This is a genomic window from Synechococcus sp. MU1651 (assembly GCF_023630635.1).
Classification (GTDB): Bacteria; Cyanobacteriota; Cyanobacteriia; order PCC-6307; family Cyanobiaceae; genus Parasynechococcus.
The window spans coordinates 57,110-111,670 of sequence record NZ_JAKUHJ010000003.1 but is presented as its reverse complement, the minus strand read 5'-3'; the positions used below and the strand labels follow the sequence as shown (position 1 = coordinate 111,670).

Sequence of the window (54,561 nt, the reverse complement as noted above, 5' to 3'; positions counted from 1 at the left end):
TCGAGATCGTTGCTGCCGTTGATGTTCTCCCGGATGGGTTGGATCAGCCGGTCCAGGGAGGGGGTCAGCGGGTTGGCGTCCATCGCCGCCGTAACGGCTCCACAGCCGCTGTGTCCCATCACCATCAGCAGCGGCGTTTTGAGAATGCTGACGCCGTACTCAATGGAGGCAATGGCTTCGGTGAATGCGGCGTTGCCGGCGTTGCGGATCACGAACAGTTCGCCAGGGGTGGTGTCGAACACCCAGTTCGGCGACACCCGTGAATCAGAGCAGGTGAGCACGGTGGCCCAGGGATGTTGGCTGGTGGCCAACGCCCTGGGGGAGTTGAAGCAGCGCGGGTCGGGATCCGCCGTTCGGGGCGTCGTTCCGTTGTTTTGCTCGGCCAGGCGCCAGGCCTCGGCAAACCGGCGGTTCCCCGCCATCAGAGCCTCGAGTGGATCATTCGGGATGCAGAACCCCTCCTCTGCTGCCTCAACGGGGCGCGCTTGCATCAGGGCGGCCAAGGCCAGGCCGCCCGTTCGCTGGAGGAAGTGACGGCGCTGAATCCCCATGCCGGCACCTTATGCGGGCCGGCTGGTGGGCTGTGCCACGTGGGCAGTGCGATCAGCGCTCGCCGAAGGGAGCCCAGAGGGTGGCTTCGGAGCCCACAACAGGCTCAACGGCGGGCTGGATGGCGGCAGTGGGTTGGGCTGTTGCGCCTGCGGTGGCACTGGCGATGTCGCGCTCGGCCAAGGGAGCCCAGAGAGCGGCAGGACCGGCAATCACCGGCTCCACGCCAGCTGCACCGGCCTGAACGGAAGCCGTCTGGCTGCGCACCAGTTGCACGGCGAGGGAACCCACGATGAAGGCACCCAGGAAACCGGCGGCCAGGGTGATGGGGCTGCGGCCGGAAGCGGACGAGATGCTGCTGGTCACGGCAGAAACTCTTTGAACAGAGCTTCAGTATGGAAAAAATTGGTGTGAACGACTACTAAACGGGTTAAATTGTGTAGCGGAATTAACAGTTTCTATGGGATCAAAGCCCTGCATGGGCTGCTGTTGGAGTGCTTCAGCCGTGACCCATCCATGGGACATTCCCAGCAGCATTCCGAGGGAGAGGGCGAAGCGCACAGACCAACATTTGTATCGAGGTAAACATCTCTGTTTCCATGGACTTCCGTTGTCATCATTGACACCGATCAAGGCTTTGGTTGATGTCCAGCCGCCGTAATTCCGCCAGCCATTGCTTTGCCTTTGAACAGGACTTCATCGGCAACTGGCGCTGCATCCCTCTGTGTGTGCGACGCAAATTGGATCTGTGTGGGGTGAAGTTGAAGCTCAACCACTGGCTTGAACTTTCCCAGGAGCAACGTCAAGCCCTGGTGGATTGGCCGGATGGGGCTGATGCTCTCGAGCAGCTTCGCCAACACCTGCGCGATTGCACGCGTTCCATGGCCGATGGCATGGCCAAGGATCTGCCACCGGTGAGTGGTGCCCCCTGGCAACAGCAGGCGGAGCTGCCCGCTGTGGTGCAGGAGGCGGCCATAGTGCGGGGTGTGGTGCTGACCCTGGAGCAGTGGATCCAGCTCAGCGAGCTGGATCGCTTTGCCTTGTGCAAGTTGGTTCGGCCTGGGCACGACCACCACAACCTTGAGGCAGCCTTCAGCGAAGTGCTGGTGTGAGCAGCCGGCGCAGGGCCTCCAATCGTCCTTTCTGCTGTTCAACGGGCTTCACCGCCGAGACGGCGGGAGCCACGATCACTGCGCAGGCCTTGAGTTCAGGCTGCTTCGACACCGGGCAGGCCTCGTCGTGCATGAGGGTGTTGGCTTCGCAGGCTTTCTCCTGGGCGAATCCCCAGTGCATCGGCAGGAAGACCGATCCACGCCGGATCCGATCGGTGACTTTCACTGTGGCGGTGAGGTGACCGCGGCGTGAGCTGATCGCCGCAAGTTCGCCGTTGCGCAGTTTCAACTCCTGCGCGTCAACGGGGTGAATCTCCAGCAGCGGCTCGGGATGCTGTTTCATCAGCCGTTCCACCTTGCCGGTGCGGGTCATCGTGTGCCACTGCCCCAGGTAGCGGCCCACTGTGAGCACCAGCGGATAGGTGTCGCAGGGGGGTTCCGCCAGTCCCAGCGGTTGATCGGTGCTGAAGCGGGCGCGTTTGTTGGGGGTGGCGAACAGATGGTTTTCGTAGAGGCGTTTGGCTTCTGTGGTGGGGCTGCTGCCGCTGGGATAGGGCCATTGCTGCGGTCCTTCGTCTTCCAGCAGCTCATGGCTGAGGCCGCTCACATCGCAAAGCCTGCCCTGGGTGAGAGCCGTGAATTCGGCGTAAACCTCAGCCGCTGATTCGAAGTCGAACTGCTCGCTGTAGCCCAGGCGCCGGCCCACCTCGGCAAACACCTCCCAGTCGGGACGGCTCTCGCCGAAGCGGCGCCGGTAGGCCGGGCAGTAAGTGACCCGCCGTTCGGAATTCGTCATGGCGCCGGCCTTCTCGCTCCACTGGGCTGCGGGCAACAGAAGATGGGCGTAGTGGGACGTTTCCGAGTCGGCGTAGGCCTCGCTCACCACCACCAGCGGGCACTTGTGCATGGCAGCTTTGACCCGGTCGAGATCCGGGAGGCTCACCAGGGGGTTGGTGGCGGCCACCCACCACAGATCCAGCGCCTCCTGTTCCATGGCTTCGATCTGCTGCCAGGCCGCCAATCCGGGCTTGGCGTTGATTCGTCCTGCCGGCAGCTTCCAGGCCTGTTCCACTTCGGCGCGGTGTTCGGCGTTGGCCACCAGGCGGTAGCCCGGCAGCAGGTGGGCTAGGCCTCCGGCTTCGCGTCCGCCCATGGCGTTGGGTTGGCCGGTGAGGGAAAACGGGCCCGCTCCTTGCTTGCCGATCTGGCCGGTGAGCAGATGCAGATTGATCAACCCCTGCACCACGGCCGTTCCTTCACGGCGTTGGTTCACTCCCATCGACCAGAGGCTGAGCACCTTCTCGCGCCGGTGGAACAGAGCCGCCACTTCCCGCAGGCGTTTTTCGGGGATGTTGCAGAACAGGGCCACCCGCCTTGGGGTCCATCGGGCGGCGACGTCAAAAAAGGCGTCGTAATTCTCGGTGTGGTCGTCGATGAAGGCCGGATCCTGGCCGTTTTCGCGCAGCACCAGGTGGGCAATGCCGTGCAGCAGGGCCAGGTCGCTGCCCGGTGCAATCGGAAGGTGGAGATCGGCGGCCTTGGCGGTGTCGGTGCGGCGTGGATCCACCACCACGATCTTCACGCTGCCGGGGTTTTTGCGTTTCCGCTTCAGCAGCCGCTGGAACAGCACCGGGTGGCATTCGGCCGTGTTGGTGCCGATCAGAAACGCCACTGTGCAGTGGTCGAGGTCTTCATAGCTGCAGGGGGGACCATCGGAGCCCAGGCTGCGGGTGTAGCCCGCCACCGCTGAGCTCATGCACAGCCGCGAGTTGGCGTCGAAATTGTTGGTGCCCAGGGCGCCTTTGAGCAGCTTCTGGGCGAGGTAGTAATCCTCGGTGTGGAACTGACCGGAGCCATACATGGCAATGCCATCGGCGTTGCCGCGCCGGGCCACGCTCGCCTGGATCTGGCCGGTGATTTTGTTGAGGGCGTCGTCCCAGCTGATCGGCGCGAAGTCGTCCTCAAGGGTTGGGCGGAACAGGGGTTGGCGCAGGCGGCCTGGGGCCAGGGTTTCGCCGACGGTGGCGCCCTTGATGCAGACCTGGCCAAGGCTGGAGGGGTGTTCGCGGTCGCCGCGGGCGGTCCACATCGGGTTGCCCTCGGCATCCCTTTTCACGGCCTCACCCTTCACGGCAGGAGGCAAAAGCTCCAAGCCACAACCCACGCCGCAGTAGGGGCACTGGCTGCGCACGCTGCGGGGTGAGTTGGTCATGCAGGAACCAAAAAAAGAACAAAACCCGGAGCCGAAGCTCCGGGTCGTTATGCAGCGACAGGGTGCTGCGGAGGGAGATGGATCAGGCGGTTTCGCCTTCGTGCAGGTCTGCGAAGGACCCCTTGGGCTCCTTTAGGAAGAAGAAGCAGAAGAAGGCCACGATCAGACCGGCCACGCCCAGGATCTGGAAGAAGGCACTGTTGGAAGCCGCGATCACCTCGGGGGTGGGTTCGCCGCCGCCGCCCATCCACATCGGCAGGAGGCTGAAGATGGTCAGGTAGGTCACAGCACCAACGTTGCCGTAGGCACCCACCAGGCCGGCCACCTGACCGGTGACGCGACGCTTGACCAGGGGCACCAGCGCGAAGGTGGCGCCTTCACCGGACTGCACGAAGAAGGAGGCGAGCATGGTGATCACCACGGCAACGGCAATGCCGGTGGTGCCGGTGAAGGTGCCGGGCTTGATCATGCTCATCACCAGGTAGCCCACGCCGAGACCGGCAGTGAGGAAGCCCATGGTGTTCTTGCGGCTGCCGACGCGGTCGGAGATCAGACCACCAGCAGGGCGGGCGACCAGGTTCACGAAAGCGAAGCAGGACGCCAGGATTCCGGCGGTGGCCTTCGGCAGATCGAAGGTGGTTTCAAAGAAGGTGGGCAGCATCGAAACCACGGCCAGTTCGGAGCCGAAGTTCACGATGTAGGTGAGCTCGAGGATCGCCACCTGGCGGAACTCATAGCGATCTTCCTTGGGATAAACCTTGTTGCCGAGGATCAGGTCGCGGTTGGTGCGGATGATTCCCCAGGTCTGGAAGGCAAACCAGACTGCGACGGCGCCGAGGGCCAGCGGATAGGTGCTTGCGGTGAGGAAGCCCACCTTGGACAGGCGCCAGCAGAGCACGCAGAGGATGGCTGCGAAGGGCACGTTCATGCCCAGAAGACCCCAGAAGTCGCGCATCGAGGTGACTTCCAGACCTGCGGTTTTCGCAGGGCGCTGATACGTCTTGCCGGGGGGGGTGTCGGTGACGTTGAAGAAGTAGAAGCAGCCGTAGACGGCCGAGACGATGCCGGTCAGAGCGATGGCACCGCGCCAGTTCAGAACAGCACCAGTGGGCAGTTCGAAGCCGCCGGAGAAGGAGAGGAAGCCAGCGAGGGCCACCATGGAGAGGGCGGAGAAGGCGGAGCCGAAGTTGCCCCAGCCGCCATAGATGCCTTCAGCCAGGCCGATTTCCTTGGGCGGGAACCACTCGGCCACCATGCGTATGCCGATCACGAAGCCGGCGCCAACGATGGAGAGCAGCAGACGGGCCACCACCAGCTGGTTGAAGTCCTGAGCGGACGCAAACAGCAGGCAGGGAATCGCCGAGAACACCAGGATCGAGGAGTAGGTGATCCGGGGTCCGAATTTGTCCAGCAGCATGCCGATCAGCACGCGCGCCGGAATGGTGAGGGCCACGTTGCAGATGGCCACTGTGCGGATCTGACCAACGGTCAGACCCAGGTCCGCTTTCACGGTGGTGGCTAGAGGGGCCAGGTTGAACCAGACCACGAAGGTCAGGAAGAAGGCGATCCAGGTCAGGTGAAGGGTTCGGTACCTGCCCTGGAACGACCAAAGGTCGCCAAGCATTGAGGAGAAGAGAAGGAACCTCGGGCTTCAAAAGGAAAGGTGCCCGGGGATGGCAAAACGGTCGAAAAGAGAATCCGTTTAACTCGCGCAGTTAATCAATTCGCCGACCCCTTGTTTGGTTGGATTGGTTACCGATTTGTGTTTTTGTGTTTCCGGGCAAACATCAATGGGGCTGATTGATCGGATCAGGTGATCTTGTGCCGCAGCGGTTTGGTAGCGGTTGCGACTTTTGTGGGTTGTTGGACTTTGCTGGTGCAGATTGTTGGTCGACGATGTGAATCAAGGCTTGCGGGTTTGTGTGCTCAGTGGCGGAAGCAGCCGTCGCATGGGGCGTGACAAGGCCCTCTTGCCGCACCCCTCCGGTGGTGTCTGGCTCACGGCCCTGGTCGACCAGCTGTTGCCGCTCGGTCATCCGTTGCAGGTGTTGAGTCGTCATCCCGTGCACGCAGAGCTGCTGGCCCACCGGCCCGGATGTTCCGTGCTGCTGGAACCCCCTCCCTGGAATGGCCCCCTGCAGGCGCTGGCCAGGCTGTTGCCGTCTCAGCCTGGAGAGGCCTTGTTGGTGCTGCCGGTGGACATGCCGCGTTTGCGCACGGCCGTTGTCCAGCAGCTGATCGCAGCCTGGAATCGTGCCCCGGAGCAAGCAGCGGTGGCCCATGACGGGCAACGGCTGCAGCCGTTGCTGGCGGTGATCCCCTCCGGTTCTCCCTTCCGCTCCTGCCTTGATCAGCAACTGCAACGCGGAGAGTTGCGCTGGATGGACTGGTTGACCTGCGTTCCCCATCAGGCGGTGCGCTTGCCTGCGGAGGCGTTGGTGAATGCCAACTGCCCTGCAGATCTGGCAGCGTTGGAGGGATGAGCACGTCGCTGCCGCTTGCAGACCGCCTCAACCGGCCCATCGGGGTGCTGCGGTTGTCGCTCACGGCCCGTTGCAATCTCGCCTGTCCGTACTGCTGTCCGGATGTGGAGGAGCCCCCTGGCCTGCTCACCCTTGAGCAGCAGATTCGCGTGATTCGTGTGGCCACGCGCCTGGGGGCACAAACGTTGCGGCTCACCGGTGGAGAGCCGTTGTTGAGCCGGCGTTTGTTGCCTTTGCTGGAGGCGGTGGCGCAGGCCCGGCGGGATCGTTCGGATCCGATGGCCGGTTTGCATGCTGTAGCGCTCACCAGCAATGGGGTGCTGTTGTCGGAACCGATGGCGCGGGCGTTGCGTGCCGCAGGGCTGGATCGCATCACCATCAGCCTGGATGCGGCGGAAGGGGAAGCAGCGGCGCGCATGGCTGGCCTCCAGGGTGGTGCCGTGGCTGGGGAACGCCTGGTGCGCCAGGTGCAGGACGGCATCGCGGCGGCCTGCGCCGCTGGCTTTGACCCCTCACGCGGTGGGCTCAAGCTCAATGCCGTGATCCAACGGGGGATCAATGACGATCAGCTGGTGCCTTTGGCCGCTTTGGCCCGGCAGCAGGGGATGGAGCTGCGTTTGATCGAATACATGGATGTGGGCAACCGCAACCAGTGGACGCTGGACCAGGTGCTGCCGGCGGCGCAGATGGTGGAGCACATTCATGCCCGTTGGCCCCTGGAGCCTTTGGGTCGACCGCGGGGTGGCACGGCCCGGCGTTGGCGCTACGGCGATGGCGCTGGATCCATCGGTGTGATCGCCTCCATCAGTGAGCCGTTCTGCGGGGATTGCAACCGCTTGCGTGTCACCGCCGATGGGCAGGCGTTCACCTGCCTGTTTTCTGCTGAAGGCACCGATCTCAAACCCGCGCTCGCGTCGGAGCTTCAGCTTGAGCAGGCCATGCGCCAGCTCTGGCAGCGGCGTCAAGACCGCTACAGCGAGGAGCGTGATCCAGGCGCCGCTGCGTCAACCCATGCGGAAATGGCGTATCTGGGGGGCTGAACCGTCGTGATCGTCACCGTTTTTGCGTGATGCCCTCGGTACAACGGGGCAGCTGAAGGATCCCTCAGGATCCATCGACATGTTTGAACTGCTGGCCTACGAGCGCTTCCGCGACACCCCTTCGGTTCGTTTTTTCGACGTAACCGTGGACACCTCGAATGCGCGCGACCTGGTGATTCACAGCGGCCCGGCGGTGTCGCCCCCCAACGACCCGCAGAGCGGAGCCTGGCAGTTCTATCTGCATCCTCATCAGGAAGACAATCTGCTCGCGGCCAGTGGCGGCAGAACCTTCTTCCTGGTGAACCTGGCCTGGGAACAGCCGTTCCACATCGTTCGGCTCGAGAGCGGTGGTGACATCCTTCGCATCCCTCCTGGCACATTCCACCGTTCGATCTCCGATCCCGATGGTTCCGTCGTTCTGAACCAGGCGGTTCGTGAGGAGGGCGCGTCTCTGGTGCGGGAATTCCGCGTCTACAACAGCGCCGAGATCCCGGCCTTGATGGCAGCCACCCACAGCTCGGCGCCGAAGCCCCAGTTGCACGGGGTGGAACCGTTGCTTCAGGCGGCCTGAACCAGGTTGTGTGAAGGGGTTTCCGTTGCGGAGGCGTCCTCGCTGATCTGAATCAGCCAGTTCAGTTCACTGTTTGTTCCTGGGGGCCCGCTGAAGCTGCCGCTCACGGCTGCGGTGAGTTCTGGCTTGGAGGAGGTGGCCAGCACCACATAGCGCTCGTTGACTTCCATCCCGGCACTGGGGTCAAAGCCCCGCCAGCCCGCTCCCGGCAGGTAAACCTCCGCCCAGGCATGCAGGTCGTACTCCTTCGGGGGAGGTTGCTGCAGTTGATAGCCGCTCACAAATCGGGCCGGAAGACCCACCACGCGGCAGCAGGCCACCATCAGCATGGCCAGATCACGGCAGGAGCCGATCCGTTCGCGCAGGGTTCGGCCCGCCGGCCAGGCCGGTCCCACATGGCGTTGGGTGTATTTCACCCGCTCCTGAATCAGTTCAATCAGTTGCTTCAGAAAAGCCAGGGTTTGCTGGTTGCTGCCCATCAGGGCTTCCTGGGTGAGGTCGATGGCCGAGGGTTCGTGCTGGCCGTTGGGCAACCAGCCCTCTAGGGCTCCCTGCAGATCGCTGTTGAGCTGGCCCCGTGGGTAGGGCAGAGGTGGTTCCAGTCCGTTGAAGCAGCTCTCCAGTGGGGGTGCTGGGCGGGTCTCCACCAGGCTGCGGGCCTCAAAGATCAGTTCGTCAGTGCTGCCGAGAAAGCGGAGCCGTTGGATTTCATCGCCGCTGGCGGCCACCAGTTCCCGACTTTGCTCCGGTTCCGGCAGCACGTTGAGTTGGTGCTCCAGCAGGGTCTGAAACCCCTGCCCTCGAGGCCTCAGACAAAGGCGATGTTCTCCGAGGAACACCGGGGCGTCATACCGATACGTCAGGCGGTGAACGATGAGAGCACGCATGCGGGATCGGTGGGGGTGGAATGGAGGTCGGCGCTGGTGAAGTAGCGGGTCTGAATCAGGTTGTGGAGTTGGTTGAGGTCCTGCTGAAGCTGGTCAATGGCTTCATGCAGACCGGCTTCGATCAGGTTGTCGATCCGCACATAGCTCCAGCGGGCCAGGAGTTGTCCGCGCAAGCAGTCGAGGTCATCCGGGGTGTATTGGTTTGGCTGCTGCTGAATCTGTTGCAACGTGTCGCTGATGCCCTGCAGGCAGTACCTCACCGAGCGAGGAAAGATGGGGTCCAGCAGCAAAAAGCGGGCCACGGAGGCAGGGCTGATCGCGTGCTGCATGCTCTGCCGGTACATCTGATAAGCCCCCGCTGTGCGCAGCAGGGTGATCCATTGCAGTTCATCCAGCACGCCGCCCACCTCCTCAGGGGAGGGCAGCAGCAGGAAGTATTTGACGTCGAGGATGCGGGAGGTTTTATCGGCCCGTTCGATTAGACGTCCCAGCTGACTAAACAGCCAACTCAGATCACGGCTCAAAGTGGTGTCGGTGATCCCGTACACGAGCTGGCAGCCGCGGCGGATGATCCGCAGTTGCTCCTGCACCGGTTCCCGCCAGATGTCTTCGTCGTCCTGCAGGCTCCAGTGCAGATCATTGATCTGCTCCCACATCTCCGTGGTGATCACATCCCTGATCTGCCGTGCGTTTTCCCGCGCCATCGCAATGCAACTCACGATGCTGTTGGGATTGCTGCGGTCCAGCAGCAGGAAGCGCACCACTTGTTTGGGCGTGGCACCGGGGTAGGCCGTATCGAAGCGGTGGCGATCCCCCGTCACCTCCACCAGCGGCAGCCACGGTTCGGCGCTGCCCGGAGGACAGTCCAATGCCATCGCTTCACTCACTTCCAGAAAGCGCGAGATGTTTTCGGCGCGTTCTAGATAGCGGTTGATCCAGTAGAGCGAATCGGCAACGCGGCTCAGCACGGCACAGCCTCCTGGGCTTGCGGTGCTGCCATCGTTTGATCGTCGACGATCCAGGTGTCCTTGCAGCCGCCCCCCTGGGACGAATTCACCACCAGCGAGCCCCGCTTGAGGGCCACGCGCGTCAGCCCCCCTGGACTCACCCAGCTGCTTGCGCCGCGCAGCACATAGGGGCGCAGATCCACGTGGCAGGGGTAGAGCTCTCCGTCACTGAGGGACGGCACTGTGGAGAGTTGCAGCGTGGGCTGCGCGATGAAGTTGCGGGGATTCGCACGGATCTTCGTGTCGAAGTCCGCCAGCTCCGATCGGCTGGCCTGGGGGCCGATCAGCATTCCGTAGCCCCCAGCTTCCGCCACCGACTTCACCACCAGTTGCTCTAGGTGTTCGAGCACATAGCGCTGATCGTCTGGCCGGGCACAGAGGTAGGTGGGAACGTTCTCGATGATCGGCTCCTCATCGAGGTAGTAGCGGATCATCGCCGGCACGTGGGCATAGATCAGCTTGTCGTCGGCGATGCCGGTGCCAGGGGCGTTGGCGATGGCGACCCGTCCTTGCCGTAGCACTTCGATCAGGCCCGGCACCCCCAGCATCGAGTCCTTACGGAACACAGTGGGGTCAAGAAAATCATCGTCGATGCGGCGGTAGATCACATCCACGGGTTCCAGGCCATTGGTGCTGCGCATCCACACCCGTCCGCCTTCGCACACCAGATCGCGCCCCTCAACCAGGTGAATGCCCATTTCTTGGGCCAGGTAGCTGTGTTCGAAATAGGCGCTGTTGAACACCCCGGGCGTCAGGATCGCCACGCGGGGGGTGTCACTCCAGGGCGCCAGGTCTTGAAGGGTGCGCAGCAGATGGGAGGGATAGTCGTCGATCGGTTGAACGGCACGTCCTTCGAACAGGCCAGAGAACAACCGTTTCATCACCCGACGGTTCTCGAGGAAGTAGGCCACCCCTGAAGGACAGCGCAGGTTGTCTTCCAGCACCCGCCAGGTGCCCTTGCCGTCGCGGATCAGGTCGAGCCCGGAGATGTGGCACCAGCGGTTGAGGGGCAGGCTGATGCCCTGCATCTGAGGTCGCCAACCGGAGGAACTTTCCACGTCTTCCCGTGGGATCACACCGTCGTTGAGGATCTGCTGGGGGCCATAGATGTCAGCGAGGAAGCAGTCGATGGCTTCCAGGCGTTGCAGCAGTCCCCGCTCCAGGGTCATCCAGTCGCTGCGGCCGATCAGCCGGGGCAAGGGATCGAAGGGGAGGATTCGTTCGCTGCCTTTGAGCCCGGAATCGTTGAGGCGGAAGGTGGCGCCGAGGCGACGCAGCAGCTGGCTGGCTGAGGCATGGCTGCGGTTGAGCTCAGGCAATCCCATCTGCCCCAGTGATGCCAGTAGTGGGGCCAGATCGGCGCGTGGTGTGGCCGTTTCACCGCAGAAATATTCGTCGAATCCGACCGTCGGTTTGTAGTCGGTGAACATCCTGATCGCACAAGCGAGGCGTATCCAAGGCGTCGCCCCAACCCCCTTCGGGTGGTGGTTGCTACACATTCCGCAATTTCAGGCGACCAGGCGCTGGTCACCTGTTGTTTGGGTATCCGTAGGCACCTGAATCGAGGCCATGGGGCCAAGGGCAGGGTGCCTCCTTTGCTTATCTGTTTCTGGAGTTCAAACGCTCTTCGCCTTGGATGAATTGCTCTGGGCGCGTCTGATCTTTGCCCTTGGTGCCGTTGTGACTGCGGCGACGGTGGTGATGATTCTGCGCGGACACTTGTATTGGAACCGCAGGGGGTCGACGGATGCCCGCTGACTCGGTTCCCTTCCTTCAGCCCGGGATCGCCTGGGCGTTGGTGGTGCTGTTCTCTGTTCTCTGGGTGGCGCTGGGGATTGCCTGGGGCCGGCGCGGTCAAGGCAATGCTGATGACTACATGCTGGCGGGGCGCAACATCGGGCTTGCCCTGAGCACGGCCACGTTGATGGCCTCCTGGGTCACCGGCAACACCACCCTGCTCGCCCCTGAATTCGGCTACAAAACCGGCCTCTGGGGCATGTTCAGCTATGCCCTGGCCGGGCTTGGCCTGATTCTGTTCGCCCCCCTGGCCTCGCGGATCAAGCAGTTGATGCCCAACGGGCGCACCAGCGGCGACTTCATTCGCCTGCGCTACGGGCGTCTGGCCTGGTGGGTGTTCATGGTGATCACCGCGATCTACACCCTGGGCTTTCTGATGACCCAGGCGATGGGTGCTGGCCTGCTGCTGCAGGCGCTTTCAGGCTTTGATTACCACGTGGGAATGGTGGTGGTGATCGGTGTCGCCACCGTCTACACCCTGTTCGGCGGGATGCGGGCCGTGATCGGCACCGATTTCATCCAGTCGCTGTTGATCATGGTCCTGCTGGCGGTGGTGGCGGTGCTCGCCTTCCGTCAATTCCCGATGCCTGAGGTGCATGCCTCTTTGGTGGCCCGGCATCCCGATCGGCTTGATTTGCTGCTGCCGGCGGGCTTGTTGATTGCCTGGAATTCCGCCCTCTTTTCGATGGGCGAGGTCTTTCACAACAACATCTGGTGGTCCCGGGTTTTCGCCAGTCGGCGCTCGGTGGTGATGACCTCCTTCGTGTTGGGTGGAATCGCCTGGATGAGTGTGCCGATGGTGACGGGCTCCATTGGCCTGGTGGCCCTGGCCCGTGAGTTGCCCCTCGAGCAGGTGAACATGGTGTTCCCCGTGATGGCAGCCGATCTGCTCGGGGCCGGCGGCGCGGCCTTGGTGTTTGTGGTGGTGTTTGCCTCACTCACCTCCACCCTCGATTCCTTGTTGGCATCCACCGCCGATCTGTTGGCGGAGGATGTGTACTTCCGCCTGTTGCAACCTCAGGCCAGCGACCTGCAGCTCAAGCAGGCGGCGCGGCTCATGGTGGTGGGACTGGCCGTCGTCACCCTGGCGTTGTCCTGGCCACGGCTGGATTCGCTTGCGTCGGTGCTGTTTTTCACCGGTGCCCTGGTGGCATCCACGGTCTGGCCGGTGGCCTGCGGTTTGTACTGGCGTACAGCCAACCGTACGGCTGCCATTGCGGCCATGCTCGCCGGCAGCGTTGTGGGCCTGCTCGCCTATGTGCTGATCGCGCCTTACTGCGCTGCTGTGTTTTCGGCGGCCGTGTCGGCGATTGTGATGCTGATGGGCAGTCGGTTCTGGCCGGAACGCTTCGACTTCACCTTGTTGCAGGAGGAGGGATGATCCAAACGCTTCCTTTGATGGCCGGCCTTGTTGGTCTGTCCGGCTTTCAGTTTTTGCTGGTGGCCAGTCAGTTCGCCCTGGTGCTGTCGGTGCTCGTGTTGCTGCTGATTTGGTGGGTGGAGTGGCGCAATGGCCGGGTTTGGTGATGTCTCCTTTAGCCGTCCACCCCAGCACAATCCTTTCCGGATCTTTGCTTAAGAAGCTGCTTCTTCGTGGACGAAGCAGTGTGGTTGTTGTTACCGGTGAAAGATGTAGTTCCTGGCTTTAGCACTCGGTTTGGCAAACAGAGTGTTGATCCGATCCCGCTATGGCACAGGCCAAAACAGCAGTTGTGGACGCGTCTTCGGTTCAGATTCGGTTTGAGCCGATGGGGCCCGATGTCTACGGGCAGAACCAACCCCAGGAGCTGCTGGCTGCCATTGCTGAAGACGTTGAGCCTTTGAAGGATTTGGTGGATCAGCACGTGGTGTCGATCCAACCGTTTCGCCCCGAGGTTTTGTTGCAGGTGTTTCGGCTGGCGGCGAAATTTGAGAGCAATCCAGATCGCTATTGCCGTCACAACACGCCGCTCACCGGCAAGATTCTGATCAACGCGTTTTACGAACCGAGCACGCGCACGCGGCTGTCTTTTGACAGTGCTTGGCACCGACTCGGCGGTACTTCCATCAACATCACCGACAGGGCCACCACAGGGATCGCCAAGGGCGAGTCTCTCGAAGATGTCGCCCATATGTTCAACAACTACGGCGATTGTGTGGTGCTTCGGGACAGCGATCCCGGTGCCGTTTACGCGATGACGTCCACCCTTCGGATCCCGATCATCAACGCTGGAAATGGGATCGATGAGCATCCCACCCAGGCGATGGCCGATCTGTACACGATCTTCAAGTGGCGCCCCAAGCTCGCTGAAGCTGAAGTGGCACCCGCTGATCGGATTCGCATTGGGATTGTCGGAATCCCTTCGCGGATGCGAACGGTTCGCTCCCTGTTGAGGATCCTGGCCAAATTCCCGCAGACCGTGGACGAGGTGGTGGTGATTCACGCCCCCGAGTTGGAGCCGGATCAGCCGCTGTTCGACCCAGGACAGTTGGAGGAGCTTGAAGCTTGTGGCATGAAGGTGCGCTCCAGCACGGATCTTCAGGCTGAAGTGCCCGACTTGGATGTCGTTTACATCAATGCCATTGCCTGGGTCGGCGACTCCTATGAAGTACACGGCGGAGGATTCCGCCTCACCTGCGACATGCCGTTCAAACCGGAAGCGATCGTGCTCCATCCCTTGGCGCGGGGAGCGGAACTCAGCACCTGCCTGGATGACACGCCCCACAACTGGTATTTCAGCCAGGCCAGGGGAGCCGTGTTCCTGCGGATGGCCCTGCTCACCTGCATGGTGGATCGGGCCGAACGCGTGATGGATGTGATCTGAGGCGGGCTGATGTGCGGAATCGGAGGTGTTTTCAACGCAGACCGTCAACAGACGGTGGACCGCCAGCTGCTGGTCAACATGGCGGCGATTCAGGCCCATCGCGGGCCCGATGGCTTCGGCGTTGAGGTGCTCGATCAGGCCGGCGTCGGCTTCTGCCATGCCCGCCTTTCGATCATTGACCTGAATGAGTCACGGGCCCGGCAGCCCTTCCTCACCGATGACGGTGAGGTGCTGATGGCTCATAACGGTGAGTTCTACGACTTCCAGCGGATCAGGGCTGACCTCACCGCCCAGGGTGTGCGCTTCAGCAGCAAGAGCGATTCCGAGATCCTGCTGCGGCTGTATCAACGCCAGGGCTTGGACGCGACGCTGCCCCTGTTGCGCGGTGAGTTCGCTTTCGCCTTGTTTGATCGGTCCGAAGACTGCCTCTACCTGGTGCGGGATCGCTTCGGCATCAAACCGCAGTACTGGGCGATGACGCCTGAGGGTCTGGTGTTCGGTTCTGAATTGAAGGTGCTGTTCGCCCATCCGGCGGTGGAGCGACGTTTTACCTCGGAGGGTCTGTTCCACCAGTTGATGCAGACCATGGTTCCCGGCACCACAGCCTTTGCAGGGGTGCATCAGGTGAAGCCCGGCCATGTGCTGAAGGTGCAACGGGTGAATGGGCATCTGGAGGTGTCGGAGTCGACCTACTGGGACGTCGACTTTCCGCGCAAGGATCAGCGGGACTCCAGCCGCACTGAGGCAGAGCACATCGCTGCCGTTCGTGCGGCCTTGCTGGAGGCGGTAGAGCTGCGCATGGTGGCCGATGTGCCAGTGGGTTGTTATCTCTCCGGCGGCATCGACAGCTGTTCGATCCTCGGCTTGGCCTCAGCCGTGAGCCAGGCACCGGTGAAGGCGTTCACGATCGGCTTTGACGACGCCCGCTACGACGAGTCGCCGATTGCTCGGGAGATGGCCGAGGCCACCGGTGCTGAGCAGGATCTGATGCGTCTCTCGGGTCAGGAGCTCTATGGCCACATGGAACGCACCATCTGGCATGCCGAGCGAACGATCTACAACACCCTGGCGGTGGCCAAGTTCTTGATGAGCCGCCATGTCAATGATGTGGATTACAAGGTGGTGATGACTGGCGAAGGCTCAGATGAGCTGTTCGGCGGCTATCCCGCCTTCCGCCGCGACATGTTCCTCCACGGTCTCGATGACCTGCCGCAGGAGGAGCGCGCCAGCTGGGAAAGCCTGCTGCAGCAGTCCAATGCCCTGGTGAAAGGGGCGATGCTGGCTGAATATCAGGTGGATGACCCCGATCTCGATGCGGTGGTCGGCTTCACCCCCAGTTGCCTGCAGCCCTGGCTGGCCTGCGCGCCCTTGGTGCCGGAGCTTCTGGCGGAGTCCCACGCCAAGGCCCTGGAGGGTTACTCCCCGGGCAAGGCGATTGCCGCGCAACTGGATGCGGATCAACTGGACGGGCGCCATGCCCTGGACAAGGCCCAGTACGTCTGGATCAAGACCATGCTGGAGGGTCAGATCCTCACCTGGGGTGGCGACCGGGTTGACATGGCCAATTCCATGGAGGCGCGACCCGCCTTCCTCGATCACCATCTGGCCTCGGTGGCGGTGCAGGTGCCGCCCGAACTGCGGATCAAGGGGAAAACCGAGAAATACGTGCTGCGGGAAGCCATGGCGGGCCTGTTGCCGGAGGTGTTGTACCGGCGTGAGAAGTTCGCCTTCATGGCACCGCCAGCCCACACGGAGCCTGAGAAGTGGGAGCAGATGAAGCAGCTCGCCGACGATTACCTCAGTGATGAGGCGATCGATGCCGCTGGTTTGTTGAGCAAAGCCGGTGTGCGTGCCTTGTTTGCCCGTCACGAGGACCCGGCCACCACCGATGCTGAGCGTGTGCAGATGGATGCGGTGATCAATCACCTGCTGGGAGTGCAGATGCTGCACCGCATGTTTGTGGCGGAAGACGTGCCAGCTCTGGCCCGCCGGGAGGCGGACCGCCTGGGCTGGCGGGTGCTGATGCCCGTTTGAATTCTTTGATCAGGGTTAAATCGTTGCGCTAGCTACAGGCCGATCGGTCCTTTCAGGTGAAGGTACTGGTTCCTTTGAACTGAAGGTCACGGCATTGCCCACGCTCATCTCGGCTTCTCCGACCACCCCTGCATCGCGGGTCGAGCCAGTCAAGATTGCGGCGCGACCAAACCGTGATCGTTTGGTTGCAACGATTGAGCAGCTGGCCAGTATTGGTGCCAAGCCCGATGGGAGCGTCTGTCGACGCGGGTTCTCGCCGGAGGATGTGCAGGGCCGTGAGTTGCTGGCCCACTGGATGAAGCAGCTCGGCATGCAGGTGCGTGTTGATGCCGCTGGCAACTTGATCGGACGTCTGGAAGGCCTGGATCCCCACCGCCCCGCGTTGGTGACCGGGTCGCACCTCGACACGGTTCCAACCGGTGGACGTTTTGATGGGGCCCTGGGGGTGTTGGCCGGTCTGGAAGCCTGCCGCGCTCTTCAAGACCAGGGCCTGCGCCTGCGGCACGGCATCGAGTTGATCGCCTTTGCCGACGAGGAGTCGACCATGGTGGGCTGCAAGGGCTTGGCGGGCACGGCCTCCGACGACCCGGAGAGTTATGCCACCAGCAATGGTCAGCCGATTCAGGACAACCTGGCGCGCATCGGCGGCCATTGGCCCTCCCTGGCCTCGGCGCGACGCTCCGATGAGGCCTATGCCGCTTTCCTGGAGTTGCATGTTGAGCAAGGCGGTGTTCTCGAGCAACGCGGCGATGCCATCGGTGTTGTTGAGGGAGTTGTTGGTCAGCGTCGATTCAGCATCAATGTGAAGGGCCAGGCCAACCACGCCGGCACCACACCAATGGGGTTGCGGCAGGACGCTCTCGTGGCGGCTTCGCGGATTGTTCTTGCCGTTGAGGCCATGGCCTCCCGTCATCCCGGAGATCCTGTGGCGACGGTGGGCCGACTGGAGGTTTGGCCCAATGCCGCCAACGTTGTTCCTGGTGCTGTCGCCCTGACGGTTGACCTTAGGGATGTGGATCCGGCCGTTCTCGATCAATTGGTGGAGGAGTTGATGCAGCAGGTGGAGAACATCGGTGCTGAAACGGGCTGTCCGATCGCGGTGGACCCCCAGTTCAGTGTTGATCCCACCCCTGCTGATGCTGTGGTGATGGCCACGATCGCGGAGGCCGCGGCCGATCTCGGCTTGTCTCACAGCCATCTCCCCAGTCGCGCCAGCCACGACGCGCAGGAGGTTGGCCGCCGTTGGCCGATGGGCATGATTTTTGTGCCCAGCCGGGGCGGCCTGAGTCATTCCGCTGCAGAGTTCACCAGTGACGAGCAGTGCTGGGCGGGGACCGCGGTGCTGCTGGAAACGTTGCTGCGGCTCGACCGTCAGCTGCCGTGACTTTTTCGATCCTGGCCCGGGACCCCAGCAACGGTCGCTTTGGTGTTGCTGTGGCCACTTTTCATCTGGCCGTTGGATCCACCGTGCCTCACATCCGCGCCGGGGTTGGTGCCGTCGCCACCCAGGCTCACACCAATCCGTATCTGGGGATTTGTGGCCTTGAGCGCCTGGAGCAGAGTTCGGATGCCGAGAGCGTTCTCACCAGCCTTCTTGCGGATGATCAGCACCGTGACCGGCGTCAGTTTCACCTGATCGATCTTGACGGTCGTACGGCCTGTTGGACGGGGCAGGATTGCGGCCCTTGGGCAGGGCATCGCCATCAGCGTGATCTTTCTGTTGCCGGCAATTGCTTGGTGGATGAGGGCGTGCTGGCAGCCATGGAGCAGGCCTTTCTCACCAGCGACCCCAGCTTGAAACTGGGCCGCCGCCTGATGCTGGCTCTGCTGGCCGGGGAAGCGGCCGGCGGTGACCATCGTTCTCCCTTCTGCACGTCAGCGGCGGTGCAGGTGAGCGGCGAAGCGGCTTTCCCTCTGTTGGATCTGCGCGTTGATTTTCACGAGCGCGCCGTGGAGCAGTTGATGGAGGTGTATGAGCGCAGTCAGGCCCTCTGGGCCCAGGAGTGGAGGGATGAACTGTCTGAGTTGCCGATGCTCAACCGTTTGGTGGCTTGAGCATTCACCATCGGTCACGCCACTAAAAAAGCCCTGCAACACAGCCGTGTGCAGGGCTTTCAGGGAATTCATTTCCGGAGTGTTCAGCTGGGGACGGATGCCTCCCACTCCACGTTCAGGCCGGCCTGACGTGCATCAGTGATCAAGTCATCGATGCAGTCCATGCCAAAGGCAGCCTGCCCAGACAGTAGGGCATCCCATTCCTGAGACGGAAAGTGGGTCTGCAGCCAGAACACGCCGTGCACGCTGGAGGGATTCACCTGCACGAGGCCTTGGTCGAGGCGAGAAGCGATGAGATCCAACGTCGTTGCTGAAGCTGGGTCTATTACGCCTCAGTTCTCGGAACTGGAATGTTCGAGTTGCTACGGATTGAGAAGTTGGCCTAGCGCGTGTAGGCCACGCCGCGGTAAACGAGCTGCACCGGAGTGCGGTGGTTGTTGATCTGGCGGGCTTGGTACACGTTGCGGCGGTAAACGAGCTGCACCCCGGGCTTGCCCTGAGTGGCGTTGTTTTGCTGGTACTGATGCCCGCGATAGAGAAGGGTGGTCATTGGATGGTCCTCGAAGCAAGCTCAGGTCCCCGTTCCATGGCCTGAGGCGAAGTGCGCTTCGCGCGATGCGAAGTGAACGATCGGTAGCTGTTGCTACAGAAATATTGAAACTCTTGCAGATCCCGCGGTGGTGTTCAGGTTGATACCTCTTCAGAAAAGTTTTTGGTTTTGTTTATTTTTGTGCGTAGGAATTAGTGGGTTTGGCTGATCTCAATCAGTTGATCGAGCACAGCATTGAAGAAGTTTCGGCCTTGTTCCTGAAGCGTGGTGCCCAGCCTGCGCCAGTCCCGGATCAGGCGATCGGGCCCTTCAGCTCCAAGGGCGCTCACCACGTAGTCGTGGTCATTGGCGACCCAGCGCTCAAGCGCATCACCGTCGATCTCGAGGTGGCATTGCAGGCCAATGGCGTGGGCTCCGATCCGAAACACCTGTTCGGCGCAATGCAGTGAAGAACCCAGCAGGGTTGCATCAGTCGGGAGGTGGATGCGATCACCATGCCAATGCAGCACCAGGCTGCTGCTTGGTTGCCCCTTGAGCAGGGCCTCGTTACTTGGGTCCGCGACCCAGTGAATCGCGCTGAGCCCCAGTTCCTTCAGCTGCTGCGGCGGTGCTCCCACCTGCAGCGGTTGCACGCTGCCCCCTGCAGCCACAGCCAGGAGCTGTGCCCCGAGGCAGATGCCTAGCACCGGTCGGCGTTGCTGGTGCCAGGCCCTTAACCAGTCCAGTTCCTGCAGCAACCAGTCCATGCCCGGTTGGTCGCGATCGTTCACGCTCATCGGACCACCGAGCACAAGGGCGATGCTGTTGGCACACGCCCTGGGGTCCGGCAGTGGGTCGCCCCGGTCAGGCCGCAGGATCTCGAGTGTCAGGCCCCGCTGCCGCGCCAGCTCTCCCACCAGTGCGGCGTCTTCGTGGTCCACGTGTTGGACCACCAGCAGCGTGGGGCTCAAAGCAGCAGGTAGCGCTGGGCGAGGGGCAGCACCTCGGCGGGCTCGCAGGTGAGCAGTTCACCGTCGGCGAACACCTCATAGGTCTGCGGGTCCACGCTCACCTTGGGCAGCGCTGAATTCAGCTTGAGGGCGCTCTTGCCCACGCTGCGGGTGTCCTTCACCGCCATGCAGGTGCGCTCCAGCCCCAGCTGACGTTGGATGTCGGCATCCATGGCCGCTTCGCTCACGAAGGTGAGACAACTGGGAGCAAGCGCCTTGCCGAAGGCGCCGAACATCGGCCGGCCGTGCACCGGGCCTGGGGTGGGAATCGAGGCGTTGGCGTCGCCCATCTGGGCCCAGACGATCGAACCGCCTTTCACCACCAGTTCCGGGCGAATGCCGAAGAAGCCCGGCTTCCAAAGAACTAAATCGGCGAGCTTGCCGGTTTCGATCGACCCCACTTCGCTGCTGATGCCGTGGGCCAACGCTGGGTTGATCGTCACCTTGGCGATGTAACGCTTCAGCCGGTGGTTGTCGTTGCGTGCGGAGTCTTCTGGCAATGCACCACGCTGCACCTTCATCTTGTGGGCGGTCTGGAAGGTGCGGGTGATCACCTCCCCCACGCGGCCCATGGCCTGGGAGTCGCTGGCAATGATTGAGAAGGCGCCCAGGTCGTGAAGGATGTCTTCGGCGGCGATCGTTTCGCGCCGGATCCGTGATTCGGCGAAGGCCACGTCCTCAGGGATTTTCGGATCGAGGTGGTGGCACACCATCAGCATGTCGAGGTGTTCCTCGAGCGTGTTGCGGGTGTAGGGCCGGGTGGGGTTGGTGCTGCTGGGCAGCACGTTGGCCTCGCCGCAGATCTTGATGATGTCCGGGGCATGGCCACCTCCGGCGCCTTCGGTGTGGAAGGTGTGAATCGTGCGTCCCTTGATGGCGGCGATCGTGTCTTCCACGAAGCCGGCTTCGTTCAAAGTGTCGGTGTGGATGCACACCTGCACATCCATCCGATCGGCCACCGACAGGCAGGCATCGATGGTGGCGGGGGTGGTGCCCCAGTCTTCGTGCAGCTTCAGGCCGCAGGCGCCGGCGCGCACCTGTTCTTCCAGGGCTTCCGGGGTGCTGGCATTGCCTTTGCCGAAGAAGCCGAGGTTCACCGGCAGGCCTTCAGCGGCCTGGAGCATCCGCCCGATGTGGAAGGCGCCGGGGGTGCAGGTGGTGGCGTTGGTGCCTGTGGCTGGGCCGGTGCCGCCGCCCATCAGGGTGGTGACGCCGCTGGCCAGGGCCGTTTCGATCTGCTGGGGGCAGATGAAGTGGATGTGGGTGTCGATGCCACCGGCCGTGAGGATGTGTCCTTCCCCGGCGATGGCTTCGGTGCCGGGGCCCACCACGATCGTCACCCCTTCCTGGGTGTCGGGGTTGCCGGCTTTGCCGATCCCGACGATGCGGCCGTCCTTGAGGCCGACATCGGCTTTGACGATGCCCCACCAGTCGAGGATCAGGGCATTGGTGATCACCGTGTCGACGGCGCCCTCGGCGCGAGGGGTCTGGGACTGGCCCATGCCGTCGCGGATCACCTTGCCTCCGCCGAACTTCACCTCATCGCCGTAGACGGTGTAGTCCTTCTCGACTTCAAGGATCAGATCGGTGTCGGCCAGGCGAACCCGGTCGCCGGTGGTGGGTCCGTAGGTCTGGGCGTAGGCCTGGCGGGAGATGCGGTAGGGCATGGGTCAGGCGTCGAGAGGTCCGTTGATCTGGCCGTTGAAGCCGATGACGCGTCGCGCACCGGCGAAGGGAATCAGGTTCACGTCGCGGCTGTCGCCAGGTTCGAAGCGGATGGCGGTGCCGGCGGGGATGTCGAGCCGTTGACCGCGGGCTGCGGCCCGGTCGAACTGCAGGGCGGCATTGGCTTCGGCGAAATGGAAATGGGAGCCCACCTGCACCGGCCGATCGCCACTGTTGGAGACACTCACCGTGGTGACGGGACGGCCTGCATTCAGTTCCAGTTCACCCGGTTCTGGGAGCAGTTCGCCTGGAATGAGAGGTGCCATGGGTTCTGCCTCAGCGAATCGGGTCGTGCAGGGTGACGAGCTTGGTGCCATCGGGGAAGACGGCCTCGATCTGCACCTCATGGACAAGCTCGGGCACGCCTTCCATCACCTGGTCCTGACGCAGCCAGGTGGTGCCTTCCTGCATCAGCTCTGCCACGCTCTTGCCGTCACGGGCGCCTTCCAGCACCAGAAAACTGAGCCAGGCCACCGCTTCGGGGTGGTTGAGCTTCAGGCCACGGTTCAAGCGCCGCTCAGCAAGCAGTGCCGCGGTCACGATCAGGAGCTTGTCCTTTTCCTGGGGACTGAGATGCATGGCGAAGCTCGGTCTTCTTCAGTGTGTCTCCGCTGCAGCCTCGAAAGCGTTCACAGTGGACGTTTGTCGGCGCAGAGGCTGTTCCTGCAGGGGCCAGACCCTGGGGATGCGAGGCCGTGCCAGCCCCCGGATCGTTCGCGTTCGCTCCCAGATCCGGCTGAACCAGAAGCGGGCATCACGGCTCGACTCACCGGAATAGCGAGCAATCAGGCCCTGATTCAGGGCGCCGCAGCGCATTTTGCCCGTCAGGCCTTCGCGGTCGGCCCGCGCTCCCTCCAGCAGTGCTGCTGTTGTTTCGGCACCCATGGCCATCGGTGCGGCCCAAACCAGTGTTCCGAACACCGGTTCGCCTCCCAGTCCATGCGGGCTGTCCAGGCTGGCGCCGCCGAGCTCCACCCGATCCGCCAGCTCCCAGGTTGGGCTGTTGCCTCCGAGGCGCTGAATGGTGAGGCTCGAGCGCCACCGTCCCTGCTGCAGGGTTTCGCCGGCGGCGGTTCGGCCCAGGCGCACAATCTCTGCACTTAGAAAGGAGGCGTCCTGGGGCAGGGTCACCGTAAGCTGCTGCTCGAACAGGGCATCGGCGTACAGCACCAGTTCCTGCGGTAGCCATTCGAAGTCACTGCCGCTGGCCAGTGAGCAGCGCACCTGTTGATGGGCAAAGCAGCCCTCGGGTTGCAGGCGGCTACGGCCGATCGACCCGTAAACCTTCTGCGCCGCCACGCTGGTGATCAGGCCCCGGCTGTTGGTCTCAAGCTTGAAGTCCAGGCTGAGTTGATCGCCGCCCACCAGGCCTCCGGCGGTGTGCAGCACCGGCAGCTCGCAGCGTCCGTCTTCACCGCGTTCACTGCGAAGCAGCTTGAACGGAGCCGTGCAGCCCGCCTGGTGTTTGGTGCTGCCGTTGGTGGCATGAAACTGCAGCTCGCAGCGGCCGTGCCAGGGATCGAGACGTTGCATGGCCTCACGCTCCGCTGCCACCGGCTTCAACTCTGTAGCAATGCACACCAAAGCGCTGCTGATTGATCGGCACGCTTTCGTTGTGGAACTGGACAGGAGCTGCTGGTGACGGATGCGGTGGTCGTGCTCGAGCAGCGCCTGCAGAACAGCAGTGCCACGGCCACCCTGCAGTTGCCGTTAACGGCCGAAGAGCGCACGGTGCTGCGGGGCCGTCGAACCACCTCCTGCGGTCGTCCGGTGCTGCTGCAGTTGCCCCGCGAGGGTTCTCTCCAGCCCGGTGATCTGCTGGGGGATCAGTCCGGGTCGACCGTTGTGGAGGTGGCGGCAGCGCCGGAGGCGTTGCTGCGGGTGCAGGGATCGCATCCCCTGGAGCTGTTGCAGGCGGCTTATCACCTGGGCAATCGCCATGTCGCCCTGGAGCTGCATGAGCAGGAGCTGTTGCTGCCGGAGGATTCCGTTCTCGCCACGATGCTGGAAGGGCGTGGCTTGACGGTGAGCCGATGTCTGCAGCCGTTTGCCCCTGAAGGCGGTGCCTACGGAGGTCATCAGCACGGATGACTTCGCTTGCGTTGCTGCAACTGGTCAGCCCGGCCCTGCCCGTGGGTGCCTTCAGCTATTCAGAGGGGCTGGAGGTGTTGATTCAGGCCGGCTCCATCGCCGATGAGCAGGCCATCCAGGCTTGGTTGGAGGCTGAACTGCAACGGGGCGCGGTGCGGCTGGAGGCCGCGGCATTGAGGCCTCTGGCGGAGGCCCTTGTGGGTTGGTCCACCCAGGCCGATGCGGCGGCCAAGGGGCGCCTGATCGATCTGGATGGTTGGCTGTTGGCCACCCGCGAGGCCGCGGAGCTGCGAGCCCAGCAGCGTCAGATGGGGATGTCGCTGCTGCAGTTGATGTCAGACATGGGTCAGGACCTGCCTGAACCGGTTGCCCTGAGTTGGCCGGCGGCCTGGGCCTGGGCCGCTGTGGGCTTGTCGGTTCCAGGGGGAGACATGGTGGAGGGATACCTCTACGGCTGGGTTGCCAATCAGCTCAGTGCCTCGGTGCGGCTGCTGCCGTTGGGGCCCTCCCGAGCGCAGGTGCTGCAACAGCGGCTGCTGCCGCTGATTGCCTCCCAAGCGCAGCTGCTCCAGGCGGCCGATCCACAGCAGCTCTGGAGCAGCGGTGTGGGTGCGGGCATGGCTCAGCTTGCCCATGCTGAGCTGTATTCACGCCTGTTTCGAAGCTGATGAGCAGCAAACTGCGCCTGGGGGTGGCGGGTCCTGTGGGATCCGGCAAGACCGCACTGGTGGAGGCCCTCTGTCGCCGCTTGCGCGACAACCTGCAGCTCGCGGTGGTCACCAACGACATCTACACCCAGGAGGATGCCCAGTTCCTCACCCGTGCGGGTGCCCTGGATCCAGAGCGGATCCGTGGCGTGGAGACCGGTGGTTGCCCTCACACGGCGATCCGCGAAGACTGCTCGATCAACAGAGCCGCCGTGGCGGAGCTGGAGACGCAGTTTCCGAATCTCGATCTCGTGCTGGTTGAGAGCGGCGGCGACAACCTGGCGGCGAGCTTCAGTCCGGAACTGGTGGATCTCTGCATCTACGTGATCGACGTGGCGGCCGGCGACAAGATCCCCCGGAAAGGAGGGCCTGGCATCACCCGCTCTGACCTGTTGGTGATCAACAAGATTGACCTGGCTCCCCAGGTCGGTGCCGATCTTTCAGTGATGGAACAGGACACCCGGCGGATGCGGGGAGACCGGCCCTGGTGTTTCACCAATCTCCACAGCGGTGAAGGCCTGGAGCAGGTGGTGGAGTTCCTGTTGCAACAGCTACCAAAATCATGAAAACACAAGCTTTTGGGGTCAAAAGTGTTCCCGTTGTTACGTTTCAAATCCCCGCCTGTAGCGATGGTCGAATTTCAGGGCGTTTCGCGCGTCCAAGCTTTTAAGTGCCCTCTCATTCCATGAGCACCCCTCTCTCCAAGCGCCTTTTCGCCGGCATGGCCGCGGCATCGCTGGGTCTTGCCGTGACCGCCTGTGGTGGCGGTGACAAGGCTGCCAACGTTGACTACGACGACAGCGTCACCGTCGGCATCCTGCACTCGCTGACCGGCACCATGGCCATCTCCGAGTCCACCCTGGTGGACACCGAGAAGATGGCGATCGATGAGATCAATGCCGCCGGTGGCGTTGAGGTGGATGGCAAGAAATACAAGATCGAGTACATCGTCGAAGACGGTGCTTCCGATTGGCCCACCTTCGCTGAGAAGTCCAAGAAGCTGATCGACCAGGACGCGGTGCCCGTCGTCTTCGGTGGCTGGACCTCCGCCAGCCGCAAGGCGATGCTCCCTGTGTACGAGTCGAAGAACGCTTTCCTCTACTACCCGATTCAGTACGAGGGTCAGGAGTGTTCCAACAACATCTTCTACACCGGTGCCACTCCGAACCAGCAGTCTGAGCCTGCCACCAAGTTCATGTATGAGAAGTCGCCTGCCGCTGGCAAGCCCTTCTTCCTCGTGGGTTCGGACTACGTCTTCCCCCGCACCTCCAACACCATCACCAAGGAACAGCTCAAGTCCCTGGGTGGCGAAGTGGTCGGTGAGGACTACCTGCCCCTGGGCAACACAGAGGTTGCTCCGATCATCGCCAAGATCAAGAAGGCCCTGCCTGACGGCGGTGTGATCATCAACACCCTGAATGGTGACCAGAACGTCGCCTTCTTCAAGCAGATCCAGGACGCCGGCATCACCCCCGATAACGGCTACTACGTGATGAGCTATTCCATCGCGGAAGAGGAGATCAGCACCATCGGTTCTGAGTTCCTGGAGGGCCACTACGGCGCTTGGAACTACATGATGTCGATCGACACCCCGGCATCCAAGAAGTTCGCAGCTGATTTCAAGGCCAAGTACGGCGCCGACCGCCAGGTCGCTGACCCTCAGGAGTCGGCCTACAACATGGTCTACCTGTGGAAGAAGGCCGTCGAGAAGGCCAACAGCTTCGACGACGACAAGGTGCGTGAGGCCCTGGTCGGCATCGAGTTCGACGCGCCTCAGGGACCTGTGAAGGTGATGCCCAACCACCACCTCTCCCAGACCGTGCGCATCGGCCAGATCACTGCTGACGGTCAGTTCGAGATCCTCGAATCCACCGATGGCCCCGTGGCTCCTCAGGCCTGGAACCAGTTCGAGCCCAGCTCCAAGGGCTTCGCTTGCGACTGGACCGACGCCGCCAAGGGTGAGAAGTACAAGCTCTGATCTTCTGATCACAGCCTGATTGCTCTTCAGGGAGGAGCCCGGTGACGGGCTCCTCCTTTCGTCGTTTCATTGAACGCTTCGTTTCACACGTCCGTGCAACTGCTTCTCGAAAGCCTGTTCAATGGTGTTGCCATCGGCTCGGTGCTGCTGATGGCCGCCCTCGGACTGGCCATTGTCTTTGGCCTCATGGGCGTGATCAACCTCGCCCATGGTGAGCTGATCATGCTTGGGGCCTACACCACCTACGTGGTGCAGCTGATCTTCAAGCTGCCTGCGCTGCAGCCGGTTTACAACGCCTACGTGCTGGTGGCGCTTCCCCTGGCCTTCATCGTCAGCGGTGTGGTCGGCATCTTGCTCGAACGCACCGTGATTCGCCGGCTCTACGGCAACCCGCTGGAGACCCTGCTCGCGACCTGGGGCGTCAGCTTGATTCTTCAGCAGTTCGTGCGGAGTGTTGCCCTTGCCCACGCCGCCGGCCTGATCCTGGCGCTGGTGCTTGGCTTTGGCCTACCGCTGCTGCTTCCCTCCTCTCTCCTCTCGGGACCTCGAGCTCGCTTGGTGCGTGCGGGGAGTTGGGCTGTTTCTACCCTGGGCGGTGTGCTGCTGGCCGGTGGCCTGGCCTCACAAATCAGTCGGATCGCCAGGGCCACCTCCCGCAATGTGGATGTGACGGCACCCAAATGGATGCGCGGCGGGATCGAATTCATGGACATCACCTTTCCTGTGCCGCGCCTGGTGATCATCGTGATCACCATCGTTGCGGTGGTTGGGGTGACGTGGTTCCTCAACAAAAGCGTGTGGGGAATGCGCATTCGTGCTGTGACCCAGAACCGTTCGATGAGTGATTGCCTTGGCATCCCCACCGACACCGTTGATGTGCTCACCTTTGGCATCGGCTCCGGTTTGGCCGGTGTGGCGGGGGTTGCTGTTTCCCTGCTGGGTTCGGTGGGCCCCAATGTGGGCGGCTCCTACATCGTGGGCTGCTTCATGGTGGTGGTGCTCGGTGGCGTCGGAAACCTCTTGGGCACCGTGCTCGCGTCCTTTGCCATTGGCCTGCTCACCGACTTGATCGGCGCTGGACGTCTGCTGACGATCTGGCCTGACATGCCAGCTCCCCTGGCCGGCGCGGTGAATTTCTTCGCCACCACGAGCATGGCCCAGGTGATGGTGTTCGCTCTAATCGTGGTGTTCCTTCAATTCCGTCCCGCGGGTCTGTTTCCGCAAAAAGGACGCATGGTGGAGGCCTGATCTGATGTTCCAAGCCTTTCAACAACGCCGTTTGCCTTTGACCATCCTTTGGGTGGTGATCGTTGCGGCCATCGTTGCCGCGCCCGCTGTTCTGCCGGTGTTTCGGCTGAATCTGTTGGGTCGCTTCCTTTCATTGGCGATCGTTGCCCTGGGTATCGATTTGATCTGGGGCTTCACCGGGTTGCTCAGCCTTGGCCAGGGCATCTTTTTTGCCCTCGGCGGTTACGCCGTGGCGATGTATCTGCAGCTCAACAGCTCGGGTGATCTGCCCAATGGCATTCCCGAGTTCTTCAGCCTCTACGGCGTGGATCGGTTGCCGGCCTTCTGGGAGCCGTTCCATTCCCCGCTGTTCACCCTGGTGGCGATCTGGCTGGTTCCAGCCGTGCTGGCTGCCGTGCTCGGCAACCTGGTGTTTCGTAACCGGATCAAGGGGGTCTATTTCTCGATCCTCACCCAGGCGGCCCTGCTTGTTTTCTTCAATTTCTTCAACGGCCAGCAGAAGCTGATTAACGGCACCAACGGCCTTAAAACCGATGTGACCCAGCTGTTCGGTCAGATGGTGGGTTCCCCGGAGATGCAGCGGGGGTTCTTCTGGTTGACCTCTGTGGTGGTGATCCTGGCCTGGCTGTTTCTGCGCTGGGTGGTGCGGGGCCGGTTTGGAGACGTGTTGATCGCCATTCGCGATGACGAACCTCGACTGCGCTTTGCCGGTTACAACCCAACCCTGTTCAAGACGATCGTCTTCGCCATCGCCGGTGGTTTGGCAGGCATCGGTGGTGCGCTTTACACCGTTCAGTCCGGCATCGTTTCGCCGCAGTACATGACCGTTCCCTTCTCGATTGAGATGGTGATCTGGGTTGCGGTGGGCGGTCGAGGCACGCTCGTGGGAGCGATCCTTGGCGCTGTGGCCATCAACTACGCCAAGAGTTTGGTGAGCGAAGCTCTCCCCCAAAGTTGGCTGTTCATCCAAGGGGGCCTGTTCATCCTCGTGGTGACGGCCTTGCCGGAGGGCGTCATTGGCTGGTTCCGAGGCGATGGCCCTCGCAACTGGCTCAACCGACTCGGCATTGTCCGTCGGAGTGAGACCTATCCACGTCTCGATCTTGAAGGTCAGGAAGAGGTTCAGTCATGAGCACGGCTTTATTGGAGTTGCGCCAAATCACCGTCAGTTTTGATGGCTTTTTGGCGCTGCGCGATCTCAACCTCAGCCTTCAGCCTGGGGAGCTGCGCGCCGTGATCGGCCCGAATGGTGCCGGCAAGACCACGTTCCTGGATGTGATCACCGGCAAGACCGCTCCCACGGAAGGGGATGTGGTTTTCAAAGGACGCTCCTTAGTGGGAACGCGCGAGCACCGCATCGCGCGCTTTGGCATTGGCCGCAAGTTTCAGAGCCCTCGTGTTTTTGAGAAGCTCAGCGTTCAGGAGAACTTGGCTCTGGCGGTGAGCCAGCCGAAGCAGCCCTGGTCATTGCTGGTGGGGGGCCTGAATGGGGAGCAGCGCGATCGTGTTCATCACCTGATGAGCATCGTCAATCTGCAGAACCGTGCCGATTGGGCTGCTGGGTCCTTGTCCCACGGCCAGAAGCAGTGGCTTGAGATCGCCATGCTTGTGGGCCAGGATCCCGACCTGTTGCTGGTGGATGAACCGGTGGCTGGGCTCACGGATGAGGAGACCGATCTGACGGCGGATCTGCTCAAGTCGTTGGCCGGGGATCACACCGTGCTGGTGATTGAGCACGACATGGAATTCATTCGACGGCTTGAAAGTCCGGTGACGGTGCTGCACCAGGGCCATGTCCTCTGTGAGGGCACGATGGATCAGGTGCAGGCCGATCCCCGGGTGATTGAGGTTTATCTCGGCACCACTGAGGAGGAGAACCAATGACGAACCTGCTGGAGATTCAAGGCCTCAACACCTTTTACGGTGAAAGTCACATTCTTCGGGATGTTGATCTCAGCGTGAAATCGGGGGAGATGGTTTGTCTGATCGGCCGCAATGGTGTGGGTAAAACCACCCTGTTGAAATCGCTGATCGGTCTGTTGCGCCCTCGCTCCGGAACCATGGCGTTTGATGGTTCTCAGCTGGATCGTCAAGCTCCGCATCAGCGGGCTCGGGCCGGGATTGGTTATGTGCCGCAAGGTCGCGAGATCATCCCCCAGCTCACGGTGGAAGAAAACTTGCTTTTGGGGATGGAGGCGTTGCCGGATGGATTGGCCCGGCATCGCCACATTGATCCATTTGTGTATGAGCTGTTTCCGATCCTTCAGGAGTTTCTACCGCGTAAGGGCGGTGATTTGAGTGGGGGTCAGCAACAACAATTGGCCATAGCCCGTGCGTTGCTTGGCAAGCCAAAGTTGCTGCTGTTGGATGAGCCCACGGAGGGCATTCAGCCCAACATTGTTCAGGATATTGAAGCTGCTGTTCGGCGGATCATCGCCGACACCGGGATCGGAGTGTTGCTGGTGGAGCAACATCTCCACTTCGTTCGCCAGGCTGATCGCTATTACGCGATGCAACGGGGCGGCATTGTTGCCAGTGGCTCAACCAGTGAACTCAGCCAGACGGTTGTTGATCAGTTCCTGAGCGTTTAGAGCTTCGCTTCTGGTGGCTTCTTCTGGGTCAGTTCAGCTGGCCCAGATAGATTCTGTTGCAGGCTCTTCATTCATGGCGTAATCGCTTACGTCGGCACGCACGTGCAGCATCTGCCCTGTCATCGACATTTTCCAGATTTCCAGGCGCGCATCCTCGGGGGCTTCGAACCAAAAGACCTCTTTAGGCATCACCACCTTCTCTCGGTAGAAGTGGTCGGCGCCAATGCATTTTACGATCACCATTCGGCTGGTGTCGTTCTGGTAAACACACTCAATCATCTTGAGCATTTGGAATGATGCCAATCTCGTGGTCTTAAGACAAGAGGAGTGTTTGATTAGTCACCGAATCAGCACGCCTTTAGATTTGATACAGATGAGTTGATACAGAGTTGGTCGCTTTGGTAGCGATCAACACGATTTTGGACAGGTCTGGGTGGGGCGGGTGATGCTCAGGGTTTTGATGATTACACATGACGGCACTTTCGTTTCAGCTGAAACACTTCTTTTTCGCCACTTTTTGCATGATTGCTTTGTTGATCATGGGGATTGCAGAATGGAGAAAGCGATCGGTTTGAGTGTTTCTCAGCAATTAGATGTTGAGCGGATGAATCGCGCGATCGAATCAACAATCGATCAACAGCAGCTGCAGGTGTTGGCCAAGCAATTGCTTCAGGCGTGGCATTCCCAGCGCGCTGCAACAATTTGGATCACGCGACAGCTGGAGCAGCTGGGCTGAGGCTCAATGCGTTGGCTTCAAGCAGCGAGCTCAGAGGTGATGCGTTGCGGATTGTGATTCGGGCGTTTCAAGGATGTGCGATCTGCCTGTCCTGCTGCGGCTAGATCAGCTTGAAGAGCTGAATTGCAACTGCGCAGTCGCGACCAGCTCGGCAGCTGATGGGCGATCGGCGCCTGCATCAGTTTGGCCAGACCGGGTCGCAGCAGGCCGGCGAAGTTTTGAACCGCCAGTTCTTCGCCATGGCGGTCGTAAGGCAATCGGTTGATGGCTGAATCCAGGCCGAACTGCCTCACGCGATCCTCGCCAACTCGCCGATACAGCACCTCAAGGGTCGGCAGTTGATCCATCGACATCACGCAACCTTCGTGTTCCATAAGGCCGCGCAACACCGTGCCGAAAATTTCGCCCGCCATGCGCTGCAGGCCTTCGCTGGGTTGTTGGCCCAGCTCCTTGTGTTTGTGGTCGAACAACCCCAGATCTACTTGAGCGATTCGGCTGGGGGCCACATGGCGATACACCTCAGACAGCAGGCCCACCTCCAGCCCCCAGTCCGATGGGATGCGCAGATTCATCGCCAAATCGGTGGTGAAGGCGAATTCACCAGCCAGGGGGTAACGGAATGACTGCAGGTACGACAGGTAGGGCAGAGGTCCGAAAATCTGCTCCAGGCTGGCCAGCAGTGGGCCAACAAACAGACGAGTGCCTCGGCCCTGAAGCGCTTGGGTTTCGAGGGAAAGGCGGCTGTAGAACGCCTTCACGTAGGCAATGCCGTGGGACCGATCCAGCAGGGGGCGGAGCATGCGCTCTGGATAGGCCGATCCAAAGGTTCTGATGTCGGCATCGAACAGGCCAACAACTTCAGCGTTCTGGCAGGCCACCCCGAGCCCCTGCCAGACGGCCCAGCCCTTGCCTGGTGGTCCGGTCACGTCGAGCCCCAGTTCGCCGACGGATTCGAGCAACTCCCGTACGGCGGGGCCATTGGTCCAGTGCACCCGAACGGGGAAGGGCATCCCTTCGAAAAATTTTTCCGCCGCTTTGACGTCTTCGGCGCTCGTGGCTGCCAATGCCACCACCAGTTCGTTGAGTCCCTTCAGGCCCGAAAGTGTGTCTCGAATCAGGCCGAGGGCCGGGCGGCTGAATTCCTCCATCAGGCAGGGGATCAGCAGGGTTGTGGGTCGCTGACTCAGCTCCCGGTTGAAGGCAACCGCATCGAGATTGCCCAAGCTGTAGTCATGGACGGTGCTGATCAGGCCCTGCTGAAAATCCATGTGGTGTTCGATGCAACAACAGAGGTCAGTGTCCTGCCCCATACCTGAAAGATCTGGAGGAGGAAGGTGATGCAGCCCCCGCGCGACGAGACGCTGCGGACCCTGCTTGGCGATCTGTACCCGACCGATTCTTCCGGGGATGGCAAGGAGTTGTCGTCGCAATTGCTGCAGATCTTGAGCCAATCGTCAGGAGATGGCGATATGGCAGAACACATCGATCGCTGGGACGGTGGAGATGTGGTCTTGATCACCTACGCCGACACCATTGGTGAGCAGGGTTTTCCTGGGCTTCAGGCGTTGAAGACGTTTGTGAATCTCCATCTGCAGCCCTTCGCAGCGGTGATTCATGTGCTGCCGTTCCTGCAATCCACCAGTGACGGCGGTTTTGCGGTGGCCAGCCACACCACGCTCGAGCCGCGTTTCGGGGATTGGCGTGATCTCGCCGCCCTGGCCCAGGGCCGACGGCTGATGGCCGATCTGGTTCTGAATCACGTGTCGGCTTCTCACCCCTGGGTGCAGCAGTTCATGCGGGATGAGCAGCCCGGCCGCTCCTGTGTGCTCGAGGCAGCCCCTGATCTCTGCTGGGCAGATGTGGTTCGTCCGCGCAGTTCCAATCTGTTCACGCAATTGAGGGGCCCCGTTGGTGCGCGTCAGGTCTGGACCACCTTTGGCCCGGATCAGGTGGATCTCAATTGGCGCAGTGCGGAGGTGCTGGTGGGCTTTGCCCGGCTGATGCAACGCATGGCCCGGCATGGGGTGCGTTGGATCCGTCTGGATGCCGTGGGTTTTGTCTGGAAGGAACCCCACACCTCATGCATTCACCTGCCGCAGGCCCATCAACTGGTTCGGGTGCTGCGGCTGCTGCTCGATCAGGTGGGACCCGATGGCGTTGTGGTCACCGAGACCAATGTTCCGGAGCAAGAAAACCTCTCCTATCTGAGGAGCGGTGATGAAGCGCATCTCGCTTACAACTTTCCCCTGCCGCCTCTGCTGCTTGAGGCCAGCGTCAGTGGTCGGGCCGATCTGCTCAATGCCTGGCTGAGTCGTTGGCCTGACTTGCCGCCGCAAACGGGGTTGCTCAATTTCACCGCCTGTCATGACGGCATCGGTTTGCGGCCGTTGGAGGGCCTGATGCCCCAGAAGCGCTTGCTGCAGCTGTTGATCGGCTGTGAGCAACGGGGTGGACTGGTCAGCCACAGGATGCTGAGTTCCGGCGACGAAGTTCCCTACGAAATCAACATCAGCTGGTGGAGTGCCATGGCGGATGGGGGGATTGATCCCACCTATCTCCAACGGGAGCGCTTCCTGCTCACCCAACTGTTGGTCCTGGCTTTGCCAGGGGTCCCCGCTTTCTATCTGCCGGCGTTGCTAGCGGCTCCCAATGATCTGACCCGCTTTCGTCGCACGGGCCATCGCCGGGATCTGAATCGGCCCCAGTTCACGGCCCAGGCCCTGGAGCGCCGCCTGGCGGATCCCGATTCAGATGTCTCCGCACTGCTGCCGGCGCTGCGGCGGGCTTTGGCCGAACGGGCTGTTCATCCGGCCTTGCACCCGGATGCCCCGATGACGGTGCTGAGCGAGGGCCGGAGTGATTGCGTCATCCTGCGGCGCTCCCGTGGGGGGGAAACGCTGGTGGCTGTTCACAACATCACGGCAGCGCGCCTCAGCTTTCGCCTCAGTGGTCTGGGTGGTGATCTGAACCAGCCCTGGGCCGATTGCCTGAGCGGTCATGTGTTCGAACCACATCAGTCGCATTCGCTAGAGCCTTATGCGGTGCATTGGTTGGTTCAGCCATGACCGCGAGTGTCGAGCCGGCGTGGTGGGTGGTGACTGATCTCGATGGCACCTTGCTGGATCACAGCTACGACTGGTCGCCGGCCAAGGATCTGATCCGTCAGCTGCAACAGCACCGGATTCCGGTGATTCCCTGCACCAGCAAAACGGCCGAGGAAGTGCGCGGCTTTCGCTGCGAGGCGGGGCTGCATGACCCTTACATCGTTGAAAACGGTGGCGCCGTGCATGGGGAAACTCCGGAAGGGGAACCCTGGGAGCTGCCGTTGGGTCCGGATTGGACGGCGCTGAAACCTCAGTTGCAGCGACTTCAGGCCGAGTTGGGTGAGCCCCTGCGTCCGTTGGATGAACTCAGTGAGGCGGAAGGGCAGCGGTTGTTGGGGCTTGGTGGTGAAGCCTTGCGCCAGGCGCAGCGGCGCTGCTGCAGCGTGCCTTTTGTGCCGCCTTCGGCAGAGGGGCGTCGCCGGCTTGAGGCCCTCGTCCAGCGGATGGGCCTGACGGTGGTGCAGGGCAACCGCATGGGTCACCTGCTGGGCCCAGACATCAGCAAAGGCAAGGCGTTGGCCACCCTGAAGCGACATCTGGGTGCTGAGCAGGTGAAGGTTTTGGCCTTGGGGGATTCCCCCAACGATCTGCCGTTGCTCGAGGTGGCCGATATTGCTGTTGTGGTGCCCGGGCCCGATGGCCCCCATCCCGCGTTGCGTTCCGGGATCGTTGCCGGGCGTTTCCAGCTGGCGGCAGCCCCCCATGCCAACGGTTGGGATGAGGCTGTGCGCCGGATTCTTCGCATCTAGGCCATCGCTGGACCCTGGCTCAATCCAGCAAGGATTGCCAGAGCTCCACTGCAGCAGTGGTTGTCGCCATGGGCTGACCGTTGTGGGATGCGATCGGTCGACAGCTGAGGCTGTTGATCAGAACGGCCTGATCGTCGGTATCGAATGTGGCCGCCAGCTCGGTTTCCACCGCGATGCCCTGGGCCAGTGCACGGCCCCGCATCACCCCCGGGAGGCAGCCGCTGTTGAGGGGCGGTGTTAGCCACTGTCCGCGACGCCGGACCAGCAGATTGGCCGCCGTTCCGCAGCACAGGGCTCCAGCCGTGTTCAAGAGCAGAGCGTCGTCGGCCCCTTGCTCCTGGGCTTCCCTGCGGGCCTGGATCGATTGCCCGTAGGCAAAGGTCTTGCAACAGCTCAAGCGGCTGGAGGCGTTGCGGCGCTCATGCCGACTGGTGATGGTGGTGACGGCTGAAAATGTTGGCGTGCAGGCCTGGAGCGTGAGCCAAAAGCGGTGGTGCCCTGGGGCCGGCAGTCCGATTCCGCGCTGAGGCGAGCTGCCCCGGCTCCAGTTGAGGCGCAGGGCTCCATGGGCTTCGCTCAGTTGGCTGCGTTGAATCGCATCTTCAAGCAGAGGCTCCAGCGCGTCTCGCTGCGGTGGCGGGTCCATGCCCAGCAGAGCTGCACTGTCGCTCCAGCGCTGCAGGTGCTCCTCCAGGAGTTGCGGTGCACCGTTGCGGATCAGCACCGTTTCAAAGAGGCCATCGGCCAGGAGCAGGGCGCGGTCGTTGAGGGGAAGCTGCAGGCTTGCTGCTGTTCCCCACTGGCCGTCGATCCAGGCGATAGCGCTGCTCATGCCAGCTGTGGTCATGCCAGCGCCTCCAGCAAGGGCTGCAGCTTCCACATCAACTCCTCTGCTTCGCCAAGGGGATCCGAGTCGGCGACGATTCCGCAGCCGGCATGGGCCCGCAGGGTGTCGCCTTGACGCAGTAAGGATCGGATCAAAATGTTGCTGTCGAAGCTGCCATCCCAGTCGATCCGCAGCAGTGATCCGCAGTAAGGCCCTCGGCTGGTGGGCTCGAGCTCATGCAGACGTTGGCAGGCCCGCAGTTTCGGCGCCCCGCTGATCGACCCCCCAGGCCAACTGGCTTCCAGAAGATGGACCCAGCTCAATCCGGTCTGAAGTTGTCCCTCCACGACTGAGGTGAGGTGATGCACGGAGGCATAACTTTCGAGCCCCACCAGTTGGGGAACCTGAATTGAACCCGGCTGGCAGGCACGACCGAGGTCGTTACGCAGCAGGTCGACGATCATCACGTTCTCGGCCCGGTCCTTGTCGCTGCACACGAGTTCCGCGGCGAGATTTGCATCCTGTTCGGGGTCGCCATGGCGCGGCCTGGTGCCTTTGATCGGCCGGGTTTGTACGGCTCCATCAGCACTCACCTGCAGAAAACGCTCCGGGGACGATGACAGCAACGCCTCGTTCTGGTCGCTGATGATCAGCCCTGCAAAGGGGGCAGGACAGGCCTGCCTCAGGGTGAGAAACAGCTCGAGGGCACTGCCTCCCTGGGGCCACGCTGTGCTGCAACAGGCCGTGAGATTGGCTTGGAAGAGATCACCTGCAGCGATCAGATCACGGATGCGCTGCACTCCTGCGGCGTACTGCTCGGGTGTGGTGTGGTGACTCCAGGCCGTCAGGGGGATTGATGGGGGCTCGTCTTTGGGCTGCTCAGGGCTGGAGGCCAGCTGTTGGGTGAGGCGGTCCAGAGCAGCCGTGCTGCTGGCTTCGATCCACAGCCTGCGCTTTTGGAGATCAAAGCGAAGCACCGGATCGTGGCGGGCGATCCAAAGCGTGGCCATGCCGTCGCTGGCCCAGGGGTTTCCCGGTTCCACCCAGGCGGCGGCTTCATAGCTCAGCCAGCCGCACCAATGCCCTGGGGCAAGCCCCCGCAGTGCCTCGAAGGGATTGCGGGCTCCTGATTCTCCAGGGAGACCGCGGCAGCAGATGATCTCCTGGGGTGCCACCGCCAGGGTGGCCCATCGGCCCAGGTTGCTGCCGTCGCCATCCAGCCAGACCAGTCCTTCTTCGCCGTAGGCATGGGCCAGTTGGTGTGCGAGCGCTTGGGGCTCTTGCCAGGGCAGCTCAAGCCGTTGGGGGCGGATCATGCCGCTGTTGAACTGCAGAGGTCAGGCCGGCCTGCTTCGCGGAGCGCTGCATCACGGATGCGGCAGCTGTCGCAGACGCCGCAGGGGTGCGTGCCGCCGCTGTAGCAACTCCAGGTCGTTTTGATCGGAACACCCAGGCGAAGGGCTTCCTCAACGATGCGCACCTTGCTCCACTGCACAAGCGGTGCCCAGAGTTGGGCGCCATGGCCCTCCCGACCGGCTTTGCTGGCCAGGTCGGCCAGGGTCTGAAAGGCGTTGAGGTAGTCGGGCCGGCAGTCGGGATACCCCGAGTAATCGACAGCATTCACCCCCAGCACCAACCTCTCGGCTCCGCGAGCCTCCGCCAGGCTCAGGCCAATGGAGATGAACACGGTGTTGCGCCCGGGCACGTAGGTGGGCGGAATGCGGCCTTCCTCCACGCCATGGGTGGGGATTGAGATGCTGGCGTCGGTGAGGGCTGACCCCCCCCAGCTGGCCAGATTCACGCTGATGCAGTGATGCTCTGCCAAGCCAAGCTGCTCAGCAACGGCAGCGGCGGCGTCCAATTCGCGGCGATGGCGCTGGCCGTAGTCAAAGGACAGGCCGATGACGCGGTCGCCTTGCTCAAGGGCAAGGGCCGCAGCGGTGGCGGAATCCAAACCTCCGGAGAGAAGCGCAATGGCAGTGCGTTGACTCATCTCAGAAGCGTGAGTTCGTGCAGGGCGCAGTAGTCCTGCTCATCAAGGTCGGTGCCCTTGGCTTGTTCAAGCAGGGACAGCAAACCGCTCAACCCCTGATCCTGGAGCCCAGCGGTTGTCGCCTCCTCCAGGAACAGGCGCAGGTCTTTGCGCAGCAGGGCGGTGCTGAAGTTGGGATCGGTGTAGCTGTGATCCAGCATCCGTTGCAGCTTCTTGTCGAAGGTGGGGGCGTAGAGCGCTGACGGCCGCAGGATGGCCATGAACGTTTCCACAGGAACGCCGGCCCGCTGAATCAGTTGCAGGGAGAGGGAGAAGCTGTGGGTGAGGCTGGCGATCAACTGATTGAGGGCCAGCTTGGTGGCAGCGCCGCTGCCAACGGGGCCCACGAGCTGGGGCTCTTGGCAGAGATGAGAGAGGAGTGGCCGTTGTTCTTCGAAGACTTGCTCTTCGCCGCCGGCCATCACTAGTAGAGATCCGTTCAGCGCCTGTGGTTTGCTGCCGAGCACCGGGGCTTCCAAATACCGCCCTCCTTGGTCCGCAACCTGTCTGGCGAGCTTGCGGCTTTCCTCCACTCCCATGGTTCCCATCGGGACCACCGTTGAGCTCTGCAGATCCCCAATCGTGCCGATCACGGATGCCGTTGCTGCTCCGTCACGCAAAACGGAGATCACGACTCTGTTGTTTTTGGCGGCTTGCCCCAGATCGTCGATCGCTATTGCACCCTTCTCCACGAGGGAGACGATGCGGGAGGGGTCGCGATTCCAGACGTGGACGTTGAGACCCTGCTCCAGCAATCGGGTTGCGATCGCCGTTCCGAGGAGGCCTGTGCCCAGAACGGCCACTGAGGTCATGGGCTCAGGTGATCAAATTCTGTTCAACATCAACGTAGTGGAGCAGACCCTGCCCTCAACGGTCTCGTTCAGCGGATTCCAAGCCATTTGTGGCTTTGCAGGCTGAGGCGCCATTGAGCGTGTTGACGCACATGCTCCACAGCCAGGGCTTCTCCGATGCTGCTCTCCCAGCCCGGCTGCAGCAGCCGCTCTGTGTCGTCCTCGCACTTGGACGCCATGGCTGCAGCGAAGCTGATGTCTTCCGGGCCATGCACCACAACTTTGAGCTCATGGCAGGCCTGCAAAAGCTCTTGCCGTGGGGGGCGGTGGCGTTTTGGCGAGAGGGTGATCCAATCGAAGCGTCCGCTGAGTGGATCCACCCCGCTGGTTTCCAGATGCAGGGGGAGACCGCATCGCGCATCGAGGCTCTGGGTGAGGTGCTGCAGATCGTGATGCAACGGTTCTCCACCGGTGATCACAACGAAGCTGGCCCCGGCTTCAGCAGCCATCTGGGCGGCATCAGCCAAGGCATCGACGGGCTGCTCAGGGTGCCCTTGGGCCGGCCATGAGTGCTTGGTGTCGCACCAGGGACAGCCCACGGTGCAGCCCGCGAGCCGAATGAAAAATGCACTGCGTCCGGCATGGTGGCCTTCTCCCTGCAGGGAATGGAATGTTTCCACCACCGGGAGACGCTGGGAGTCAGCCATCGACTCGGTTCATGGGATCGCAATGTCCCCCTGTTGACGCAGGGCCTGAGCCGGTGAATCCGGAAGGCGTTGTTGGGCCGCTTCGATCAATCCCCGGAACAACGGATGGGGTTGTCCAGGCCGGGAGAGGAATTCGGGGTGGTACTGGCAGGCGGTGAAGAACGGATGCCCTTTCAGTTCGATCAACTCCACCAGGCGTCCATCCGGGGACGTGCCGCTCACCACATATCCGGATTCCAGGAAAAGATTGCGATAGGAGTTGTTGAATTCGTAGCGGTGGCGGTGGCGTTCATAGACCACCTCGTCTCTGTAGAGCCTCTGGGCGAGGGTTCCCGGCGCAATCCTGCAGGGGTAGACCCCCAGGCGCATCGTGCCGCCCAGGTCGACCACGTCCTGCTGTTCCGGCAGCAGGTGAATCACGGGATGGGGCGTGTTTTCGTTTAATTCAGCACTGGTGGCCTCGGTGAGGCCGGCCTGGTTGCGAGCCCACTCGATCACTGCGGTTTGCATCCCAAGACAGAGCCCAAGGAAGGGCACCCGTTGTTCCCGGGCCCAGCGAATCGCTGCAATCTTTCCATCGACGCCACGGTTGCCGAAGCCACCGGGCACGACGACGGCGTCCATTCCGCGTAGGAGTGCATCGGCGCCGTCGGCTTCAATCTGTTCGGCGCAGACCCAGTGCAGGTCGAGGGAGGCATCCTGGGCAATGCAGGCATGCTGCAGCGCTTCGACGACGGAGAGATAGGCGTCGTTCAGCTGCACGTACTTGCCCACCAGGGCAACCTTCACCGATGGGCCGGGATTGCGCAGCTTGTTGACCAGTTGTTCCCATGCCGCCATGTCGCTGTCATGGTCGGTCAGGTTCAGCACGTCCAGCACTTCACGGCACAGCCCCTCCTGCTCGAGGATCAGCGGCACGGCATAGATGCTGTCGGCATCCAGAGAGGGAATCACGGCGCGGGTGGGCACCCCGCAGAAGCCGCCGATTTTCCGCTTGAGATCGTCGCTGATGTCGCGATCACTGCGGCAGACGAGCACATCCGGCTGGATGCCGATCGAACGCAGTTCCTTGACCGAGTGCTGTGTGGGCTTGGTTTTGAGTTCGCCGGAGGTGCCGATGAAGGGCAGCAGGGTGACGTGGATGTAGGCCAGGTCGTTGCGACCCACGTCCTCCCGGAATTCACGGATGGCTTCTAGGAAGGGCAGTGATTCGATATCACCCACGGTGCCGCCGATTTCCGTGATCACCACATCGGCATTGCTGTTGGAGGCAACCCGGTGGATGCGCTCGCGGATCTCGCCGGTGATGTGGGGAATCACCTGAACGGTGCCGCCGTTGTAGTCGCCGCGGCGCTCCTTGTTGATCACCGATTGGTAGATCGAGCCGGTGGTCACGCTGTTCAGGCGTGACATCGCCGTGTCGGTGAAGCGCTCGTAATGGCCCAGGTCGAGATCGGTTTCGGCGCCGTCTTCCGTGACGAAGACCTCACCATGCTGGAACGGGCTCATCGTCCCGGGATCCACATTCAGGTAGGGATCCAGCTTGAGAATCGAAACGTTGTAGCCCCGCGACTTCAGCAACCGGCCGAGGCTCGCCGCCACGATTCCCTTGCCAATGCTGGACACCACACCACCGGTGATGAAGACGAATTTGGCCATGACCTGCCGGGCGACTCTTCAAATTAGCTGGCGTCGGTCATAGGCTCCAGGGGGAGCCGGTGTTTTAGGAATCCAGGCCCTGGATGTAATCCCGGACTTTGCTGCGTCGTTGGGGTTGCCGCAGTTTGAGCAGGGCGCGGGTTTCGATCTGACGAACGCGCTCCCTTGAGAGTTTCAGCTCTTCCCCGATCTGGGCCAGGGTCTGGGGCGTGTCGTCCTCCAATCCGAAGCGCAGGCGCAGGACAGCGGCTTCCCGACTGGTGAGTTCATCCAGGAGATCCTCCAGATCGTTGTGGAGTTCGTCGTGGGTGAGGGTCTGCTCCGGGGTGGCATGGCCGTCCTCGATCAGATCCCCAAGCTGGGTGTCCTGTTCGCGGCCGACACGGGTGTCCAGAGACACTGAGCGGGGCACCCGGGCCAGGGTCTGGCGCACGGTGTCTTCACTGATGCCCAATTCGCGCGCCAGATCCGCGATCGAGGCAATGCGTCCTTCGTTGCTTGCAATCTCCTGCTGGACCCGTTTGATCCGGTTCAGTTTTTCGGTGACGTGAACGGGCAAACGGATCGTGCGGCTCTGGGTGGCGATGGCCCGGGTGATGCCCTGGCGGATCCACCAGTAGGCGTAGGTGCTGAAGCGGAAACCGCGGGTGGGATCGAACTTTTCCACGGCCCGCTCCAGCCCGAGCGTTCCCTCCTGGACCAGGTCCAGGATTTCCATTCCCCGCTGCTGGTACTTCTTGGCCACCGCCACCACCAGGCGCAGGTTGGCCTGAATCATGTGGTCTTTGGCTCGCCGCCCGTTGCGGAGGGCCAGCTTCAGATCCTTAGCCTCCAGCTGGGCCTGCTCAGCCCAGGCCTGATAGCCCCGGTCAATCCGCTGCTGCAACTCGGGCAAGGGCAGTCCTGCCGCGCGTGCCCATTCCTGCTTGGTTGGCCAGTGGCTGTGCTGGTTGGCTTCCCGGCGTTGCAGTTCTTCGAGACGGTGCAGTTCACCGATGGCGGCATCGCTCTCAGCCAGCTCTCGTTGCTGGAGCAGCAGTGCTTCGCGGCGCTGCACCAGGCGGGCCAGGGTGACCTCCTCCTCATTGGTGAGCAGGTCGACCCGGCCGATGTCCTGGAGATAAAGCCGCAGCAGATCCGTTGTGCCGCTGCTGCGGCGCTCACGGGTCCCCCCGGTCCGTCGGGGCTTGCTGGGCAAAAGCTGGCCTTGTGAAGTCCAACTTCAGGGTTCCTCGCCGTTGGCCGCGGTGCGACAAATGCGCTGATTCCCTTCGGGATCTGCTCAGCCCAGTAGCCGCCTTCAGTCTTCCTGGTCGGGCTCAACCCAAGTGCTGGCCACGTGCAGTTCCTCCAGCTGCTTGTCGGCAACGCCCCCTGGGGCACTGGTCATCAGGCAGCGGGCCTGCTGGGTCTTGGGGAAGGCAATGGTGTCGCGGATCGACTCCTCTCCGGCCAGCAGCATCACCATCCGGTCCACACCGAAGGCCAGGCCGCCGTGGGGCGGTGCGCCCACATCGAGAGCGTCCATCAGGAAGCCGAACTGCTCCTGGGCCTCCTCGAGGGGCAATCCAACCGTCTGCAACACCTGGCGCTGCAGGGCGGAGTCATGGATGCGCAGGGAGCCGCCGCCGAGTTCAAGGCCATTGAGCACAAGGTCGTAGGCCTGGGCCCGGGCTCCGGGCAGGGTTTCGGCCCACTTCGATGCATCGCTGCCGAGATCCTCCGCATTGGGGGCGCAGAAGGGGTGGTGCAGGGCCTCGTAACGGTTCTCGTCGCCGTTGAACTCGAACATCGGGAAGTCCACCACCCAGAGGAAGTTCCACTGGTCGTTGTCCCGGTCGGCCTTCACCATGCCCAGCTCCTTGGCCAGGTACTGGCGCACCCGGTCGAGGGCCTTGTTCACCGTGGCGGTGTCGCCGGCACCGAACAGCAGCAGGGTGCCGGGTTCCGCGCCGGTGCGGCTGAGCAGCTCCTGCTTCTGCTCATCGCTGAGGTTGTCCTTGATGGCGCCGATCGTGTCGATCTCACCGCCGTCGCGCACCCGGATGAAGGCCAGGCCACCGGCACCAGCTTTCTGTGCCTCGCTGAACACATCACCACCCGGCTTGATCCGCACGTTGCTCACCGCATCGTTGCCGCCGGGCACCGCGATGCACTTCACCGCGCCGCCGGACTTCACGGCGCCACTGAACACCTTGAAGCCCATGTCCTTCACGATGTCGCTCACGTTGGTGAGCTCCATGCCGTAGCGGGTGTCGGGTCGGTCGGTGCCATAGCGCTCCATGGCGTCATGCCAGGTCATGCGTGGGAAGGGCCGCGGCAGTTCGATGCCCTTCACGGCCTTCCAGATGGCGCAGATCAGTGATTCGTTCAGCTCCAGGATCTGCTCCTGATCCATGAAGCTCATCTCGATGTCTAGCTGGGTGAATTCCGGCTGGCGGTCGGCCCGCAGGTCTTCGTCGCGGAAACAGCGGGCCACCTGGTAGTACCGCTCGATGCCGCCCACCATCAGCAGCTGCTTAAACAACTGGGGGGACTGGGGCAGGGCGAACCATTCGCCGCCGCAGACCCGGCTGGGAAGGACGTAATCGCGGGCGCCTTCCGGCGTGGAGCGGGTCAGCACCGGGGTCTCCACCTCGATGAAACCGGCGTCTTCCAGGAAGCGACGGGCGGCCTGGATGGTCTGGGCCCGCAGCCGCAGGTTGTCGTTCATGCGCTTGCGGCGCAGATCCAGATAGCGGTGGCGCAGCCGCAGTTCTTCGCGGGTGTTCTCCTCGTCGTGCACCGACACGGGGAAGGGCAGGTTGCCTTTCACGCTGTTCAGCACGGTGATGCCGCTGGCGAGCACTTCCACGGCTCCCGTCGCCAGCTTGTCGTTCAGGGAGTCGCCGGGCCGGGCCCGGACTTTCCCTTCAACCTGCAGCACGGTTTCGCTGCGCAGATGCTCGGCGACGGCGAAGGCGTCGGCGCCCAGATCCGGGTCCACCGTGATCTGCACCGTGCCGCTGCGGTCCCGCAGGTCGATGAAAATCACCCCGCCGTGATCACGGCGTCGATCCACCCAGCCGCACAGTTGCACCTGCTGATCAATGTTCTGTTCGCGCAGGTCGCCGCAACCGTTGCTGCGCATGGGATGTCTCAACTGGAGAAGAGCGAGTTTCCCACAGCAGCGGTGAGCGTCAGGCGCGTTTGTAGAAGGGCTTGCGAACGACCGTTGCCGGCTGGGCCTTGCCGCGGATCTCAACGCTCAGTTCGGTGCCGAGTTTGGCGAGGGACGGCGGCACGTAGGCCAGGGCGATCGCTTCTTCCAAGGTGGGTGACCAGGTGCCGCTGGTGACAATGCCCACCGTCTCTCCGTTGTGCATCACGGGGTAGTCGTGGCGGGCGATGGCACGACCCTGCAGCTTGAGCCCCACCAGGCGTTTGGCCGGGCCGGATTCCGCCGCCTGCTCCAGCGCCTGTCGGCCCACAAAATCCACGGGCATTTCCAGGTGCACGAGCCAACCCAACCCGGCCTCGAAGGGGTTGGTTTTGTCGTTCATGTCTTGGCCGTAAAGGTGCATGGCGGCCTCCAGCCGCAAGGTGTCCCTTGCCCCCAGGCCGCAGGGGGTGACACCGCGATCGAGCAAAAGCTGCCAGAGCTTCTGTCCGTCGTCGGCGTTGAGCAGCAACTCGGCACCGTCTTCGCCGGTGTAGCCCGTGCGAGCACTGAACACCGGTTGGCTCAGGCCCTTGAGGTTGAGCATCCGGTGGCCGAAGCGGGGCAAGCCGCTGAGGTCTTCGCCGCTCAGCTCCTGCAGCAAACCCATGGCCTCAGGGCCCTGCAGAGCGAGCAGCACTCCGTCCTTTTTGATGTCGGTCACCGTCAGGCCAGCGGGCTCCATCTGTTCACGGATCCAGGCGGTGTCGCTGTCGGCGCAGGCGGCATTGATCACCAGCACCAGCGCACCCCGTTCGGCATCAATGGCACCGCAGTCGTAAACGATGAGGTCGTCGCGAATGCCGCCGCGCTCGTTCAGCAGAACCGAGTAGCAGGCTTCGCCGGGACCGATGCGGTGCAGGTCGCTGGGGATCAGCCGTTGCAGCGCATCCTTGGGATTGGCACCTTCGAGGCGCAGCACTCCCATGTGGGAAATATCAAACATGCCGACCCGTTCGCGAACGGCCTTGTGCTCCTGGATCAGGCCGCTGAACTGAACCGGCATCTCCCAGCCTGCAAACGGCACCGTGCGGCCCCCGGCGCTGCGGCAGGACTCGAACAGGGGAGTGCGCTGCAGGGACATGGGGGCGGCCGATGAGAAGCGCATTCTTATGGAGGGCTTCACGATCCGGAAGGGAACCCGGAAATTTGCCCCTGTCCATGGTCCGTTTCGCAGACCGTCACTAGCTTGAGCGCGTTTCCGGAGCGCTTGTTTGGCCGCTAGCTCCTGCTGTCGCAGTTGTCAGTACTGCACCCTGCCGGCAGGTGCGAAGGGGTGGTGCCGTCTGCGCCGGTTGGAGGTGCATGCCGAGATTGCAGATCTGATGGTCTGTCACCACTGGACCCCCCGTTCCCCCAAGCTTCCGGCTCTGCAGAGCAGCGGTGTTGGAGAGCGTCAGCTGGAGCTGGATCGCAGCTTGACGTGAGCCTGGATCCATCCACGTCTCCGCCATTGCTGATGGCCTCCACCGGATGAACGCGGGATACTGCAGCCAACCCCCGTTATTGCCTTGTCCGCCTCAGCTCCGCTGACTCCTCTGGAACTGATCCAGGAACAGCCTGAGGTGGATCGCCTGACCCTTCCCACCGGCGCAACTGTTTTCAGTGCCGGTGAGCCTGTGCAGTTCATCCATGTGATTGAACGGGGATGGATGGAACTGAGCAGTGGTCCGTTGAACCGCATTCGCTTTGGTTCCGGTGAATTGTTTTTCTATGAGGATCTGGTGGATGGCGCCGAGTGTCACAGCCGTGATGCCACAGCGGTGACGCCTGTTTCGTTGTTCCGCCTGAGCCGCTCCAATTTTCTGGCGCTCATCCATCGGCACCCAACGCTGGTGCTGCAATTGCTCAGCAAGCAGCACAGTCGTTTGCGGCAGCAGCGGGCTGATGCCCGTCACTTCTATTGATTGCCACCCAGGAGCAGCAGCAGGCTGCGGGTCACCTTGGCGGCCAGCACGGAGCTGATGCCACTGGTGTCGAGTTGTGGGGCCAGTTCCACCACATCGGCCGCCACCAGGTGATGTTCTCGAAGCACCCCGATCAGGCTGGCGAAGTCAGACCAGTTGTAACCACCGGGTTCCGGTGTGCCGGTCCCAGGCAGAACGGCGGGGTCAAACCAGTCCAGATCGACAGTGAGATAGATGGGTTTCCCCTGCAAGGGAGCGAGGGCCTGTTGAAGGGCGTCGACGCTGGGCATCAGCCGGCCGCTCTCGTGCAGTTCGCTGAATTCCTCCCGCGTGCCACTCCGGATCGCGAGTTGAAACAGCGTCTGGCTGGGAAGAACCTCCAAACAGCGGCGCATGGCGCAGGCATGGCTGTGGCGGGCCCCCAGCCAGCTGTCCCTGAGGTCGGCATGGGCATCCAGCTGCACCAGCACCAGGTCGGGGTGGCGTTGTGCCACGGCCTCCACGGCACCTGAGCTGATCGAATGCTCCCCGCCCAGCATCAGGGGCCTGAGCCCCAGGCTGAGCACGGCTTCGGTTGCTTGCTTCACCTTGGTGAGAACGGGCTCAGGGTTGCCGAAGGGAATCTCAACGGCACCAAGATCCGCAAAGTCGAGATCCTCCAGATCCAGGTTGAGTTGCGGGCAATAGGTCTCCAGGCCAGCGCTCACCTCTCGGATGGCGGCGGGGCCGAAGCGGGTGCCAGGGCGAAAGGAGGTGGTGCCGTCATACGGCACACCAAACAGACCAACGCGGCAGTCGGCAGGGTTGCGACGGGATCCCATGAAAATGGTTCCGTCGCTGTCAAACAAACTGTCGAAAAGCCCACTCGGCGGTTGTGCGGTCATGGCTGCAGCTCCCGTTCGACGAAGGCCGGAATGGCGTCCATGCCCCCCCGCTGCCAGCGCGGGGACCAGATCTCGCAGCCTGCGGCGATGGCCTCGCTGCGCTCTGGGTATGGAGTGCGGTAACGGGGTGTTGCCATCGCAGCGAAGGTCCAGCTCCACCAGCCGCTGGGGTACATCGGCACCCAGCCATAGAGCGGGTCGGCATGGTCAAACACCTCGCGTAACAGGCGCACCATGGCGATGTGGACATCGCGGAAGGCTTCCGGAGATTCGCTCTGCGTGCCGAACACGCCCCCGGGCTTCAGCAGCCGTCGGCAGTTTTCAAAGAAGGCGCGGTTGAACAGGCCTTCGGCGGGTCCGGCGGGATCAGAGCCATCCACCAAGACAACGTCATAGCTCTGGTCCTCAGCCTCAGCGGCCCAGGCGATGCCATCGCCCACCGTGAGCTGGAACCGCGGATCAGACCAGGCGGATCCGCCGATGTCGGGAAGGTGTTCCCGGCTGAGTTCCACCACACGCCCGTCAATCTCCACCATGTCCAGCCGCTGGACGCCTGGGTGGCGCAGGCATTCCCGCGCGGTGCCGCCGTCCCCGCCTCCGATCACCAGAATCCGCTCGATCGAGCTGGCGCTGCATAGGGCTGGGTGCACCAAGGCCTCGTGGTAATGGCGTTCCTGCTGTTCCGCTGTCATCCAACAGCCATCCAGGAGCAGCCCCCGCCCGTAGCGCTCACTGCGAATCACGCTGATCCGCTGGAACGGACTGGTCTCCTCGACCAGCACCTCTCCCTTCAATCCATAGCGGACGCCGCGGTGTTCTTCGTCAATCCAGCTGCTCATGGGCTGCGGTGGGCATCTCTCCAGCTAAGGACCCGGTGGGGCTGTTCCCAAACACCAGATGTAGTGCTCTTGGGATTGACGAACGCAAGTTGTGGAGGTTGAATGTGCTGTGTTGGGGAGCTGCTGTGGAAGAGGGCAGCTCCAAAGCCTTTTTCGTCAGATCAAGGCTTTTGTTTTATCGGTAGGGGTCAGGGTTGGTGCAGGTGCTCTCTCTTCGAAGCATCAACCTGGTGGGAGCATCCTGTTGTTCTTGAGCCAGGAGATGGCTGGTGCAAGACCTGGTGGTGAACGAGCGGTTGACCATTCCGTCCAGGGAGCTGCGCTGGCGGTTCAGCCGCTCATCCGGCCCCGGCGGGCAGGGGGTCAACACCACCGATTCCCGTGTGGAATTGCTTCTGGATCTGGCGAACTGTTCCTGTCTGGGTCCATTTCGCCGCGCCCGATTGCTGGAGCACTTCCAGACCCGTTTGGTGGAGGGCTGCCTACGGGTTGTGGTCGCAGAAGAACGCTCCCAATGGCAGAACCGACAGAAGGCTCTGCATCGCATGGGGGAGCTGCTGCGGGAGGGCTTGCAGCCAGCACCGCGTGCCCGAAAGGCCACCCGGCCGGGTCGTGGTGCCGTGAAGCGGCGGTTGGACACCAAGAAAAAGCGTGGTGACCTCAAGCGTCAACGGCGCAGTCGTCCCTCCCTCGACGACTAATCGGATCCAGAGGTGGGCGAGTGTTCTGCTCGGATCGCCGCTTTGGCCTGTTTCCAGAGGGCTTCCAATTCGTTGATGCTGCGGCCCTGCAGATCCCCTTCCAGGGCAGCTTCAACGCGGGAGAAGCGGTCGAGGAAGCGTTGATTCGTGCCGGTGAGACCCTCCTCGGGTTCGATGCTGCACCAACGGGCCACATTCACCAGGGTGAACAGCAGATCGCCCAGTTCCTCCTGGGCATGACCTTTGTCGCCGTTGGCCACCGCCTCCTTGAGTTCGTCCAGCTCCTCATGGACCTTCTCCCAGACGCCGGCCATGTCATCCCACTCGAAGCCGGCTTTGGCCGCTTTCTTGGAGATGGTCATGGCTCCAGCCAGGGCCGGCAGGCTCCGCACCTTGGTTCTGAGCCGGTCGCTGAGGGGGCTGGAGGAGCCCGCCAGGGCCTCGGCCTGCTCCTGGAGCTTGATGGCCTCCCAGCTGCGTCGCACCTCGTCACTGGTGCTGGCGACGGCATCGCCGAACACATGGGGGTGACGGCGGATCAGTTTGTCGCTGATGCCGTCGGCAATCGCATCCAAATCAAAGCGCTGCTGCTCCCGAGCGATCTGGGCATGCAGCACCACCTGCAGCAGCAGATCCCCCAGCTCTTCCTTCATCTCGGCATCGCTGCCCTGGCGGATCGCATCGGCCACTTCATGGGCCTCTTCCAGCACGTAGGGCACCAGCGAGGCATGGGTCTGCTCCAGATCCCAGGGACAGCCCGTTGTTGGATCCCTGAGTTGGGCCACAACATCGATCAGTCGCTGGATGGCGTCAGAAGGAGCGTTGGCCATGCCGGGGCAACAACTGGGGCAACGCCCACATTCTCATCGCTGTCGTTTCTTCGACCATTCCTGGGGCCAGGGGTCGCCATCGAGGATCAGGTGGATCCAGGCACTGCCCTCCAAACCCACAAGCAGAGCGATGAACTCCCGTGGGTGCTGATGCATCAGTTGCTGGAGCGTCGTCAGCAGCACCGCTGGTGAGAGTGCTGGAACCGCCATGCTCACGATCAGGCACCAGGTGAGCAGCACCGCCAGGCGCGCGGCTGTTCCCAGCAGCGGACCATGGGACCAGAGCGAGCGATGGGGAATCAGCAGGCGATAGGGCCACCAGAGAAAGCCGAGGGCTCCCCAGCGCCGCAGCGCATTGGAGCGGGTATCGAGGTCTGGGGACAGCCATAAACCGCCAGCCAGGCAGCTGGCGGCTGCGATCAAGGCTGCAGCCCATCCCAGCACCAAGCCCACAGCGATGCCGAGCGGGAGACTCATGACCCAGATGCTCTGATCGTGGCGGGGACCCGTTGCCAAGTCTTCGGGGCTGTCGTGCGCCCCCAAGCTGACGCGTTAGGGCAGAATCTGCCCAGTGGGGCGATTAGCTCAGCGGTAGAGCACCTCCCTTACAAGGAGATTGTCACTGGTTCGATCCCAGTATCGCCCATTTCAAAACGCAGTGCAGCACTGCGTTTTCTGAGGTTTTGCTTCAGTTCGCCAGCGCTCGCTCTCCAGGACCATTGCTTGTTGGCTGGGCGCTGAATTCACCGCGTAGGACGCCTTCTGCTCTTCGCATCATTTTCAGGCAGGTCTCCCTGTCAGCAGCGGCGTAGGCAGCATCCATGCATTGCACGTACTGCTCTTCAGGAGTCACAAGCCGTTTGCCGTTGGGCGGAGTATCGGTCCGATTCGAATGGCTTGCCGTAGCTGCAATTACTCATCCGTTTGGTGCGCCGGACGGGTGGGTGTGCAAAGGTGGGGCGACGCCAAAGAGCCTGATTTAAGGCCCACTGCGCGAGAACCGATAACTCGATTCCATGAACAGAAGATCCAGCACTCCCCCGAGGGAGTGGCGAAAGGCTGGCAGCAAAGCCAGCAGAATTGACCTAAGCGGCTATGCCTCATCTCAGCATCGCCGTTTCCTGAAGGCGGAAGCCGAGCAGGCCCCAGGGGAGCCCAGGCATCGCTGACGAGGTTCGTCCCTTCAGCGGAATGAAGACGCCTCAGCTGTTGCTGCTGTCATCCATGCCACGTCTGATCAGGCTTTGCGTGAGCCAAAGCAGACCAATGAAACCGGCCGTGACGATCAACAGAGTCAAGATTCAGGCTGTGGTGCGGACGTAGAGACGTAGCTCGCTTTGCCATCACATCATCATTGAAAGGCAGGCCTCTAAGGCACTTTGTGATGCAGTTGGTCTTGGCGCTTGTGGTTCCCGTGGTTCTGCTGGTGGGGTTCACTGCGCTGTTGGCAACTGGCAGGTTGTCGATCTCTCGCAACGCTGCGTGGTTGTTGGAACGCCAAGGCAGCATCTGGATGGCTGGAGTCGTGGCCCTTGCTGCTGCTGCGGCTGTGGTTGCTCTGCAGCGTTAAGCCGTCTCGCCGAAGCGCTTTCAAAAGCTTGACCCATCCCCAGGGAGGGAGCGGGATGGGTGGCTTGTCATTTGGAAGTCTTGATCAGCGGCTGCTGGAGCGCTTGCGCACAACCCTGGGGGTCTCCCGCTCGGTCTTGGCATCGGTTTCAGACACCGTCTTGTCTTCGCCGGCCGCTTCTCCCTGCCCGGGCTCATCGTCGGGTTCCTGCGCCTCAATTACTCCAAGCACCATGGCGGCTTCCAGCTGATCGCTCATGTCACCGATGGTGAGCAGAGCCTTCAAGACCAGCTGGGCGCGAGGCGCTTTGGGCAGGCCGGGACGAAGCTTTTTGGTGGTGTTCCACAGCTCCAGGGCCACTTCCTTCAGCAGTTCCTTGTCAGCAGCCATTCGATTCGAACGTGAATCGCACCATTCTCGTCATCGGGGGGGGTGGTCCCCCTTCCGAATCAGAAGCAGAAGGGCAGGAATTGGGTGCGGCAGGCGGCATAGCCATCCACCAGGGGACCCAGCCCGATCTGGTGAACGATGCCGGCACCGGTGAGCCCCTCGGTGATGATTCCGATCACGATGCCGACCATGGCGGCACGGCCGTTGAAGCGTTCGGCCTTTTTGAGCTGCTCCATGTGGATGTCGCGGGCAGCGACGCCTTGGAACCAAGAATCGCTGGCTTGCGTGGATTTCATCGAACTCAAGCTGTTGTTACAAAGCTTAATCCGAAAAATCAGTTTTCAGCAGCAGTCGTTCCCCTGGTCTTGGATCGGTCCAGGAGCTGCTGGCCGGCAGCTGGGCACCAGTGCTGGCCACGGATCCTTTCATTTGCAGGGCCCGACTCAATGCGCCGCCAAAGCGCACGTCACCGCCGGAGGTGCTGGCGAGCACCGTGGTGGGTTGGAAGCGTTCCACCAGTTGCGGCACCACGGAGCAGCCCTTAACAAAGGCTCCAAGCGCCGGCAGCCCCAGATCCACCATCGGCGTGATCACGGCATCCAGGGGCTGTGGCTCCAGGGCTGGATCGAGAAAGCCGTGGGGTTCGAGATAGAGCGATCCGGCCGGATGCTCGAGCAGATAACCGTTTTCCACCATTGGCACCGGTGCACCGGCGCTGGCGCGCACCTGCAGGCCCTGGTGGTTGGTGCTCTCTCCGGGGGAGAGGGTTTTCACGCTGGTGAAGCCCTGGCGTTCCACCACCCGTGCTGCAGCTACCGATCCAATGACGGGCAGGTCCTTGGGGAGAAGCGCCAGGGTTTCCGGATGGGCGTGGTCTGCAAGCCCCTGGGTGAGCAACAGCAGGTTCAGCTTCTCGGGCACCTTGCGCTCGCAGGGCAGTTCCCCTTTGAGCAGCCACTCCCCGGGGGGGAAGCTCAGGCTGCCGCGCAACCAGGGATCCACCAGAACGCGGAGATCATCGAATTCGAGCAACCAGCCATTGGCTCCGTAGTACGTGGCGGCCAGGGTCATGACGGGCTTTGCTGCCGCTCGCGGCAGTCGCTGCAGAGACCAAAGAATTCAAGCGTGTGAAACAGGAGATCGAAGCCTTTGCGACCGTCTTCGGGCACCTCCAGGTCATGAATCGGGCAGTGGTCGAGCGCCTGGGTCTTGCCGCAATCGACGCAGGTGAGGTGGTGGCGATCCCGCTCCAGCGGCGCATAGAGCGCCTCGCCATTGGGCAGATGGCGGCAGCGCACCAGGCCCCGTTGCTGCAGCTGGCGCAGATTCCGGTACACCGTGGCCAGGCCCATGGTCTGTTCGGGCTCCAGGCTGCGGTGCAGCTGCTGACCGCTCATCTCATCACCACAGGCCTGCAGGTTCGCCAGCAAGACCTTCTGGCGGGCATTGATCTGGGTGGCAGGGCGGCGAGTGGCCATGGTTTCAAAGGGCGACCAACCAGCTGCCACTCAACATCACAGCGTGGGATTCAGCCACCGATCAGCTGCTCGCTCAAGCTCCAGAGCCGCTGCCGTTCGGCAGGTTGGCTCGCTGCTGGCGCCACACGGCAGAGCGCCGGTGCACCCCGCAAGCCGCCGAACTGCTCAGGGCCGTAGTGTTCGCCACCCTGAGCAGTCGCCGAGGTGGCGGCATGCAGTTGCGGCAGGGCACCCATGCCGGCGCTTTGGAACAGGGGATCCATCAGTCGGTAGGCAAGGGCCTCGAAGCGGTTGCCGACGCTGGCGATTGCGGTGGGCTGCAGTTCCGTGCGCGCGATGCCGGGATGGGCGGCCAGTGAGCGGATGTGGCTGCCCTGCTCGCGCAGGCGTGCATCCAGCTCAAGGGCAAACATCACGTTGGCGAGTTTGCTTTGGCCATAGGCCCCATAGCGGTCGTAGCTCTTGCTCCAGCTGGGGTCGTCCCAGCGGATCTTGCCGAAGTACTGCGCTCCGGAGGTCACCGTCACCACGCGGGGATCGGGCCGGTTCTGCATCAGCGGCAGCAGGGCCTGTGTCAGGGCCATGTGCCCCAGGTGATTCACCCCGAACTGCAATTCATGCCCCTGGGCGGTGGTGCGGCGCGGCGGTGCCATCACGCCAGCGTTGTTGATCAGCAGATCAAGGCAGCCGTAGCGCTCCCCGACGGTGGCCGCCGCCTGTTGCACGTTGGTCAGGTCCGCCAGATCCAGGTCCACCAGATCCACCGCTCCCCCATCGCGCTCCTGCAGCAACTCCTGCTTGGCCCTCTCGGCTTTGCGGTGGCTGCGGCACGCCAACACCACGGTGGCCCCGCAGCGTTTCAAGGCGCGCGCGGTTTCCAGGCCCAGGCCGCTGTTGGCTCCAGTGATCAGGGCTATGCGGCCCTGCTGGTTCGGGATGTCAGCCGCGGACCAACCCATCGCTTCACCTGAGCCTGGGCTCAGTCCTCAGGGAAGAGCAGCTCGGCCAGTTCGTCGGCGTCCACGTCGTAGACGCGGGCCAGGCTGGTTTCGATGGCGTTGGTTACCTCGCCCGGCAGGAAGCGCATTGAGTTGAGGGCGTCCTCGGCGATGTCGTCGGTGAGCAGCTTGTCGTCGCTGTCCAGCTTTTCGTCATTGATCACCGCCATCACCCAGCTCTGGTAGGCGTAGACCAGATCGGAGAACTCGAGTTCGGGATCGTTCAGGTCCAGGGCCATGGTGCGAATAGCCAGTCGCCCCAGTCTGACCTTTCGCAGGAGAGGATGAACAGCATGGATTCCGCTGATGCCACTGGCCTGCAGGCCACGCTGTTTGATTTTTCAATCGCTGAGCTGGTGCGGCAGCACCGGGAGAGCTTCCAACCCCTGTGGACGGCGGAAAGTTGGGTGAAGCTGCTGATCTGGTTGTCGCTGAATTGCGGCAGCTCCGGGGATGAAGCCGGCATGGCCCGGTTCGTCGAGGCGCTTGGGCCAAGCCTCACCACCCGGATGCGGCGGGTGTTCTTTGAGCGGGAGCTGGAGGCCCTCGATCTTCAGGTGATGGCCGATCCGGCTGAGCAGCAGGTGCTGGTGTTGCCGATGGGCCCGGGTGTTCCCCTGGATCTTGAGCGCGCTGCCACGGTGATCGAACAGGTGCAGTTGCAAGACCACGTGGTGGCTGACCGGTCGCGCTGGCAGCAGCTCGATGCTGTGGTGGCGATACCTCGCTTG

The 54,561-nt window shown here is 62.4% G+C and carries 61 protein-coding genes and 1 tRNA gene (2 of these 62 only partly in view); 27 read left to right on the top strand and 35 right to left on the bottom strand.

Translation table 11 applies throughout. The annotated features are described in order from the left end of the window. Together NCN05_RS04630 and NCN05_RS04625 are read right to left on the bottom strand one after the other, a co-directional pair. A protein-coding gene (locus NCN05_RS04630; RefSeq protein ID WP_250397192.1) for a carbonic anhydrase crosses the window boundary here: on the bottom strand, positions 1-551 show its 5' portion. It extends 148 nt beyond the left edge of the window; 551 of the gene's 699 nt are visible here — the first part of the coding sequence; the start codon lies at positions 549-551; the stop codon falls past the left edge of the window. A 52-nt stretch (positions 552-603) separates the two neighbouring features. Then, complete coding sequence (locus NCN05_RS04625) at positions 604-915, bottom strand: hypothetical protein (protein WP_115081340.1); 312 nt, start codon at positions 913-915, stop codon at positions 604-606. Between the two features lie 278 nt (positions 916-1,193). Here NCN05_RS04625 and NCN05_RS04620 point away from each other — a divergent pair, with 278 nt between their 5' ends. Next, positions 1,194-1,661: a nitrate reductase associated protein gene (locus NCN05_RS04620; RefSeq protein ID WP_250397191.1), complete on the top strand. Its 468-nt coding sequence runs from the start codon at positions 1,194-1,196 to the stop codon at positions 1,659-1,661. On the opposite strand, the gene NCN05_RS04615 is transcribed toward NCN05_RS04620, so the two are convergent. Beyond that, positions 1,642-3,873: a nitrate reductase gene (locus NCN05_RS04615; RefSeq protein ID WP_250397190.1), complete on the bottom strand. Its 2,232-nt coding sequence runs from the start codon at positions 3,871-3,873 to the stop codon at positions 1,642-1,644. The two genes, NCN05_RS04620 and NCN05_RS04615, sit on opposite strands and share 20 nt — an antisense overlap. Positions 3,874-3,955: 82 nt before the next feature. Then, complete coding sequence (locus NCN05_RS04610; protein ID WP_250397189.1) at positions 3,956-5,497, bottom strand: NarK family nitrate/nitrite MFS transporter; 1,542 nt, start codon at positions 5,495-5,497, stop codon at positions 3,956-3,958. A 262-nt stretch (positions 5,498-5,759) separates the two neighbouring features. Here NCN05_RS04610 and NCN05_RS04605 point away from each other — a divergent pair, with 262 nt between their 5' ends. The 3 genes from NCN05_RS04605 (at position 5,760) to NCN05_RS04595 (ending at position 7,967) form a co-directional block, all read left to right on the top strand. After that, positions 5,760-6,356 carry a molybdenum cofactor guanylyltransferase gene (locus tag NCN05_RS04605; protein WP_284500281.1) on the top strand — a complete coding sequence of 199 codons (597 nt, stop codon included), beginning with the start codon at positions 5,760-5,762 and terminating at the stop codon, positions 6,354-6,356. Then, on the top strand, positions 6,353-7,396 hold the full coding sequence (locus NCN05_RS04600) for a GTP 3',8-cyclase MoaA (RefSeq protein ID WP_250397188.1): 1,044 nt from the start codon (positions 6,353-6,355) through the stop codon (positions 7,394-7,396). Before NCN05_RS04605 ends, NCN05_RS04600 begins: the two co-directional genes overlap by 4 nt. A gap of 79 nt (positions 7,397-7,475) precedes the next feature. Next, positions 7,476-7,967: a redox protein gene (locus NCN05_RS04595; protein ID WP_250397241.1), complete on the top strand. Its 492-nt coding sequence runs from the start codon at positions 7,476-7,478 to the stop codon at positions 7,965-7,967. Here the strand turns inward: NCN05_RS04595 and NCN05_RS04590 are convergent. The 3 genes from NCN05_RS04590 to NCN05_RS04580 are packed head-to-tail and all read right to left on the bottom strand — an operon-like array spanning position 7,955 to position 11,291. Continuing rightward, positions 7,955-8,854, bottom strand: coding sequence for a transglutaminase family protein (locus NCN05_RS04590; RefSeq protein WP_250397187.1), 900 nt, complete (start codon positions 8,852-8,854; stop codon positions 7,955-7,957). The two genes, NCN05_RS04595 and NCN05_RS04590, sit on opposite strands and share 13 nt — an antisense overlap. Further along, the gene (locus tag NCN05_RS04585; protein WP_250397186.1) at positions 8,827-9,822 is read right to left on the bottom strand and encodes an alpha-E domain-containing protein; all 996 of its coding nucleotides are present in this window, start codon (positions 9,820-9,822) and stop codon (positions 8,827-8,829) included. The genes NCN05_RS04590 and NCN05_RS04585 overlap by 28 nt, the downstream gene beginning before the upstream one ends. After that, the gene (locus NCN05_RS04580) at positions 9,816-11,291 is read right to left on the bottom strand and encodes a circularly permuted type 2 ATP-grasp protein (RefSeq protein WP_250397185.1); all 1,476 of its coding nucleotides are present in this window, start codon (positions 11,289-11,291) and stop codon (positions 9,816-9,818) included. The genes NCN05_RS04585 and NCN05_RS04580 overlap by 7 nt, the downstream gene beginning before the upstream one ends. Positions 11,292-11,608: 317 nt before the next feature. Between NCN05_RS04580 and NCN05_RS04575 the strand changes: the two genes are divergently transcribed. From NCN05_RS04575 to NCN05_RS04555, 6 genes are all read left to right on the top strand, one after another. Then, positions 11,609-13,039, top strand: coding sequence for a sodium:solute symporter family protein (locus tag NCN05_RS04575; protein WP_250397184.1), 1,431 nt, complete (start codon positions 11,609-11,611; stop codon positions 13,037-13,039). Positions 13,040-13,056: 17 nt separating this feature from the next. After that, a complete protein-coding gene (locus NCN05_RS12505; RefSeq protein WP_255325694.1) occupies positions 13,057-13,185 on the top strand; it encodes a hypothetical protein in 129 nt (42 codons plus the stop codon). Between the two features lie 161 nt (positions 13,186-13,346). Further along, positions 13,347-14,462, top strand: a complete 1,116-nt coding sequence (locus NCN05_RS04570; RefSeq protein ID WP_250397183.1) for an aspartate/ornithine carbamoyltransferase family protein — start codon at positions 13,347-13,349, stop codon at positions 14,460-14,462. Positions 14,463-14,471: 9 nt separating this feature from the next. After that, positions 14,472-16,496, top strand: a complete 2,025-nt coding sequence (gene asnB / locus NCN05_RS04565; RefSeq protein ID WP_250397182.1) for an asparagine synthase (glutamine-hydrolyzing) — start codon at positions 14,472-14,474, stop codon at positions 16,494-16,496. Between the two features lie 94 nt (positions 16,497-16,590). Then, positions 16,591-17,880 (top strand): Zn-dependent hydrolase, encoded by a 1,290-nt coding sequence (locus tag NCN05_RS04560; RefSeq protein ID WP_250397181.1) that lies wholly within the window; start codon positions 16,591-16,593, stop codon positions 17,878-17,880. Continuing rightward, entirely contained in the window at positions 17,877-18,551 is a 675-nt protein-coding gene (locus NCN05_RS04555) for a DUF1028 domain-containing protein (RefSeq protein ID WP_250397180.1), read from the top strand. Before NCN05_RS04560 ends, NCN05_RS04555 begins: the two co-directional genes overlap by 4 nt. A gap of 83 nt (positions 18,552-18,634) precedes the next feature. Here NCN05_RS04555 and NCN05_RS04550 read toward each other — a convergent pair whose 3' ends face one another. From NCN05_RS04550 to NCN05_RS04520, 7 genes are all read right to left on the bottom strand, one after another. Continuing rightward, positions 18,635-18,853, bottom strand: coding sequence for a hypothetical protein (locus NCN05_RS04550; protein ID WP_186494123.1), 219 nt, complete (start codon positions 18,851-18,853; stop codon positions 18,635-18,637). Between the two features lie 80 nt (positions 18,854-18,933). Further along, positions 18,934-19,101: a DUF4278 domain-containing protein gene (locus NCN05_RS04545; protein ID WP_250397179.1), complete on the bottom strand. Its 168-nt coding sequence runs from the start codon at positions 19,099-19,101 to the stop codon at positions 18,934-18,936. 191 nt (positions 19,102-19,292) lie between these two features. Then, entirely contained in the window at positions 19,293-20,033 is a 741-nt protein-coding gene (locus NCN05_RS04540) for a type 1 glutamine amidotransferase (RefSeq protein ID WP_250397178.1), read from the bottom strand. Between the two features lie 14 nt (positions 20,034-20,047). Continuing rightward, a complete protein-coding gene (gene ureC, locus NCN05_RS04535) occupies positions 20,048-21,757 on the bottom strand; it encodes an urease subunit alpha (protein ID WP_250397177.1) in 1,710 nt (569 codons plus the stop codon). 3 nt (positions 21,758-21,760) lie between these two features. After that, a complete protein-coding gene (locus NCN05_RS04530; protein WP_186498340.1) occupies positions 21,761-22,081 on the bottom strand; it encodes an urease subunit beta in 321 nt (106 codons plus the stop codon). A 10-nt stretch (positions 22,082-22,091) separates the two neighbouring features. Continuing rightward, complete coding sequence (locus NCN05_RS04525) at positions 22,092-22,394, bottom strand: urease subunit gamma (RefSeq protein ID WP_006851427.1); 303 nt, start codon at positions 22,392-22,394, stop codon at positions 22,092-22,094. 18 nt (positions 22,395-22,412) lie between these two features. Continuing rightward, positions 22,413-23,348, bottom strand: coding sequence for an urease accessory protein UreD (locus NCN05_RS04520; RefSeq protein WP_250397240.1), 936 nt, complete (start codon positions 23,346-23,348; stop codon positions 22,413-22,415). A 105-nt stretch (positions 23,349-23,453) separates the two neighbouring features. Between NCN05_RS04520 and ureE the strand changes: the two genes are divergently transcribed. The 8 genes from ureE (at position 23,454) to urtE (ending at position 30,430) form a co-directional block, all read left to right on the top strand. Further along, positions 23,454-23,906 carry an urease accessory protein UreE gene (gene ureE / locus NCN05_RS04515; RefSeq protein WP_250397176.1) on the top strand — a complete coding sequence of 151 codons (453 nt, stop codon included), beginning with the start codon at positions 23,454-23,456 and terminating at the stop codon, positions 23,904-23,906. After that, on the top strand, positions 23,903-24,574 hold the full coding sequence (locus tag NCN05_RS04510) for an urease accessory protein UreF (RefSeq protein ID WP_250397175.1): 672 nt from the start codon (positions 23,903-23,905) through the stop codon (positions 24,572-24,574). Before ureE ends, NCN05_RS04510 begins: the two co-directional genes overlap by 4 nt. Continuing rightward, on the top strand, positions 24,574-25,179 hold the full coding sequence (gene ureG / locus NCN05_RS04505; protein WP_250397174.1) for an urease accessory protein UreG: 606 nt from the start codon (positions 24,574-24,576) through the stop codon (positions 25,177-25,179). The genes NCN05_RS04510 and ureG overlap by 1 nt, the downstream gene beginning before the upstream one ends. A 119-nt stretch (positions 25,180-25,298) precedes the next feature. Next, positions 25,299-26,591, top strand: coding sequence for an urea ABC transporter substrate-binding protein (gene urtA / locus NCN05_RS04500; RefSeq protein WP_250397173.1), 1,293 nt, complete (start codon positions 25,299-25,301; stop codon positions 26,589-26,591). Positions 26,592-26,684: 93 nt separating this feature from the next. Next, positions 26,685-27,839 (top strand): ABC transporter permease subunit, encoded by a 1,155-nt coding sequence (locus tag NCN05_RS04495; protein ID WP_250397172.1) that lies wholly within the window; start codon positions 26,685-26,687, stop codon positions 27,837-27,839. A gap of 4 nt (positions 27,840-27,843) precedes the next feature. Further along, complete coding sequence (gene urtC / locus NCN05_RS04490) at positions 27,844-28,971, top strand: urea ABC transporter permease subunit UrtC (RefSeq protein ID WP_250397171.1); 1,128 nt, start codon at positions 27,844-27,846, stop codon at positions 28,969-28,971. Then, on the top strand, positions 28,968-29,723 hold the full coding sequence (gene urtD, locus NCN05_RS04485; RefSeq protein ID WP_115131364.1) for an urea ABC transporter ATP-binding protein UrtD: 756 nt from the start codon (positions 28,968-28,970) through the stop codon (positions 29,721-29,723). Before urtC ends, urtD begins: the two co-directional genes overlap by 4 nt. Continuing rightward, positions 29,720-30,430 (top strand): urea ABC transporter ATP-binding subunit UrtE, encoded by a 711-nt coding sequence (gene urtE, locus NCN05_RS04480; protein WP_250397170.1) that lies wholly within the window; start codon positions 29,720-29,722, stop codon positions 30,428-30,430. Before urtD ends, urtE begins: the two co-directional genes overlap by 4 nt. Positions 30,431-30,463: 33 nt before the next feature. Here the strand turns inward: urtE and NCN05_RS04475 are convergent, their stop codons facing one another. Next, entirely contained in the window at positions 30,464-30,709 is a 246-nt protein-coding gene (locus tag NCN05_RS04475; protein WP_250397169.1) for a DUF1830 domain-containing protein, read from the bottom strand. A gap of 166 nt (positions 30,710-30,875) precedes the next feature. Here NCN05_RS04475 and NCN05_RS04470 point away from each other — a divergent pair, with 166 nt between their 5' ends. After that, positions 30,876-31,166, top strand: coding sequence for a hypothetical protein (locus NCN05_RS04470; protein WP_250397168.1), 291 nt, complete (start codon positions 30,876-30,878; stop codon positions 31,164-31,166). Between the two features lie 17 nt (positions 31,167-31,183). On the opposite strand, the gene NCN05_RS04465 is transcribed toward NCN05_RS04470, so the two are convergent. Next, the gene (locus NCN05_RS04465; RefSeq protein WP_250397239.1) at positions 31,184-32,434 is read right to left on the bottom strand and encodes a glycosyltransferase family protein; all 1,251 of its coding nucleotides are present in this window, start codon (positions 32,432-32,434) and stop codon (positions 31,184-31,186) included. Positions 32,435-32,503: 69 nt separating this feature from the next. Here NCN05_RS04465 and NCN05_RS04460 point away from each other — a divergent pair, with 69 nt between their 5' ends. Further along, entirely contained in the window at positions 32,504-34,231 is a 1,728-nt protein-coding gene (locus tag NCN05_RS04460; RefSeq protein WP_250397167.1) for an alpha-amylase family glycosyl hydrolase, read from the top strand. Then, entirely contained in the window at positions 34,228-35,019 is a 792-nt protein-coding gene (locus NCN05_RS04455; protein ID WP_250397166.1) for an HAD-IIB family hydrolase, read from the top strand. The genes NCN05_RS04460 and NCN05_RS04455 overlap by 4 nt, the downstream gene beginning before the upstream one ends. A 19-nt stretch (positions 35,020-35,038) precedes the next feature. Here the strand turns inward: NCN05_RS04455 and NCN05_RS04450 are convergent, their stop codons facing one another. From NCN05_RS04450 to gcvT, 9 genes are all read right to left on the bottom strand, one after another. After that, positions 35,039-35,851: an aminotransferase class IV gene (locus NCN05_RS04450; RefSeq protein WP_250397165.1), complete on the bottom strand. Its 813-nt coding sequence runs from the start codon at positions 35,849-35,851 to the stop codon at positions 35,039-35,041. Between the two features lie 11 nt (positions 35,852-35,862). After that, a complete protein-coding gene (locus tag NCN05_RS04445) occupies positions 35,863-37,161 on the bottom strand; it encodes an anthranilate synthase component I family protein (protein WP_250397164.1) in 1,299 nt (432 codons plus the stop codon). After that, on the bottom strand, positions 37,158-37,838 hold the full coding sequence (gene queC / locus NCN05_RS04440; protein ID WP_250397163.1) for a 7-cyano-7-deazaguanine synthase QueC: 681 nt from the start codon (positions 37,836-37,838) through the stop codon (positions 37,158-37,160). Before queC ends, NCN05_RS04445 begins: the two co-directional genes overlap by 4 nt. Beyond that, entirely contained in the window at positions 37,835-38,689 is an 855-nt protein-coding gene (locus NCN05_RS04435) for an NAD(P)-dependent oxidoreductase (RefSeq protein WP_250397162.1), read from the bottom strand. Before NCN05_RS04435 ends, queC begins: the two co-directional genes overlap by 4 nt. Positions 38,690-38,757: 68 nt before the next feature. Further along, complete coding sequence (locus tag NCN05_RS04430; protein ID WP_250397161.1) at positions 38,758-39,375, bottom strand: 7-carboxy-7-deazaguanine synthase QueE; 618 nt, start codon at positions 39,373-39,375, stop codon at positions 38,758-38,760. Between the two features lie 9 nt (positions 39,376-39,384). Continuing rightward, positions 39,385-41,034, bottom strand: a complete 1,650-nt coding sequence (gene pyrG / locus NCN05_RS04425) for a CTP synthase (RefSeq protein WP_250397160.1) — start codon at positions 41,032-41,034, stop codon at positions 39,385-39,387. 64 nt (positions 41,035-41,098) lie between these two features. Beyond that, the gene (locus NCN05_RS04420; protein ID WP_250397159.1) at positions 41,099-42,232 is read right to left on the bottom strand and encodes an RpoD/SigA family RNA polymerase sigma factor; all 1,134 of its coding nucleotides are present in this window, start codon (positions 42,230-42,232) and stop codon (positions 41,099-41,101) included. Between the two features lie 102 nt (positions 42,233-42,334). Beyond that, on the bottom strand, positions 42,335-44,164 hold the full coding sequence (gene aspS / locus NCN05_RS04415; protein ID WP_250397158.1) for an aspartate--tRNA ligase: 1,830 nt from the start codon (positions 44,162-44,164) through the stop codon (positions 42,335-42,337). 49 nt (positions 44,165-44,213) lie between these two features. Further along, positions 44,214-45,317 (bottom strand): glycine cleavage system aminomethyltransferase GcvT, encoded by a 1,104-nt coding sequence (gcvT, locus tag NCN05_RS04410; RefSeq protein WP_250397157.1) that lies wholly within the window; start codon positions 45,315-45,317, stop codon positions 44,214-44,216. A 130-nt stretch (positions 45,318-45,447) separates the two neighbouring features. Here gcvT and NCN05_RS04405 point away from each other — a divergent pair, with 130 nt between their 5' ends. Beyond that, positions 45,448-45,660, top strand: coding sequence for a hypothetical protein (locus NCN05_RS04405; protein WP_115009811.1), 213 nt, complete (start codon positions 45,448-45,450; stop codon positions 45,658-45,660). Between the two features lie 84 nt (positions 45,661-45,744). Beyond that, entirely contained in the window at positions 45,745-46,140 is a 396-nt protein-coding gene (locus tag NCN05_RS04400; RefSeq protein ID WP_115160958.1) for a cyclic nucleotide-binding domain-containing protein, read from the top strand. Here NCN05_RS04400 and speB read toward each other — a convergent pair. Beyond that, a complete protein-coding gene (speB, locus tag NCN05_RS04395) occupies positions 46,134-47,024 on the bottom strand; it encodes an agmatinase (protein ID WP_250397156.1) in 891 nt (296 codons plus the stop codon). The two genes, NCN05_RS04400 and speB, sit on opposite strands and share 7 nt — an antisense overlap. Then, a complete protein-coding gene (gene speE / locus NCN05_RS04390; RefSeq protein ID WP_250397155.1) occupies positions 47,021-47,863 on the bottom strand; it encodes a polyamine aminopropyltransferase in 843 nt (280 codons plus the stop codon). Before speE ends, speB begins: the two co-directional genes overlap by 4 nt. 269 nt (positions 47,864-48,132) lie before the next feature. On the opposite strand from speE, the gene arfB reads away from it, so the two are divergent. Continuing rightward, positions 48,133-48,564 carry an alternative ribosome rescue aminoacyl-tRNA hydrolase ArfB gene (arfB, locus tag NCN05_RS04385; protein ID WP_115009815.1) on the top strand — a complete coding sequence of 144 codons (432 nt, stop codon included), beginning with the start codon at positions 48,133-48,135 and terminating at the stop codon, positions 48,562-48,564. Here arfB and mazG read toward each other — a convergent pair. After that, on the bottom strand, positions 48,561-49,394 hold the full coding sequence (gene mazG, locus NCN05_RS04380; RefSeq protein ID WP_250397154.1) for a nucleoside triphosphate pyrophosphohydrolase: 834 nt from the start codon (positions 49,392-49,394) through the stop codon (positions 48,561-48,563). The two genes, arfB and mazG, sit on opposite strands and share 4 nt — an antisense overlap. A gap of 33 nt (positions 49,395-49,427) precedes the next feature. Then, positions 49,428-49,871, bottom strand: coding sequence for a metal-binding protein (locus NCN05_RS04375; RefSeq protein WP_502988799.1), 444 nt, complete (start codon positions 49,869-49,871; stop codon positions 49,428-49,430). A 97-nt stretch (positions 49,872-49,968) separates the two neighbouring features. On the opposite strand from NCN05_RS04375, the gene NCN05_RS04370 reads away from it, so the two are divergent. Beyond that, a tRNA-Val gene (locus tag NCN05_RS04370) sits at positions 49,969-50,040 on the top strand. Positions 50,041-50,778: 738 nt separating this feature from the next. Further along, positions 50,779-50,964: a hypothetical protein gene (locus NCN05_RS04365; RefSeq protein WP_250397152.1), complete on the top strand. Its 186-nt coding sequence runs from the start codon at positions 50,779-50,781 to the stop codon at positions 50,962-50,964. 84 nt (positions 50,965-51,048) lie between these two features. Here NCN05_RS04365 and NCN05_RS04360 read toward each other — a convergent pair whose 3' ends face one another. From NCN05_RS04360 to NCN05_RS04335, 6 genes are read right to left on the bottom strand one after another with little or no spacing between them, the layout of a single operon-like run. Further along, entirely contained in the window at positions 51,049-51,354 is a 306-nt protein-coding gene (locus NCN05_RS04360) for a TIGR03894 family protein (RefSeq protein ID WP_115009834.1), read from the bottom strand. Between the two features lie 59 nt (positions 51,355-51,413). Continuing rightward, the gene (locus NCN05_RS04355; protein ID WP_115009835.1) at positions 51,414-51,650 is read right to left on the bottom strand and encodes a high light inducible protein; all 237 of its coding nucleotides are present in this window, start codon (positions 51,648-51,650) and stop codon (positions 51,414-51,416) included. A gap of 25 nt (positions 51,651-51,675) precedes the next feature. Continuing rightward, the gene (locus NCN05_RS04350) at positions 51,676-52,425 is read right to left on the bottom strand and encodes an MBL fold metallo-hydrolase (RefSeq protein WP_250397151.1); all 750 of its coding nucleotides are present in this window, start codon (positions 52,423-52,425) and stop codon (positions 51,676-51,678) included. After that, a complete protein-coding gene (locus tag NCN05_RS04345) occupies positions 52,422-52,832 on the bottom strand; it encodes a Fur family transcriptional regulator (protein ID WP_250397150.1) in 411 nt (136 codons plus the stop codon). Before NCN05_RS04345 ends, NCN05_RS04350 begins: the two co-directional genes overlap by 4 nt. Before the next feature lie 50 nt (positions 52,833-52,882). Beyond that, on the bottom strand, positions 52,883-53,791 hold the full coding sequence (locus tag NCN05_RS04340) for an oxidoreductase (RefSeq protein WP_250397149.1): 909 nt from the start codon (positions 53,789-53,791) through the stop codon (positions 52,883-52,885). A gap of 20 nt (positions 53,792-53,811) precedes the next feature. Then, positions 53,812-54,069 (bottom strand): hypothetical protein, encoded by a 258-nt coding sequence (locus tag NCN05_RS04335; protein ID WP_006852028.1) that lies wholly within the window; start codon positions 54,067-54,069, stop codon positions 53,812-53,814. Between the two features lie 54 nt (positions 54,070-54,123). Between NCN05_RS04335 and NCN05_RS04330 the strand changes: the two genes are divergently transcribed. Next, on the top strand, positions 54,124-54,561 hold the 5' portion of the coding sequence (locus NCN05_RS04330) for a protein phosphatase (protein ID WP_186496441.1). 15 nt of this gene lie beyond the right edge of the window; 438 of the gene's 453 nt are visible here — the first part of the coding sequence; it begins with the start codon at positions 54,124-54,126; its stop codon lies beyond the right edge, outside the window.

Coding starts and splice junctions, on each gene's coding strand:
- NCN05_RS04620 (WP_250397191.1), top strand. CDS start 1,194: ATGTCCAGCCGCCGTAATTCCGCCAGCCATTGCTTTGCCTTTGAACAG.
- NCN05_RS04615 (WP_250397190.1), bottom strand. CDS start 3,873: ATGACCAACTCACCCCGCAGCGTGCGCAGCCAGTGCCCCTACTGCGGC.
- NCN05_RS04610 (WP_250397189.1), bottom strand. CDS start 5,497: ATGCTTGGCGACCTTTGGTCGTTCCAGGGCAGGTACCGAACCCTTCAC.
- NCN05_RS04600 (WP_250397188.1), top strand. CDS start 6,353: ATGAGCACGTCGCTGCCGCTTGCAGACCGCCTCAACCGGCCCATCGGG.
- NCN05_RS04595 (WP_250397241.1), top strand. CDS start 7,476: ATGTTTGAACTGCTGGCCTACGAGCGCTTCCGCGACACCCCTTCGGTT.
- NCN05_RS04590 (WP_250397187.1), bottom strand. CDS start 8,854: ATGCGTGCTCTCATCGTTCACCGCCTGACGTATCGGTATGACGCCCCG.
- NCN05_RS04580 (WP_250397185.1), bottom strand. CDS start 11,291: ATGTTCACCGACTACAAACCGACGGTCGGATTCGACGAATATTTCTGC.
- NCN05_RS04575 (WP_250397184.1), top strand. CDS start 11,609: ATGCCCGCTGACTCGGTTCCCTTCCTTCAGCCCGGGATCGCCTGGGCG.
- NCN05_RS12505 (WP_255325694.1), top strand. CDS start 13,057: ATGGCCGGCCTTGTTGGTCTGTCCGGCTTTCAGTTTTTGCTGGTGGCC.
- NCN05_RS04570 (WP_250397183.1), top strand. CDS start 13,347: ATGGCACAGGCCAAAACAGCAGTTGTGGACGCGTCTTCGGTTCAGATT.
- asnB (WP_250397182.1), top strand. CDS start 14,472: ATGTGCGGAATCGGAGGTGTTTTCAACGCAGACCGTCAACAGACGGTG.
- NCN05_RS04545 (WP_250397179.1), bottom strand. CDS start 19,101: ATGACCACCCTTCTCTATCGCGGGCATCAGTACCAGCAAAACAACGCC.
- ureC (WP_250397177.1), bottom strand. CDS start 21,757: ATGCCCTACCGCATCTCCCGCCAGGCCTACGCCCAGACCTACGGACCC.
- NCN05_RS04530 (WP_186498340.1), bottom strand. CDS start 22,081: ATGGCACCTCTCATTCCAGGCGAACTGCTCCCAGAACCGGGTGAACTG.
- NCN05_RS04525 (WP_006851427.1), bottom strand. CDS start 22,394: ATGCATCTCAGTCCCCAGGAAAAGGACAAGCTCCTGATCGTGACCGCG.
- NCN05_RS04520 (WP_250397240.1), bottom strand. CDS start 23,348: ATGCAACGTCTCGATCCCTGGCACGGCCGCTGCGAGCTGCAGTTTCAT.
- NCN05_RS04510 (WP_250397175.1), top strand. CDS start 23,903: ATGACTTCGCTTGCGTTGCTGCAACTGGTCAGCCCGGCCCTGCCCGTG.
- ureG (WP_250397174.1), top strand. CDS start 24,574: ATGAGCAGCAAACTGCGCCTGGGGGTGGCGGGTCCTGTGGGATCCGGC.
- urtA (WP_250397173.1), top strand. CDS start 25,299: ATGAGCACCCCTCTCTCCAAGCGCCTTTTCGCCGGCATGGCCGCGGCA.
- urtC (WP_250397171.1), top strand. CDS start 27,844: ATGTTCCAAGCCTTTCAACAACGCCGTTTGCCTTTGACCATCCTTTGG.
- urtD (WP_115131364.1), top strand. CDS start 28,968: ATGAGCACGGCTTTATTGGAGTTGCGCCAAATCACCGTCAGTTTTGAT.
- urtE (WP_250397170.1), top strand. CDS start 29,720: ATGACGAACCTGCTGGAGATTCAAGGCCTCAACACCTTTTACGGTGAA.
- NCN05_RS04475 (WP_250397169.1), bottom strand. CDS start 30,709: ATGATTGAGTGTGTTTACCAGAACGACACCAGCCGAATGGTGATCGTA.
- NCN05_RS04470 (WP_250397168.1), top strand. CDS start 30,876: ATGCTCAGGGTTTTGATGATTACACATGACGGCACTTTCGTTTCAGCT.
- NCN05_RS04465 (WP_250397239.1), bottom strand. CDS start 32,434: ATGGATTTTCAGCAGGGCCTGATCAGCACCGTCCATGACTACAGCTTG.
- NCN05_RS04460 (WP_250397167.1), top strand. CDS start 32,504: ATGCAGCCCCCGCGCGACGAGACGCTGCGGACCCTGCTTGGCGATCTG.
- NCN05_RS04455 (WP_250397166.1), top strand. CDS start 34,228: ATGACCGCGAGTGTCGAGCCGGCGTGGTGGGTGGTGACTGATCTCGAT.
- NCN05_RS04450 (WP_250397165.1), bottom strand. CDS start 35,851: ATGAGCAGCGCTATCGCCTGGATCGACGGCCAGTGGGGAACAGCAGCA.
- NCN05_RS04445 (WP_250397164.1), bottom strand. CDS start 37,161: ATGATCCGCCCCCAACGGCTTGAGCTGCCCTGGCAAGAGCCCCAAGCG.
- queC (WP_250397163.1), bottom strand. CDS start 37,838: ATGAGTCAACGCACTGCCATTGCGCTTCTCTCCGGAGGTTTGGATTCC.
- NCN05_RS04435 (WP_250397162.1), bottom strand. CDS start 38,689: ATGACCTCAGTGGCCGTTCTGGGCACAGGCCTCCTCGGAACGGCGATC.
- NCN05_RS04430 (WP_250397161.1), bottom strand. CDS start 39,375: ATGGCTGACTCCCAGCGTCTCCCGGTGGTGGAAACATTCCATTCCCTG.
- pyrG (WP_250397160.1), bottom strand. CDS start 41,034: ATGGCCAAATTCGTCTTCATCACCGGTGGTGTGGTGTCCAGCATTGGC.
- aspS (WP_250397158.1), bottom strand. CDS start 44,164: ATGCGCAGCAACGGTTGCGGCGACCTGCGCGAACAGAACATTGATCAG.
- gcvT (WP_250397157.1), bottom strand. CDS start 45,317: ATGTCCCTGCAGCGCACTCCCCTGTTCGAGTCCTGCCGCAGCGCCGGG.
- speB (WP_250397156.1), bottom strand. CDS start 47,024: ATGACCGCACAACCGCCGAGTGGGCTTTTCGACAGTTTGTTTGACAGC.
- speE (WP_250397155.1), bottom strand. CDS start 47,863: ATGAGCAGCTGGATTGACGAAGAACACCGCGGCGTCCGCTATGGATTG.
- mazG (WP_250397154.1), bottom strand. CDS start 49,394: ATGGCCAACGCTCCTTCTGACGCCATCCAGCGACTGATCGATGTTGTG.
- NCN05_RS04375 (WP_502988799.1), bottom strand. CDS start 49,871: ATGAGTCTCCCGCTCGGCATCGCTGTGGGCTTGGTGCTGGGATGGGCT.
- NCN05_RS04365 (WP_250397152.1), top strand. CDS start 50,779: ATGCAGTTGGTCTTGGCGCTTGTGGTTCCCGTGGTTCTGCTGGTGGGG.
- NCN05_RS04360 (WP_115009834.1), bottom strand. CDS start 51,354: ATGGCTGCTGACAAGGAACTGCTGAAGGAAGTGGCCCTGGAGCTGTGG.
- NCN05_RS04355 (WP_115009835.1), bottom strand. CDS start 51,650: ATGAAATCCACGCAAGCCAGCGATTCTTGGTTCCAAGGCGTCGCTGCC.
- NCN05_RS04350 (WP_250397151.1), bottom strand. CDS start 52,425: ATGACCCTGGCCGCCACGTACTACGGAGCCAATGGCTGGTTGCTCGAA.
- NCN05_RS04345 (WP_250397150.1), bottom strand. CDS start 52,832: ATGGCCACTCGCCGCCCTGCCACCCAGATCAATGCCCGCCAGAAGGTC.
- NCN05_RS04340 (WP_250397149.1), bottom strand. CDS start 53,791: ATGGGTTGGTCCGCGGCTGACATCCCGAACCAGCAGGGCCGCATAGCC.
- NCN05_RS04335 (WP_006852028.1), bottom strand. CDS start 54,069: ATGGCCCTGGACCTGAACGATCCCGAACTCGAGTTCTCCGATCTGGTC.